The organism is Arthrobacter sp. Leaf141 (genome assembly GCF_001424565.1).
Taxonomy (GTDB): Bacteria; Actinomycetota; Actinomycetes; order Actinomycetales; family Micrococcaceae; genus Arthrobacter.
This window is the reverse complement of record NZ_LMOL01000012.1, coordinates 255-45,572: the sequence shown is the minus strand read 5'-3', so window position 1 is coordinate 45,572 and position 45,318 is coordinate 255. Positions and strand designations below refer to the sequence as shown.

Genomic DNA, 45,318 nt, shown 5'->3' with positions numbered 1-45,318 from the left:
CCACGCTGGAGGATCCGGCCAGGGGCTGTTGCCCGCCGGCGGTGAACGGCGGGTCGGGGAACTGCGCCACCACGTCCACCAGGTAACTCGCCGAGGAATGCGATCCTGGGAAGTCGCCGGAGTATGAGTAGGCACCGGCGTCCGAGTAAGTCCGCAGGTTTCCTACGCTCAAGCCGTTGCCGAACCCGTTGCCGGTTGCCGAGTAGGCACCCGTAAGCGACTTGTAGGCGACAACGTATTCCGCGTTGGCGTTGATGGACACCGGCTGGTCAAAGAATGCTGTTTGCCATCCGGAGGTGCTCTCGTTGGCGAAGGTGACGGAGGCGAGCTGCTGGCCACCGCCTGTGAAAAGGTAACCGGTGTGGGTGCCCGTGTTACCGGCGGACTTGTAGAACTTCACGCCGGTTACAGTTCCGCTGGTGGTGCCGGAGAAGCGGATCCCGAGGGTCAATGGAACGCCGTCCATGACCTCTTCGATGGCCGGGACCACGGACTCGTCATAGAAGCTGCAGGGGCAGGAACCTGGCGGTGGCGGGGAAACTACTGTGGTGAAGAACCAGGACCCACCCGAGCTGAGGGTGACCCCACTGGAAGTGGTGCCCGTGAGCGTCGCGGTGAAGGTGGTGGCAAGGGCCAGCGGAGCAGCCGGGGTGAAGGTGGCCTTCCGGGAGACAGGATCGTAGGCCGAGGCCCCGGCAACCGGCGCGCCATTTGCATCCTTCAGGGTCAGGCTGACCGTGGACGCCGTGACGGGCTTGGAGAAGATTGCCCCGACGGTGGAGCCCTGCGGAACACTGGACGATCCCGGGAGGGGCCACTGCCCGCCCGCGGAGAGTGGCGTGTTGTCGGTCAGTTCGAACAACGCATCGACGAAGTAGTTTCCGCTGTTGTAGCTGCTGGTGGGATGGGAGCCGGCCACACCGTAGACACCGGCCGGCGGGCTGCCGAAGCCCCCCGCCACGGTCAACGGGGGCTCGACGGAGCCGAAGCTGACCCACTGGTAGTTGGTGCTCGCGTAGTGGCCGTTCGGGGCTGTGTAGGAAACCGTGTAGGTGCTGCCTGCAGAGACGGCGACGGCCTGGCCGAAGCTCACCTTCTGCCAGCCGGAAGCTGTCTCGGCCGTGAAGGCCGCCGTGGCCAGCCGCTGGCCGGCGGAATTCCAGAGTGAACCGTTGTGTGTTCCCGTGTTGGCTGAACTCTTGTAGAACCGGACGCCGCTGATGAAACCATCCACGGTGGGGGTGATCTTCAATCCGAGCTCATACGCGCCGCCATCCTGGGCGTCGGGTATCGCTGGTATCTGCTGGCCAAATACGGAGTAGGGGCCGGTGAGCTGGGCGGTCCGGGTGGCAACGGCACCGATATTCGCGCTGTCGTCCACGGCGCGCACCTTCAGGGCAGCAGTGCCCAGACCTTTTTGGATGTAGGTGTATGTCCAGTTCTGCTTTCCTTGGGCTGGGTGCCAGGACGTGCCGCCGTCAGTTGAAACTTCGACGCCGGCCACAATGCCCCCCACGTCCGTGGCAGTCCCCGAGGCGGTGACGCTGGTCCCGTGCACCAGACCGGCGTTGTCCGCCGGTGCGGTGATTGCCACTGTGGGGCCGGTCGTGTCTGTGCTGCGCGCAGCGGCCGCCAGCGCGGTGTCCCTGGTGCCCGGCTGGGCACCCATGTCAGCCAGCAGGTTGATTTGGGCCTGCTGGATCCTGGGGTCAGCCGGCGCCCCGGGGCCGTCGTGTTCCTGATCCAGCCCCCAGGTCCATTGCACGGTTCCGGCACCGAAAACCAGTGCCCCACTGGCCGCCTTGTACAGGGTGAGGTTGTGGGTGGTGGTGCCAGCGGAAACAGTGTTTCCGTAGTCGCGGAGATACTCCGGTGTGGTTCCGGTCGAGGTGGACAGCCGGATCAGGCCCGCTGGCCGGAAACCGTTGTCCAGGTCTTCATCGGACTCATACCCCACAGTGTGTTCAGCCAGTGCGGCTGTGGAACCGGCAGCCAGGCTGGCCAGCGATGTGTTGCGCCAAAGCCGGGATTTTCCCTCCGCAGAGCTGACACGAATCGGCATGTCCGTGTAGTTGGACATGTACATGGTGCCGGTCAGCGCGTTTTCAGGCAGGCCGCCGCCGTTGGCTTGGGAGGCATACCGCGGATCCCGCCATGTACCGGTCCAGCCTGGACTGGGATCGATCTTGCCGTTGGCCCAGGTCTCCTTATACGAAGTGATGGTCCGGTGCGCGGCCCCGTCCACCGGGGAGGGTTCAAACCGCACGCGCCAATACATTTCGTTCCCTGAGAGGAACTGCAGGTTGACGCCCGCGTTCCGTGCCGCCTCGACGTTGCTGCGCTGTGGCCCGGACCAGTACTCGTCGTGGCCAACGGAGAGGAAAACCTTGTGGTTCAGCAGCAACGCGCCGCTGCGGTCGGTGTCCAGACCGCTGATATAGCTGACGTCGTAACCGTTCTTCTCGAGGAAGCGGACCAAGGGGTACTCATTGCTGAAAAAGAAGTCGCGTCCGTCGGTGCCGTTGCGGGTATTGATAGGCCGGTTGTAGCTGATTTTGTAGGCGCGGCCATTGGCGGCACCTTCGTAAAAGTCGGAGCCACCATAGCTGTTGTAGGCCTGCCAGGTGGTGTCGGATGTTTGAAAGACGACGTCCGAGTGGCTGCTGTCGTTGCGGACCACGAAGGTGATGTGGCTGCTGTCGCCTGTGTCGGGGCGGGTGAGCAGGGCAAAGTACACGCCGGACACTGCGGTGGCCGGAACCTGCCATGTGGCCGAAACGGCCCAGGTCCCGCAATCGTAAAGTTCTGTGGCCGCGTCCCGCAGGCACTGCGGCTGGGTCTGGCGCGGGGCCGACGGTGTCACGTCGGCAATTTTCCGGGCGCCCAGGCCCTGGTACCAGCCTGTCCGGTAGATGGCGATGGTGTAGCTGGGCGCAGCAGTGTCGACTTTGAACCGCACTGGCTGGCCCGCATTGACGCTCATTTCCGTGGCGTACCCCTGAATGGATTCGTCACCGGCTCCGTCGATGTCCCAGACGTTGGGGTCAGCACCGGGCTTGGAGTTCTCGCAGGCGACGGCGTTGATCAGCGGTGCGCACGGGTCCGCGGCAGCTGCCGACGCCAGGAATCCCGCCGGAAGTCCCACCGGCAGCAGCGCGGCGAGGAGCGCGACGGCTAGTGGACCTACTATCCGCTGGAAGGCTGTGAGAGGCCGCTGGGCGGGGGATGCTGGCATGGGAACTCCTGATTTGAAGACGCGCAATGCGTTGGCGGCCGACATGGATGTGGCCCGAACCTTCACCGCCCACCCCAGAGGCGGCCAAACCAAGATATTCAGTTAATCCGGCTGATCTTTGAAACGCCCATCCGCGCAGTCTGCACCTGCGAAGGATCCAGCCATGAGTGGAACCGGTCCGAGGACCCGGGTGAGACCACTTGGCCAAGCGGTTTCTAGCAACCTGTGATCGTGAGCCTATGCCCGCCGAAAAAGCCGGGCAAGGCAGTTTGCGGATGTGGGCCGCGATCCCGCAAAAGTGTGTGGAAGTCCGCAGGTCCACCCACTGTCGGTGGAAGCAAGTAGATTTAAGGCCGGTAAGCGACAGCACCACCAGCCAGGAGACCAGAAACACCTTGCACCTCAAAAGCCTGACCGTCCGGGGGTTCAAGTCTTTCGCGTCCGCCACCACCTTCGACTTTGAACCGGGCGTCACCGCCGTGGTGGGTCCGAACGGGTCCGGCAAATCCAATGTGGTGGACGCCCTTGCCTGGGTGATGGGGGAGCAGGGGGCCAAAACACTCCGCGGCGGGAAGATGGAAGACGTCATCTTTGCGGGCACCTCCGGCCGGCCGCCGCTGGGCCGTGCCCACGTATCGCTGACCATCGACAACGCAGACGGCGCCTTGCCCATTGAATACAGCGAAGTCACCATTTCGAGGACACTCTTCCGGACCGGCGGATCCGAGTACGCCATCAACGGTGCCGGCTGCCGGCTGCTGGACATCCAGGAACTGCTCTCCGATTCGGGCCTGGGCCGGGAAATGCACGTCATCGTGGGGCAGGGGCAACTCGACAGGGTCCTGCACGCCACCCCCGAGGACCGGCGGGGCTTCATTGAGGAAGCCGCCGGCATCCTGAAGCACCGCCGCCGCAAGGAACGGACGGTGCGCAAGCTTGAGGCCATGCAGGCCAACCTGCAGCGGCTCTCGGACCTCACCGGCGAGATCCGCCGCCAGCTGACGCCCCTGGGAAAGCAGGCGGAAGTGGCCCGCCGGGCACAACGGGTCCAGTTCGACGTCCGGGACGCCCGGGCCCGGCTTTTGGCTGACGACCTCGTGTCACTGCAGCGGGCCCTTGACCGGGAGGTCGCCGATGAGGCTGCGCTGAAAACCCGGCGCGCCGCCGTTGGGCAGGCGCTTGAACAAGGCCGCCGTGAGCAGGCCGTTATGGAACAGTTGGCAGCTGAGGCCACGCCGCAGCTGAACGCCGCCCGGGATACCTGGTACCGGCTGTCCGCAGCCAGGGAACGGCTCCGCTCACTCGGGTCACTTGCGCAGGAACGCAGCCGCCTGCTCGGGTCGGATGAGGCCCCGCCAACCGGCCGCGACCCCGAACATCTGGAGCAGCAGGCCGCCCGGGTCCAGGCCGAAGCCGCGGGCCTGGGCGTTACCGTCCAGGGCCTGCGCACCACCTTGGCCGCCGCCACCGCGCAAAAAGCCGAAGCGGAGCAGGCAGCGCTCACCGAGGATAAACGTCTTGCGGCCGAACTCCGCGCGGCCGCAGACCGGCGCGAAGGCCTGGCCCGGCTCGCCGGTCAGGTTGCCGCAGCCCGTTCGCGGGTGGAGTCCGCCCAGGCCGAACTGGGCCGGCTGCGGGAGTCCCTGTCCGCCGGCTCAGGCCGCCGCGCCAAGGCCCAGGCCGAATTCACTGCCCTGGAAAACCAGGTGGCGGGCGTCGAAGAGGGAGAGGAATCCCTGGACGCCGATTACGAGGAGGCGTCGGCCGCTCTTGACGGCGTGACGGAAGACATCGCCGGCCTCAAACTGGAGGTCAATGAAGGGATCCGCCGCCGCGACGCACTGGCCGCCAGGCTGGATGCCCTCAGGCTTGGCCTGGAACGCAAGGACGGCGCCCGCCATGCAGTACAGGCCGGAGTGGCCGGCGTACTGGGCACCCTCGCCGGCGAACTCACGGTGCAGGCAGGCTTCGAGACAGCCATTGCCGCTGCGCTGGGGGACGCCTCTGAGGCTGTCCTGGTCCAGGACCCGGGGGCCGCAGCTGCTGTCCTGGAACTGCTGAAGTCGGACGACGCCGGGCGGGCGGCGCTGCTGCTGGGCTCTGCCGGGGTATCGGGCACCGCGCCCCAGCGGGACGTGGACCTGCCGCCTGGCGCCCAATGGGCTTCCGGCCTGGTGGCCGGTGCCGGTGGACACCTCCCGGCGGTGCGGCACCTGCTCGCCGGGACCGCCGTCGTCAACGACATCACGGAAGCGGCTGCCCTGGTGGCACGGAGCCCGGAGACAGTTGCCGTGACGTTGGCCGGCGATGTTTTTACGGCCGTCTCCGCGACCGGCGGTTCGGCGAAGGCGCCGTCACTGCTCGAAGTCCAGGCCGCAGTGGCCGACGCCGAAACCCAACTTGCCGGGGTAAGCGCGGGGCTGGAGCGGAGCAGGTTTGCCCTGGCCGGCGCCGAGGGCCGCCAGTCCGAAGCCAAACAGCGGGCAGATGCGGCCCTGGACAAGCTGCACGACTCCGACGCCCGCCTGGCTGCCGTGGCCGAACGGCTTGGCCACCTGAATTCGGTGCTGCGCAGCGCCGTGGGAGAGGATGAACGCCTCCAGGCGTCCCTGCTGCGGGCGGAAGCCAACGTGGTGGCGGAGGAGGAAGCGCTGGCGGGGATCGCCGCGAGGCTGGCAGCAGCGCAGGAGGTCCCCGCCGACGAGGAACCGTCCACTGACCAGCGGGACCGGCTGGCGCTTGCTGCCACAGCGGCCCGTGCCGCAGAGGTGGAAGCCAGGCTCTCGCTGCGCAGTTCCGAAGAACAGCTCACCGCTACCCGCAACCGGGCCGTGTCCCTCGAACGGGCGGCCGCCACTGAGCGCCGGGCAAGGGAGGAAGCGGCGGAGCGTGCCCGTCGCCGGCGCCTGCAGGCACGGCGTGCGTCGGCGGTTTCGGCAGCGGTTGAGGTGGCCAACCGGTTCGTGGACATTTCCGTGGACCTGGCGGCGCACGGACGGGACCTTGCCGAACAGAACCGCGAACGGCGGGACCAGGGGCTGGTGGAAATCCGGGCCGCCAACGATGCCCTGGCCCGGGAGCACGCCGACCTTACCGATACCGCGCACCGGGACGAATTGGCCCGGACCCAGCAGCGCGCCCGGATTGAAGCCCTGGAAACCAGGTCCATCGACGAACTGGGCATCACCCCGGAGGCGCTGGTGGCAGAGTTCGGGCCGGAGCTCCCCGTTCCCGTTGCGGCGGGGGAGAGCCAGGACAAGTGGGCGGCCCTGCGCACTGAAGTTGACCAGGACGGGGCCGCTGTTGTCGAAGGAATACCCTACGTGCGGGAGGAACAGCAGAAACGGCTCCGCAAGGCCGAGCGGGACCTGGCCAGCCTGGGTAAGGTCAACCCGCTGGCCCTTGAGGAGTTCGCGGCACTGGAGGAACGGCACCAGTTCCTCGCCAGCCAGCTGGAGGACCTCAAAGCCAGCCGGAAGGACCTGCTGGACATCATCAAGGAAGTTGACGACAGGGTCCAGCGCGTTTTCACGGAGGCGTTCGAGGACACCCAGGCCCAGTTCGTCCGCGTGTTCGACAGACTTTTCCCCGGCGGTGAAGGCCGGCTGGTCCTGACCGACCCCACCGACATGCTCACCACCGGCATCGAGGTTGAAGCGCGGCCGGCCGGTAAAAAAATCAAGCGGCTCTCGCTGCTGTCGGGCGGCGAACGTTCACTCACCGCCGTCGCGCTCCTGGTAGCCATCTTCAAGGCCAGGCCTTCCCCCTTCTATGTTATGGACGAGGTGGAAGCCGCCCTTGACGACACAAACCTGGGCCGGCTGATCACCATTTTCGAGGAGCTCCGCGAGTCCAGCCAACTGATCGTGATCACGCACCAGAAGCGGACCATGGAAGTGGCCGATGCCCTTTACGGGGTGACGATGCGCGGCGACGGCGTCTCCACCGTCATCAGCCAACGGATGGGCGCCGACACCTGACGTATGGCGGGGCAGGTCACCGTGCCCGGACAGCCCCGGGCAGCCCCGGGCAGCCGGTGCAATTATGAGAAGCTAGGGGATGTGAATGACATCCTTCCTATTGTTTTGTCCATTGTTGCTGCCCTGGCGGTTATCGGCGGGCTGATCCCGGTTTTCCTCAAGACCCGAAGGAACATCACCCAGTATCCGGGGCAACGCGACGCCAACGACCCTGAGGTGCGGCCGGGGGGCAGCACCCTGGAGGAGGACCGGCCCGCCGGCGCAGAACCTGCGGCCCCTTCCGCAGTTGACATGGCAGGCCTGGACACCACCGTCCCGGACGACGCCGCCGGCCTGGAAACCATCCGCGTGGAGACTCCACTGCCGGTGGCCGGCCGCCTGACGCGGCTGCGCGAACGCTTGGTCCGCTCCAACAACATCATGGGCAAGGGCCTGCTGGCCCTGCTCTCCAGCGATAAAATCGACGAAAACGTCTGGGACGAGGTCGAGGAAACGCTGCTTCTGGCGGACCTGGGCACCGAACCGACAATGCAACTGGTTGACGCACTCCGCGAGCGGGTGAAGGTGTTGGGCACCCGCACCCCGGAGGACGTTAAAGCGCTGCTCCGTGAAGAGCTCATCAAGCTGGTTGACCCCACCATGGACAGGACCCTGAACGTCCAGCGGCACGCGGACAAGCCCGCCGTTGTGATGGTGGTGGGCGTCAACGGCGTCGGCAAGACCACCACGGTGGGCAAGCTTGCCCGGGTTCTGGTCGCCGAGGACAAGGACGTGCTGCTGGGTGCGGCGGATACTTTCCGCGCGGCCGCAGCTGAACAGCTTGCCACGTGGGGCTCCCGGGTTGGCGTACCGACGGTAAAGTCCGACGTCGACGGTGCAGACCCGGCCTCTGTTGCCTACGAGGCGGTGAAGGCCGGCATCGACCAGGAAGTCGACGTGGTGATGATCGACACCGCGGGCCGGCTGCAGAACAAAGTGGGCCTCATGGACGAGCTCAGCAAGGTCAAGCGCGTGGTGGAGAAACTGGCTGAAGTGGACGAGGTGCTCCTGGTCCTGGACGCCACCACCGGCCAGAACGGCTTGAACCAGGCCCGCGTCTTCGCCGAAGTTGTGAACATCACCGGCATTGTCCTGACCAAACTGGACGGCACCGCCAAGGGCGGCATCGTCGTCGCCATCCAGCGGGCCCTGGGCGTTCCGGTGAAGCTGATCGGCCTGGGTGAAGGTGCCGATGACCTGGCGCCCTTCGAAACCGAAAGCTTTGTGGACGCACTGCTCAACTGACGGGCCGGCCAGCCGGCGCGTCCGGTTCAAGCCCCGGCACCCCGCACCACAACAAAGCCCTGCTTCCGGTTCGGGAAGCAGGGCTTTGTTGTGGTGCCCCCGGGAGGGCCGGCTCGATCTCAGTAGGTGAAGTTCAGCACCGTGGCGGTGCCGGCCGTCAGCTGGAACGTCTGGGTTTTCTCGCCGTAGGCAAAGCCGGGCACGGTGGGCCGCGAGGCCACAGGCACCGAAGCCTCAAGCGCGCCGTCAATCTTGGTTTCGCCTTCGGCGGAGTAGGACGGTCCGGTCATCTGGGTCATGGTTCCGGTCAGCGCCTTGCCCGGCAGTTCCAGCTTTACGCTGGTCTGCGCAGCCTGCGTCGGATCATTCTCGTTGACGATGACCACGCTGGTGCTGCCGTCAGCGTTCTGTAGGGCGTACCCGTAGGCCAGGCCGCCGCCGGTGGTTTCCAGCTTCAGGAACTCACCGCCAGTCAGGTCCGCCGCGACGGACATGCCGAAGAACGGGGACCGCTCAAACACGGTGCCATCCGGCTTCAGGTAGGCGCCGCCGGAGCAGAGCGGCGACAAGGGGGGCCCGCCCTTGCAGGTCAAAAGGGAGCTGTGGAAGCCGAGCCGCTGGATGCCGTTCTGGGCGGACGCGAGGATGTAGTCAACGCTCCAGAGCGCGGACGCATGCGTCCGGCTGGTGGGGTTGGCGCCATCGCAGGCCGAGATTCCGGTTTCCGGGATCCACACCGGCAGGCCTGCCGGACCGGCAATCTCCAGCGCCGCCTTCTGGTAGGCGAGCGTGCGGTCATGCATCTGGCGCGTCATGAGGTTCGCCATGGTCGGCGCACTTTGCGGGTCCTTCGCATCACAACTGGTCAGCGGGTAGTGATGCAGCGACAGGATCTTCTTCTGCTGCGTGGTCGTTTTTACGAACGGTTCCCACCAGGACTCGGCGTAAGCGCCCGGTCCCAGCAACGGAACCTGGGGTGCCACGGCAAAAATGGCGTCGGCGTATTCCTTCAGCTCAGCCAAATAGTCGTCGCGGTCCCATCCTGACGGCCGCACGCCGCTGGTGGGGAAACCGTTCGGTTCGTTCCCTACGGTGACGCTGACCAGCCGGGCTTTGAAGATATCTGCGGCGTACTTCATCATGTCCGCTGCCCGGGGTGGGTCGAAGTGGCCCAGGTCCACAGTCAGGCTGATGGTTGCATCGGTCGCCTCGAGGAGCGTGTTGACGCGTTCGAAATCCGCCGGAGTAACAGCCCGGACCGGGCGGGGCTTGTCACCGGTCAGGTTCCCCGGGATGGGCTCGCCCGTGGACGTCCAGTACATCCGCCTGTCCACGGAACTGCCGCCAAAGCGGAGATGGGGTTTTTTGAGGCCGGAAAGGAGCGCCACCATTTCGGCGTTGTCGCCGCGCAAATTAGTGTCCGCCAGGTCGGTGGCTTCCAGCGAAAGGCCCACGATGCCCTCCGGCATGGACGTTCCGGTTTTGTCGGCAGAGACCTTCAGGGTCATGGCGTCAACGGCGGTCAGCGGCGAACCGGCCGGCGGACCGGCCTGGTTGTAATACGTGACAGGCGGCGCGGGCGGCAACGACTTCGTCGCTGTGGCTGTGGCTGTGGCCGTCGGTTCGCTGGTGGGCTGCGAGGTGGCTGCGGGGGTACCGCCGCCATTCTGGAGGAGCGGCAGGACGAAGATGATCAGGGCGATCACCACAACGGCGGCGACCAGGGCCAGCGGCCACCATTTCCGGGAGCCGGGCCTGGTGTCCCGGCGGGCCGGGCCGGGCGGATGTTCGGGTGGCAAGGGATCAGAAGAAGGCATGCGCAGGTTACTCCAACGTTTGGGTGTGTTACCGCATAGCCTAGCGAATGACGCTTCCCCTGCTGCTATTGGGCAGGCCCGGCTGGACGCCGGACGAGGGTTTCCGGGGTGGCGGTCCAGGCCGCCGCGGCCAGGAGCAGGATGCCGCCGGTGATGCCGAACGCCCATCCGTACCCCAGTTTGTCCGCCAGGATGCCTGCCAGGACAGGACCGGCGATCGCGCCGATGTCCGCCGTCATCTGGTAGGCGGCCAGGACCCTGCCGCCGGAGCGGCCGTTGCCGATCACGTCCGCCAGCGCTGCCTGTTGGGCCGGTCCCAGCAGGCCGGAGCCGATCCCCGCCACCGCCGACGCCGCCAGGAACCAGCCCAACCCGGACGTGAGCCCGATTCCAGCGGTCGAAAGCCCGGCCACCAGCAAGCCGGCGACCATCATGGGCCTGCGCCCCAGGGAGTCTGCCAGCCGGCCGGAAAACGTCAGCGCAGCGGCGTTTCCGGCAGCGAAGACGGCCAGCGCCAGACCCGCCGATTCCGGCCCGGCCCCCAGCGCGGCCACTGCAAACAAGGGAACTGTTGCCATGCGGACGCCGAAGGTAGCCCAGCCGTTGGCGAAACTGGACAGCAGCGCCGATCGGTAGGCGGGGATCCGGAGGCCCTCGGAGAAGAGCATCGCAGGGATGGCGGGGCCGCCGTCGTCCGCTGACCTCCGTTGATGGCTGAGCTGGGTCTGGACCACAACGGCGGCCAGCACCAAAGCGGCGGCGTAGGCAAGGAACGGGACCCGCAACCCGAAGCCGGCCAGCAGCCCGCCCACGATGGGTCCTGCCACGTTGCCAATGAGGAACGCCGAGGCGTAGGCCCCGGAGACGCGTCCCCGGCTCTCGGGCGGCGCCAACCGGATCACCAGGGCCATGGAGGCTACCGTAAACATCACCGACCCCACGCCGCCCAAGCCACGGAACACCAGCAACTGCCAGTAGTCCTGGGCGAAGGCGCAGGCCGCGGTGGAGGCCGCCACGATGAGCAGCCCGCCCACGTACACGGGACGCTCACCCAGCCGGGCGATCAGCACCCCGCCGGCAGGCGCAAACACCAGGCGCATAAACGCGAAGATGCTCACAATGACGGCCGCCGCTGTTGCCCCCACGTCGAAGGTTGTGGCGAACTGCGGCAATACCGGCGCAACAAGCCCGAATCCGAGGGCAATCAGGAACGCGGCGGCAAGCATCACCTTGATGTCCCGCGGCAGGCGCTCGCGTGGCGGCCGGAGCCGGGCCAAAATCCGTGCAGTGGCGCCGCCGGTGCGCGGTGTTGCGGTCATGATGCGTGATTCCTTGCCGGGTGGGACGCCGGGATCCGGCGAAAGTGCAGAAACATAACCGTAACAAGGCGGATATGCACCATTTACTTCCTAGAGGTTGTTGTAACAGGCCCGCAATCTAAATCCTCCGCGAGCGAAACACGGCGCCGACACACTCGTTACAGGACGCAAACGGCGTTGGCAGGCGGAGAACTCCGCAAGATTCGAGTGAGAGAGGACGTGCACCATGGAACTTACCGCAGGTCACGTATGGGTCATGGTGTCTGCAGCGCTAGTGCTGCTGATGACACCGGGCTTGGCATTCTTCTACGGCGGCATGACACGCGCCAAAGCAGCACTGAACATGATGATGATGAGCTTCATCTCCATCGGCATGGTGGGCGTTGTCTGGATTCTCTGGGGCTACTCCATGTCCTCCGGCGATGGCTTCCTCCAGATGGTGGGCAACCCCTTCGCCAAGTTCGGATTGGAAGGCATTGACACCCCTGACGGCCTCATCGCCGTTGGCTTCGGCGCCACCTTCGCCATCATCACCGTCGCGCTCATCAGCGGTGCGATCGCCGACCGCGCCAAGTTCGGCGCCTGGACCGTGTTCGTCCCCGTCTGGGTCACCCTGGTGTACTGCCCCCTGGCCTACATGGTGTGGGGCGGTGGCCTCTTCAGCACGGAGGGTGCCGTTGGTGCAGCGCTCGGGGAAGCCATCGACTTCGCCGGCGGCACCGTGGTGCACATCAACGCCGGCGTCGCGGCACTGATCCTCGTCTTCATCGTGGGCAACCGCAAGGGGTTCGGTAAGGACCCCAACCACCGCCCGCACAACATCCCGTTTGTGATGCTCGGCGCGGCCATCCTGTGGTTCGGCTGGTTCGGCTTCAACGGCGGCGCGGCCACCACCGCAGAGCAGGGCGGCCTCATCTGGATCAACACGCTGGCAGCACCCGCAGCGGCAATGCTCGGCTGGCTCGTCACCGAACGCATCCGCGACGGCCACCCTACGTCCCTCGGTGCCGCATCAGGCGTCGTCGCAGGCCTCGTGGCCATCACCCCGGCCTGCGCCAACGTCAGCCCCGTGGCCGCCCTGGGCCTCGGCGTGGTGGCCGGTGTGGCCTCCGCCCTGGCGGTCGGCCTGAAGTTCAGGTGGGGCTTCGATGACTCGCTCGACGTCGTCGGTGTGCACCTCGTCTCCGGCATCATCGGCACCGTGGCACTGGGCTTCATCGCCCTCCCCGAAGAAGGCATGGGCGGCGGCCTCTTCTACGGCGGCGGCATGACCCAGATGTGGGCCCAGCTCGCAGCAGCCGGCATCGCCATCGCCTACTCAGCGGTGATGACCACCATCATCGCCCTGGCAATCCACAAGACCATGGGCTTCCGGGTCTCGCAGGAACAGGAATCGGTGGGTGTGGACCTCAGCCTGCACGCCGAGACCGCCTACGAGTTCGGTGTGGGCGGACACGGCGGCAGCTTCTCCCCGCTCCACGACATGATCACCGGCAAGTCCCAGTCCGAAGCGGCTGGCAGGAATGAAGCAGCAACAGGCAAGGAAAGCGTGGGGGCATGAAACTGATCACTGCAATCGTCAGGCCGGAAAAGCTCGAAGCAATCCGGGAGGGACTGGAATCCTACGGGGTCCAGGGCCTGACGGTCAGCGCAGCCAGCGGTTACGGCCGGCAGCGCGGCTACACGGAGGTTTACCGCGGCGCTGAGTACAACGTGGATCTCCTGCCCAAGATCCGGGTGGAGGTGCTGGCCACCGATGAGCAGGCGGATGACATCCTGGACGTGATCATCGCCAGTTCCAACACCGGCCGGGCCGGAGACGGCAAGGTCTGGACCATGGACGTCTTTGAGGCAGTCCGGGTCCGCACCGGGGAGCGCGGCGTGGCCGCGATCTAGCACTGGCAGCGAAGCAATAAGGAAGGGCAGGGAACCGGTCAGGTTCCCTGCCCTTCCTGCGTTGCCGGGGTGAACGGCCCCCGGGCCCGGCAGCGGCCTACCTGGCCCCGGCGGCTCCGGACCAGGACGCGGGGCCTTCCGATCCGGCGTCGTACTCATCCAGCGGCACCTCGCCGTCCTGCCACGCCTGCAGCACCGGTTCAACAATGCGCCAGCAGTCCTCCGCGGTGTCGCCGCGGACGGACAGCAGCGGATCCCCGGTAAGCACACCTTCCAGGACTTCGCCGTAGGGGAGCAGGTCGGCGCCGCTCAGTTCGGCCTCCAAGGTGGTCCGCGTCAACGTGAAGAGGTCCCCTGGCCCATCCACGTCGACGTCGAACTGCAGCGTGTCCGGCCCGAACCCGATCCGGAGTTGGTTGGGGGAGTCAACACCGCTGAAGCCCTTGGGCAGGTGCGGGACGGGCCGGAACGTCACCACCGCCTCCTTGCGTTTGGCGCCCAGCGCCTTCCCTGACCGCAGGATGAAGGGCACACCCTTCCAGCGCCAGTTATCGATGCCGACCTGGACTTCGGCAAGGGTTTCGGTCCCGCGGGAGGCATCCACGCCTTCTTCGGCGGCATAGTCCGGGACGTCCTTCCCGCCAACCGTGCCGGCGGTGTACCGCGCCCGGCGGGTGGACCGGTTGAATGGTCCGTTGACGCTGCTGGCGCGCAGCACCCCGGCGATGGCGTCGCGGAGGTCCCGCTCGTGGATGCTGGCAGGCGGCTCGATGGCCATCAGCGCCATGATCTGCAGGAGGTGGCTCTGGATCATGTCCCGCAGCGCTCCGGCGCCGTCGTAATAGCGGGCGCGGCCTTCCAGGGCCAGGTCCTCGTCGAAGATGATCTCCACCTTCTCGATGTGCTCCCGGTTCCATACCGGCTCCAGGAAATTGTTGGCGAACCGCAGGCCCAGGATGTTCAGCACCGTGGCTTTGCCCAGGAAATGGTCCACCCGGTGGATGTGGTCCTCCGGCACCAGCCGGGCCAGGGTCCGGTTCAGCTCCCGGGCAGACTCGGCACCGGCCCCGAAGGGCTTTTCCATCACCAGCCGGGTGCCGGCGGGAACCTCCTCCGGCCGGAGGACCCCGCACGCCAGCTGGCTGATCTTCGGCGGCAGGGCGAAGTACACCGCGACCGGGCCATCGAGTGTCCGCAGCAGCGAGGCCAGCCCGTCTTCCGCCGTGACATCCAGCTGGTGGTAGCTGCTGGCGGCGGCCAGGGACTTCAGGGCCGCCGCGCCGTCGGCGCCGGCCTCCGCACCTTCAGCGGCGAACGACGCCTGCAGCCGCTCCTGCCACTGCGCGGCTGTCCACGGATCGGAGCCTGCACCCACCAGGGTCAGGCCATCGGCGCGGCCGCGCACCACCAGGCTGGCCAGGCCCGGCAGCAGGAGCCGCCCGGTCAGGTCGCCGGAGGCGCCAAGGATGAGCAGGGTCCGTACAGTTGTTTGGCTCGTCATTTTGCCAGCATGCCATCATGCGGGCCCGACTTGGTACCCTAGATAGTCGAGTCCCGATCATCCACTGAAAGAAGTTCACGGCGCGTGTTCAATTCACTCTCTGACCGGTTGACAGCAACCTTCAAGAATCTTCGTGGCAAGGGCCGCCTGACTGAGGCTGATGTTGATGCCACAGTCCGCGAGATCCGCCGCGCCCTCCTGGATGCCGACGTCGCTGTATCCGTGGTCCGTGAATTCACCGGCCGGGTACGCGAACGCGCCCTGGGCGCCGAGGTCGCAGCCGCGCTGAACCCCAGCCAGCAGATCGTCAAGATCGTGAACGAGGAACTGGTGGAGATCCTCGGCGGCGAAACCCGCCGGATCCGCCTGGCCAAAAACGGCCCAACCGTCATCATGCTGGCCGGCCTGCAGGGCGCCGGTAAGACCACCCTGGCCGGCAAGCTCTCCAAGTGGCTGAAGGCCCAGGGCCACAGCCCCATCCTGGTGGCCTGTGACCTGCAGCGGCCCAACGCCGTCACCCAGCTCCAGGTGGTGGGCAAGCGGGCCAACGTGCCGGTGTTCGCACCGCACCCGGGTGCCACCTACACCGAGCTCGACCACCCGGCAGGCGATCCTGTTGAGGTTGCCCGGGCCGGTGTCGAGGAAGCCCGCCAGAAGCTGCACGACGTGGTGATTGTGGACACCGCCGGCCGCTTGGGCGTGGATACGGACATGATGGAGCAGGCGCGCCAGATCCGCCGGGCCATCGTCCCCAATGAAGTCCTCTTTGTCATTGACTCCATGATCGGCCAGGATGCCGTGAACACGGCGCTCGCCTTTGATGAAGGCGTCAACTTCACCGGCATTGTGCTGTCCAAGCTCGACGGCGACGCCCGCGGCGGTGCCGCCCTGTCCGTCGCGTCGGTCACCGGCAAGCCCGTGATGTTTGCGTCCACCGGCGAAGGCCTCGACGACTTCGAACTGTTCCACCCCGACCGGATGGCTTCGCGCATCCTGGACATGGGTGATGTGCTCACGCTCATCGAGCAGGCCGAAAAAAACTGGGACAAGGACGAAGCAGCCCGGATGGCGAAGAAATTCGCCGACCAGGAAGACTTCACCCTGGACGACTTCCTCGCCCAGATGCAGCAGATCCGCAACATGGGCTCCATGAAGAAAATGCTCATGATGATGCCGGGTGCGCAAAACATCCGCCAGCAGCTCGAGCAGTTCGACGAGCGCGAGATCGACCGCGTCGAAGCAATCGTCCGGTCCATGACGCCGCACGAGCGCGTGGCCCCCAAGATCATCAACGGCTCCCGCCGTGCCCGCATCGCCCGCGGTTCCGGTGTCCACGTTTCCGAGGTCAACGGCCTGCTGGAGCGTTTCGCCCAGGCGCAGAAGATGATGAAAAAAATGGCCCAGGGCGGCATGCCGGGAATGCCCGGGATGCCTGGCATGCCCGGCGCCGGTGGCGGTGCCCGCAAGAACGCCAAGAACGCGCCCAAGAAGAAAGCCAAGTCCGGCAACCCGGCCAAGGCGGCCCAGGAGCTCAAGGACGCGGCAGCCCGGCGCGCAGCAGGCCCCAAGGCGCTGCCCACCGGGGCTGCCTTCGGCCAGCAGCAGGGGGACTTCGATCCCTCGCAGCTCAACCTGCCCAAGGGCTTCGACAAGTTCCTCGGGAAGTAGCCCAACCAAGTAGCGCCAAGTGCCGTTCTGAACACTCAGGACGACACTTGGCGCTACCCGGTTGGGATGTCGGTACCGTCGAATAGGGTTGGGACATGGTCAAGCAACGGGTGGTGTTCGTGCACGGCGAGGGAAGCTTCGGCGCGGCCGCCTGGCCCCGGCAACACGGCATGGCGCTCACGTACGACGCCTTATTCCTGCGCCGGCACGGCTACGATCCCGTCACTGAACCAGTGGAGTCCTCCTTCGGGGCGGACACAGCGGTGATCCTTGAGGCACTGGCCGACGACGGCCGGGGAACCGCCGGCGGGCACGTTGTGGCGCATTCACAAGGGGCAGTGGCGGCCATGATGGCCGCCGTCGAACGGCCGGACCTGGTCCATTCCCTCACGCTGGTGGAGCCGGCCTGCCTGTCGCTGACAGCGGGCCTGCCTGCCACCGCCGCCCACATCAGGCTGATGCAGCCGCTTTTTGATGCCCGGCACCAGCTCAGCGACGAAGACTTCCAGCGTGGGTTTGTCCGCCGCGTGTACGCCACGGACCTCCAGGAGCCCACCTCGCTGGAGGAGAAGCGGTCCGCCCGGCGGATGCGGCTGCAGGTACCCGCGTGGGAAGCGCCGCTGCACATTGTTCCGGGTGTGCCCACCCTGGTGCTTACCGGAGGCTGGGAACCACTGTATGAGGAAATCGCCGGCTACCTCCGGGAAACCGGCGCCCTGCACCGCATTGCTGCGGGCGGGCACCGGCCCCAGGACTCCCCGGACGGCGACCACGCCATCCGGGGATTCATCAGCGACGTCAGCCGTGGAGTGCAGGCCAAAGCATCCTGACCGGCCGCCGGGAGAAGCAGCCTAGCTTCCTGCCGGCATCACCGGCTCCGGCAGGTAGACCTTTCCGCCGGAAGCGAGGAACTCGTTGCTTTTTTCCCGCATGCCGGTGGCCATCTCCGCCAGCGCGGCCTGCGCTTCCGCGGAGCCGTATTCGTCCCGGATGTCCTGGCTGATCCGCATGGAGCAGAACTTGGGCCCGCACATGGAGCAGAAATGCGCTGTTTTGGCCGGTTCCGCGGGCAGGGTCTCGTCGTGGAAGGCCTCCGCCGTGACGGGGTCCAGTGACAGGGCGAACTGGTCCCGCCACCGGAACTCGAACCGTGCCTTGGACAGGGCATCGTCGCGTTCATGCGCTCCCGGGTGGCCTTTCGCCAGGTCAGCGGCGTGTGCGGCAATCTTGTAAGTGATCACGCCCGTTTTGACGTCATCCCGGTTGGGCAGGCCCAGATGCTCCTTCGGTGTGACGTAGCAGAGCATGGCCGTGCCGTACCGGGCGATCTCCGTGGCGCCGATCGCTGACGTGATGTGGTCATAACCCGGAGCGACATCCGTGACCAGCGGTCCCAGGGTGTAGAAGGGGGCGCCCTTGCACAGCTCCTGCTGGCGTTCCACGTTCTCCCGCACCAGGTGGAAGGGCACGTGGCCCGGGCCTTCAACCATCACCTGCACGTCGTATTCCCAGGCCCGCTGGGTGAGCTCGGCCAGCGTGTCCAGTTCGGCGAACTGGGCGGCGTCGTTGGCGTCGGCAGTGCCACCCGGCCGGAGGCCGTCACCGAGGGAAAACGCGACGTCGTACCGCGCGAATATTTCGCACAGCTCGTCAAAGTGCGTGTAGAGGAAGTTCTCCTGGTGGTGCGCAAGGCACCACCCGGCCATGATGGAACCGCCGCGGGACACGATGCCGGTGACGCGGTTGGCGGTGAGCGGCACGTAGCGGAGCAGGACGCCGGCATGCACCGTCATGTAGTCCACGCCCTGCTCGCATTGCTCAATCACCGTGTCCCGGAAGATCTCCCAGGTCAGGGCGTTGGCTTCGCCGTTGACCTTCTCCAACGCCTGGTAGATGGGCACGGTCCCGATCGGGACGGGGGAGTTCCTGATGATCCACTCCCTCGTGGTGTGGATGTCATCGCCGGTGGACAGGTCCATCACGGTGTCGGCGCCCCACTGGGTGGCCCACTGGAGTTTGTCCACCTCATCGGCGATCGAGCTGGTCACCGCGGAATTGCCGATATTGGCGTTGATTTTCACCAGGAACGCCTTGCCGATGATCATCGGCTCGGACTCGGGGTGGTTGATGTTGTTCGGGAGGATGGCGCGGCCGGCGGCGAGTTCGCTGCGCACCAGTTCAACGTCGCAATTTTCGCGCAGGGCCACAAACCGCATTTCCCGGGTGACGATGCCGTTCCGGGCATAATGCATCTGCGTGACGTTCCGCCCGCCGACGGCGCGGCGGGGCACCGGATGCGCACCCTTCCACTCCGCGGAAGCCGCTCCGCGGCGCACAGCGGACCGGCCGTCGTCGAGCAGGTTCCGTTCCCTGCCGCCGTACTCCTCGGTGTCCCCGCGTGCCGCGATCCACTCCGTCCGGAGCGGCGCCAGGCCCAGGACCGGATCACTTCCAGGGCCCGCAGTCCGGTAGGTCCGGAACGGGGAGTTTGCGGTACCTCCGGGGGAGGGCTCCAGCGCAATTTCCGTCACCGGAACCCTGATCCCGGCGGCCGGGTCTTCGAGGTAGGCCAGCGAGTGCGAGGCCAACGAACGGGTCTCCGCCCCCGTGCCGTCCCCGGTAGCAGGCAGATTTTGGGCAGGGTTGAACGGTGTTTTGGATGTATTCAAGGAATACTCACTTCCTTCGCCGGCATTACCCGGACAGGTTCGACGGTCGCAGGCTGCGTCAGCCCGATCTCAGCCCCTGCAGGGGCACCCGTGTGGTCACCAAGAAGCTACCACAAGCCCCGGCCGGGGGTTGTGTCACACTGCGGTGCTAGCCTGCATGCGTGACCACTAGCCCACATAAGGCCCAGGACGGGCCGCCACAAAAACCGTTTCCGGGCCCCCGGCGGCCGTCCGCTTTTCAAGGTGCGCGACAGTGACCCAGGTACTGGAGTTCAGCGGCCCGGTCCTCACCGGACCGGATACCGTGCGGCACGGCATGTGGTCGGTCGATGGCGTGCTGACGTTCAACCGGCCGCGGCAGGCACCCGGGAAAACCCTCGACGGGTGGGTCCTTCCCGGTTTTGTGGACGCGCACTGCCATCTGGGCCTGGGGCCGGGTGGCGCCGTGGGCCGGGAAGAAGCAGAGCAGCAGGCCCGCACGGACCGGGACGCCGGCACCCTCCTGGTCAGGGATGCAGGCGCACCGCTGGATACCCGCTGGCTGCAGTCAGGACGGGAGTTCCCGGTGCTTATCCGGGCCGGCAGGCACGTGGCCCGCACGCGGCGGTACCTGCGGGGATTCGCCGAGGAAGTGGAGCCGGCTGACCTGGTCCAGGCGGTGCGGAAGCAGGCGCGCGACGGCGACGGCTGGGTCAAGCTTGTGGGCGACTGGATTGACCGGGATGCCGGTGACCTCGCACCCTCCTTTCCTGCCGCCGTCGTCCGTGACGCCATCGCGGCGGCGCACGACGAAGGCGCCCGCGTTACCGCCCACTGTTTTGCAGCGGACACCCTGGACCAGATGCTGGACGGCGGCATCGACTGCATCGAACACGCCACCGGGCTGCAGCCACGGCACCTGCCGCGTTTCGCTGAACAGGGGGTACCCATCGTGCCCACCCTCATCAACATCGCCACCTTTCCTGACATCGCGGCCAGGGCGGAAGCGAAGTTCCCGCGCTACGCCGAACATATGCGCTCACTGTGGGAGCGGCGGGCGGAGCGGGTGCTGGAAGCCTTCGAGTCCGGGGTGCGGATTTTCGCGGGCACCGACGCCGGCAGCGTTATCCGGCACGGCCGGATCACGGACGAGATCCTTGCCCTGCATGGAGCCGGCCTGCCCACGGCCGCAGCACTCGATGCGGCCTGCTGGGCGGCCCGGGACTGGCTGGAAGCGGAAGGCATCCGCGAAGGGGAGCGGGCCGACGTCGTCCTGTGCGCAGGGGACCCGCGCCTCAACCCTCTGGACATCACCCGGCTTTCGCATGTGGTGCTTGGCGGGGAGTTGATTCGCTGAAGCGCTCGCACCTCGCTTGGAATAAATTGAAGCTTCAAGTAATTTTAAGAGTGAAGGCCCCCGCACCGAGGGCCCAGCACCAGGAGCACCCAATGACCGCAGCAGCCAGCAGCAGTGACCTTCTTCCCGCCGACCTCACCATGGGCACCGTGATGCTCAAGGTGGGCGACATGAAGGTCATGACCGATTACTACCAGCGCGCGCTCGGCCTGGAGGTGGTGGCCGAGCAGGACGGTGGACTGTACCTGGGCCGGCTGCAGAAGCCGCTGGTTCACCTTGCCCCAGCCCCCGGCCTGAACCTGCCCGGCAGGGGAGAGGCGGGACTCTTCCACACCGCCCTGCTCTTCGAGGACCAGTCGGCGCTGGCCGCTACGGTGGCCTCCGCCGCCCGGTTTGAGCCCCGGTACTTCACCGGCAGCGCCGACCACCTGGTCAGTGAGGCCTTCTACTTCAATGACCCCGAGGGCAACGGCATTGAGCTGTACTGGGACCGGCCGCGGAGCAACTGGTCCTGGAACGGCACCGATGTGGTGATGGACAGCCTGGCCCTTCCCCCGCAGCGCTACCTGGATACGCACCTCACCGAGGAATCCGTGGCAGGCCAGCAGGCCACCGGCGCCGGAGTGGGCCACGTCCACCTCCAGGTGGGCGATGTGCAGTCCGCCCATGACTTCTACGTCGGTGTCCTCGGCTTCGAAAAGACCGCCGGCTGGCACGGCCAGGCGCTCTTTGTCTCCGCCGGCCGCTACCACCACCACATGGCCATGAACGTCTGGAACAGCCGCGGCGCAGGACCCCGCAAGGACACCCTGGGCCTCGGCGAGGTACTGATCCAGGTACCGGCCGGGGACGACGTCGGATCCCTCGCCGACCGCCTCAAGGTGGCCGGCATCGCCGCCCACCACACCGGCGCCGAACTGCGCTTCGAGGATCCGTGGAAGAACAGCATTCGCGTCGCCGCAGCCTGAAGCCCGCGGCGGTGGCCGTGCACTAGGCTGAAACCGAAGGGCCGGGGCTGCGGTACCGCCGCGCCGGGAGGCCGCACCGTCAACGAAAACGAGGGACATTTCCATGGGCTTCACCGAGATCTTCGTGGCCACCCATGACGCAGCGCTGAAACATGCCGGCGTCCTGGATGCAGGCAGCAGCGCACCGGCCGCGAAGGCGGTGCGGATCACGGGAATCAGCGACTTCGAAGTGGAACAGCTCGGTGACCTCGCCGGCACAGCCGTCCACGCCGGCGGTGCCGACTACGAACTGACTATGGTGGACGTTTCCAGCGACTCGCTGCTGGCGGTCCCGCCCGCCATGGTCCGGGCGCTGGCAGACCTGCTCACCTACGAAACCGAGGGTGACGGCGAGGTCCTCGACGACGTTTCCGGGCAGTGGGCCGCCCAGGACGACATGCCGTTCGACGCCGCGAAGGCCAAGGAATACGTGCAGCAGGTCGCCGAACTCGCCGGCTCTGTGGATGACTCCGAGCGCACCGGCCTTTACGTCTGGTCCGCCTGAGCCTTCCGCCGCGGTTCCCCCGGCCTGAGGTCGGGGTGTCAAGTCGAAATCCGGACGCTGATCTGGCACAATGGACAGGTACTCGATCCGCGTGGCCCCTCTCTCCGCGTCCGGATCCTGTCCTTTGAACCTTCAAGTATGGCCCGCCCCACGGGTGCAGAACGATTGCTTCGCCCCTTTTCTGAAACAGGAGTGACCACAAAAGTGGCCGTAAAGATTCGCCTTAAGCGCTTTGGCAAAATGCGCGCACCGTACTACCGCATCGTCGTCGCCGATTCACGCACCAAGCGTGATGGCCGCGCCATCGAAGAAATCGGCAAGTACCACCCCACCGAAGAGCCCTCATACATCGAGGTTGACTCCGAGCGTGCACAGTACTGGCTCTCCGTCGGCGCCCAGCCGTCCGAGCAGGTTGCCGCCATCCTGAAGATCACCGGTGACTGGCAGAAGTACAAGGGCCTGCCGGGCCAGGAAGGCACCCTGAAGACGAAAGCTCCCAAGGAAGCCTTTGTTGCCCCGGAGAAGAAGTCCGTGATCATCCCGGAAGCCATCACCAAAAAGGCAGCCAAGTCTGACGCAGCCGAGGCGCCGGCCGAAGCAGAGACCACCGAGGCTGAGTAGATTGCTGGCAGACGCGCTCGAACACCTGGTCCGCGGAATCGTTGATTCCCCGGACGACGTCAAGGTCAGCTCCAAGAACAACCGCCGCGGGGATACCCTCGAGGTGCGGGTTCATCAGGAAGACCTCGGCCGGGTGATCGGCCGTCAAGGCCGCACGGCACGCGCCCTGCGCACCGTTGTGGCTGCCTTGGCCGGTGGCGAGCCGGTACGGGTCGACGTCGTCGATACCGACCGCCGCCGCTGAACGCCACGCAATTTCAGTTTTACCTCCGGCCCCTCCACCCCTGGTGGAGGGGCCGGAGTGCTTTGACCCCACATCCAGTATTTCAATCCCGAACAGAGGAACACATGCAGCTCCAGGTGGCGCGTATCGGCAAACCCCACGGCATCCGCGGGGAAGTCACGGTCCAGGTCCTGACGGATGTTCCCGGCGACCGCTTTGCCCCCGGCACCGAGTTCGTGGTTGAACCGGCCTCCGCCGGCCCGCTGACGGTTATCAGCGCACGCTGGAACAAGGACATCCTCCTGCTGGCCTTCGACGAGGTGGCCGACCGGAACCAGGCGGAAACCCTGCGGGGCGCCAAACTGTTCATCGAAACGGAGGAACTCGACGACGATGACGACGACGAGGGCTGGTACGAGCACGAACTCGTCGGGCTCGAGGCCCGGGTTGCCGGTCGCGTGGTCGGAAAAATCGCCGCGCTGAACACCATGCCGGTCCAGGACCTCCTGATGGTCTCCACCCCCGACGGAACCGAAATCCTCGTTCCTTTTGTGGAGCAGATCGTGCCCGAGGTCAACGTCGCCGGCGGCTACATCGTCATCACCCCGCCGGACGGACTTTTCGAAGTCAACACGGACGACGCCGGCGCCCCCGAAGGCCCGGAAGGCACCGCCTAAATGCGCGTCGACGTCGTCAGCATCTTTCCCGACTACCTGGCGCCCCTTGAACTGTCGCTGATCGGCAAGGCGCGCCAGGACGGGCTGCTGGACCTGGTGGTCCACGACCTCCGGACCTTCACCACCGACAAGCACCGTTCCGTGGACGACACGCCCTACGGCGGCGGCGCCGGAATGGTGATGAAGCCTGAGCCGTGGGCCGAGGCGCTGGCTGCGGTCGCGGGAATGCACCCCCAGGACGGTGGGAAGCCGGTCCTGATCGTCCCCTCGCCTGCCGGCGAGCGTTTCACGCAGGCGCTGGCTTATGAACTGGCCGAGGAAAAGCACCTCGCTTTTGCGTGCGGGCGCTATGAGGGCATCGACGAGCGGGTCATTGAATGGGCCCATGAGCACTTCACTGTCCGGCCCGTCAGCCTGGGTGACTACGTCCTCAACGGCGGCGAGGTAGCGGTCCTGGCCATGGTGGAGGCCATTGGCCGGCTGCTTCCCGGGGTGGTGGGAAATCCGGAATCACTCGTCGAGGAGTCCCACTCAGACGGGCTGTTGGAGTACCCCGTCTACACCAAGCCGTCCGTGTGGCGCGACCGTGAGGTCCCTGCGGTCCTGCTGAGCGGCAACCACGGCAAAATTGCGCAGTGGCGGCGCCACGAGCAGTACCGCCGGACGGCCGCCCGCCGCCCGGACCTGATGGACTCATTCGTTGCCGTCAACCTGCCGCGGGCGGACCGGAACGAGCTGTACAACCTGGGCTACGAGGTTGTGGACGGCGCCCTGGTGCGCCGCCCGGACGCGCAGCGGGACTGAACCTTCCGCGTCCTGGCCGGGTTGATTGGCTGTAAGCGCCGCGCTGTGGCAAAATTAGTCCTTGTGTCTGCTGGGTCCGCGCCTGCTACAGGGGGAGCGTTACCAACAGCCAAGACAACCGGCCCCTTCAATCAGTGACGGGGGCAGGACACTTACCTTTCGGCCGTGATTTCCGGTGCGCATCAGCGCCCGGGCCTGGCGGCCGTGACCCAAAGTGAATGACCTGTGGCGTTCACCAGGAGTGCAATCATGCATATTCTCGATTCCGTAGATGCAGCTTCGCTGCGCACCGATGTTCCCGCGTTCCGCGCAGGCGACAACCTCAAGGTGCACGTGAACATCATCGAAGGCAAGAACTCCCGTGTCCAGGTATTCCAGGGCTTCGTCCTGGGCCGCCAGGGTGACGGCGTCCGCGAGACCTTCACGGTCCGCAAGGTCTCCTTCGGCGTGGGCGTGGAGCGTACCTTCCCGGTGCACTCCCCGATCATCGACAAGATTGAGGTTGTCACCAAGGGTGACGTCCGCCGCGCCAAGCTGTACTACATGCGCGCACTGCGCGGCAAGGCTGCAAAGATCAAGGAAAAGCGCGACTTCAGCTCCGCCAAGTAGGTCCCTTCCGGACCTGCAAGGCCGGGCCGCAAGCCGTATCCGGCCAGCGCCGGAGCCCTCCAGCACCAGCGCCCAGGATACGGATTATGGACCACACAAAACGCCAGCCCCGCAAAAAGGGCTGGCGTTTTGCGTTCCTGGCGCTGGCACTGGCCGTGGTTGCCAGCGGCCTGGTGCGCTCGTTGTGGCTGGACGTCTACTACATTCCATCGGAATCCATGGAACCCCTGCTCCAGGGCGGGGACCGGATCCTGGTGTCCCGGACCGGCTTCCGGGACGAACCCGTTCAGCGCGGCGACATTGTGGTTTTTGACGGCCGGGGTACGTTCGCCCCGCTCAACAGCGGAAAGGGTCCGCTTGGCGACGCGGTCTCCGCGGTGACGCAGTGGCTGGGCCTGACCGGCAGCGACACCACCTACGTCAAGCGCGTTATCGGAGTGCCGGGCGACCACGTGGTGTGCTGCGACGCGGCCGGACAGGTCACCGTCAACGGGAAGCCGCTGGCGGAGCCGTACATCTTTTCCGGCGACGCCCCGAGCACCCAGAAGTTCAATTCCGTGGTCCCGGAGGGCCGGCTCTGGCTGATGGGCGACCACCGGTCCCTGTCGGCGGATTCACGCAGCCTGCTGGGCGCCCCCGGCGGCGGCATGGTTCCGGTGGACCGGATCATCGGCCGGCCGGTCCAGATCATCTGGCCGCTTGATAGATTTGCAGCAGTAGCCCGGCCGCCTTTGGCCGGAACATCAACAGAGAACGGACAGTAGATGCCCGAGAACAACGCGCGGCCTTCAGAGCCGCGTCCGGACGGCGCATCGGACCTCCCGTCCGGCGAAGCAACCAACCCCGCGGCGGCTGACGGCGAAACGGGTCCCCGCGCTGCGGAAACCGGCGCTGATGCAGGTGCCGCGGATTCCGGTCATTCGGATTCCGGCGCTTCGGAAGCCGGTACGCCGGCCGTTCCCCAGGGCCGCCGCTCCGCGAAGGCCCAGCCCACCGGCAGTCCGGTTTTCGCCTGGCTGAAGGAAGTGGCCACCGTTGTGGTCATTGCCGTGGTCCTGTCCTTCCTGATCAAGACCTTCCTCTTCCGGGCCTTCTTCATCCCTTCCCCTTCCATGGTGGAAACCCTGGAAGTCGATGACCGCATCTTCGTCAATCTCCTGGTCCCTGAGCCGTTCGGCCTGAACAGGGGAGACGTTGTGGTGTTCCGTGACACGAAGGGCTGGCTGCCGGCCGCACCCGACAAGGCGCAGGGTCCGTTCACCTGGATCCAGGACGGGCTGGCCTTTGTGGGGCTCCTCCCGGACAACTCCGAGCAGCACCTGGTGAAGCGGGTCATCGGCCTTCCCGGCGACCACGTCACGTGCTGCGACGCGGACGGGAAGCTCACCATCAACGGCGCGGCCATCAACGAGACCTACATCAACCCGGCCGAGATCCCGCAGGTACGCAATTTCGACGTTGTGGTCCCCGAAGGGAAGATCTGGGTCATGGGCGACAACCGCAACCACTCGGCGGATTCCCGTGCCCACACGGACGCCGACGGCGGGTTCATCGACCTCGACGACCTCGAAGGCAAGGCCGCTGTCATCGCCTGGCCGCTGAACCGCATCACCGCGCTGGATAACTACCCGGACGTGTTCCGGGGCGTCCCGGCGGCAGGCTGAGCATGTCCAACCCCGTGGACGCAGCGGAAACCCAGGCAGCCGCTGCGCCTGTCAGGGCCGTCCGGAAAACCGCCAAGGCCGCCAAAACGCCGGTCCGGTCAAAAGCGCCCACGTTGCGCTTTGAGCGCACCTTCAAGGCTGAGGGCGTACGCTACCTGGCCGGCGTGGACGAAGTTGGCCGCGGCGCACTGGCCGGACCTGTGAGCGTTGGCATCGCCGTTGTCGACCTGGCGAAGCAAAAGCCACTGGCCGGTGTCCGGGACAGCAAACTGCTCAGCGTCAGTGAGAGGGAGCGGCTGGAGCCCCTGGTCCGCCGCTGGAGCGTGGCCTGCGCGGTGGGCCACGCCACGGCTGCAGAGATCGACGCTGTGGGGATCATCGCGGCCCTGCGGCTGGCAGGCACCCGGGCCTGGAACAGCGTGCTGGCCGGTGGCATCGTTCCGGACCTGGTGCTGCTCGACGGGAACCACAACTGGCTCTCGGCCCCCGCCCAGGAGTCCCTCTTCGATGGCCCCGTCCTGGCGGCAGCCTGTGAAGCGCCGGTCCGCACCCGGATCAAAGCCGATATGCAGTGCCTCAGTGTCGCGGCAGCCAGCGTCATCGCCAAAGTTGAGCGGGACCAGGCCATGCGCACCCTCCACGCCGGCTATCCGGACTACGGCTGGGACGTCAACAAAGGCTACGCCACGTCCCTGCACCGCGACGCGATCAGGGCTGCCGGGCCGTCGCCGCACCACCGCGTCAGCTGGCGGCTTCTGGGCGGTGAACTACAGGACGCGGGGCAGTTACCGGCCGGAGAAGCCGCGGACGGCCTTGGAGGGGATTACTGACGCGGCAGTGCCACGGCGCTGACGGCGCCGGTCATGGTGCAAGATGGATGCATGAGTGCTGAGGATCTTGAAAACTATGAGACTGACATGGAGCTGCAGCTCTACCGTGAATACCGCGATGTTGTCAGCCTGTTCAGCTACGTTGTCGAGACCGAACGGCGTTTTTACCTTGCCAACCACGTGGACCTGCAGGCGCGGAGCGCAGACGGGGAAGTCTACTTCGACCTGACGCTGCAGGACGCCTGGGTCTGGGACGTGTACAGGTCGGCGCGCTTTGTGAAAAGCGTCAGGGTTCTCACCTTCAAGGACGTCAATGTCGAGGAACTTCCCCGCAACGAGGAACTGGCGCTGCCCAAGGATGTTGACCTGGGGAACTAGCAGGGCCTTGCCCCTCTCTTTTCCTCCACAGCTGCTGTCCCGGCCCCCTTTGTCCACATACCTGATCCCTGTGGTTCCGGCCACCGTGGCCTGGCTGCAGGCTGGTCGCGGAGGTGGTCATGAAATCCAAGGACCTTTTGGGCCGGCACGGCGAGGATCTCGCGGCGGGGTATCTCGAGTCGCTGGGCATGCTGGTGGTGGAGCGCAACTGGCGCTGTTCCGAGGGCGAAATCGACATTGTGGCCCTGGACGGGGACGCGTTGGTCATCGCCGAGGTGAAGACGCGGCGTTCCCTCGATTACGGGCACCCGTTTGAGGCGGTAGGGCAGGAGAAACTTTCCCGGCTCCACCGGCTGGGCTCGGCCTGGTGCCGCGCGCGGGAACTGCGGATGCCGCTGCGCCGGGTGGACGTGATCGCCGTGGTGGACGACGGCGGCGGCGAACCTGTGCTCGAACACCTCAAGGGGGTGGGGTGAGTGGCTTTGGGCCGCACGTACTCCATCGCCCTGGTGGGACTGAACGGTTACCTGGTGGAGGTGGAGGCCGACATAGGCCAGACGCTGCCCGCATTCGTTATCTTGGGCCTGCCCGACGCCTCGTTGAACGAAGCCAAGGAGAGGATCCGGTCCGCAGCCAAAAACTCCGGCATCCCCTTGAGCCGCAGGAAAATTACCGCGAACCTGATTCCGGCGTCACTGCCTAAACGCGGATCCGGCTTCGACCTTGCTGTCACCATCGCCGTACTGCGGGCTGCCAACGACATCCGGCCCACCGGCCGGACGGTGTTCATCGCCGAGCTGGGGCTGGACGGCCGGCTCCGGCCGGTCCGGGGCATCCTGCCGGCCGTTATGGCGTCCGTGCAGGCCGGTTTTCCGGACATCGTGGTGGCCCAGGCCAACTTCGCTGAAGCCGCCCTGGTTCCCGGCGCCAAAGTCCGGGGGTACCGTACGCTCGCCCGGCTGGCGCTGGACTGCGGTGCCGATCCGCAGGACCTTGCACTGGACTTTGAACCCGAGGACCCGGAAGAAGCAGGGGCCGCAGGCGCTGACCCTGGCCCGGGTCCTGACATGGCGGACGTGTCCGGCCAGGCGGAAGCCAGGCGTGCCCTGGAAGTCGCGGCCGCGGGCGCCCACCACCTGCTTCTGACGGGACCTCCGGGCGCGGGGAAAACCATGCTTGCAGAACGGCTTCCCGGGCTGCTGCCGGACCTCGCGGACCAGGAAGCCATGGAGGTGACGGCCATCCACTCGCTCTGCGGGTTGCCCTCAGCGGCGGTTCAGCTGCTGCGGCGGCCGCCGTTTGAGAATCCCCATCATTCGGCTACTGCGGCCGCCATCATCGGTGGCGGCTCCGGCCTGCCGCGGCCCGGTGCTGCATCCCGGGCCCACCGTGGTGTGTTGTTCCTGGACGAGGCACCGGAATACGAAAGCCGGGTGCTTGATGCCCTTCGCCAACCGTTGGAAAGCGGCGAACTGGTGATCCACCGGTCGGCGGGGACAGCCGCCTACCCGGCGCGGTTCCAGCTGGTCCTGGCCGCCAACCCCTGCCCCTGCGGCAAAGCCTCCGGCAAGGGCCTCGAGTGCACGTGCACCCCGATGGCCCGGCGGCGGTACCTTTCCCGGCTCTCCGGGCCGCTGCTGGACCGGGTAGACATCCAACTGCAGGTGGAGCGCGTGTCGCTCGCCGAGTTCGGCCAGGCCGGGGCGGAGGAAAACACCGCAGCCATCGCACAGCGCGTAGGTTCCGCCCGGGCCCGTCAGACGGGGCGGCTGGGCAGGTTTGGATTGGACACCAATTCGCAGGTTCCCGGGCGGATCCTGCGTGGCGAGCTGAAGCTGGCACCGGCGTCAACCAGAATCCTGGACCGCTCCCTCGAACGCGGAATCCTCACGGCACGCGGCTATGACCGGGTGCTTCGACTGGCGTGGACGCTTGCGGACCTGGGCCTGCGTGACACCCCGGACGATAACGACATCGGCCAGGCACTGAGCCTGCGCCAGGCATCGGCGGTGGCGGCATGATCGGCGGCGGGTTCGGCGGGGAGCGGATTGCCAGGGCAGCGTTATCCCGGCTGATGGAGCCGCAGGACGCGGCCGGGCTCGCGCTGGTGCAGGTGGCGGGCGCAGTGGACGGCCTGCGGATCGCCACCGGCCAGCTGGCTGCCGGTCCCGAACTGGAGCGGGAAATGACGGGACTGCTTGCCGCCGGCGGTTCGGGCCCGGGTTGGTCGGGGCTGGGTGCCGCCCTGAAGCGCTGGCTGCCGCGCAGTCCGGAGCTGGCGCCGGAACGGGATCTGGCCACCATGGCACGGTTGGGCGGGCGGATGATTATCCCCTCGGACCCGCTGTGGCCGGTCCAATTGGCCGATCTGGGACTTCAGGAGCCGCTCTGCCTGTGGTGGCGGGGCACTGAGCAACCCCTCCCGGCGGCGGCGCGGTGCATTGCCATGGTGGGTTCGCGGGACAGTACCAGCTACGGCGCCACGGTGACGGGGGACCTGGCCTACTCCCTGGCGCAGCGTGGGTACACGGTGGTGTCCGGCGGAGCGTACGGCATTGATGCCCATGCCCACCGGGCAGCGCTGGCCGGCGGCGCCGGGCCGTTGCCCACCATCGCCGTTATGGCCGGTGGCGTGGACAGGTTCTATCCGTCCGGAAATGAGGATCTCCTGCGGGCTGTGTGCAACCAGGGGGCGGTGCTTGCCGAGGTCCCGCCTGGCTCTGCGCCCACGCGCTACCGGTTCCTCCAAAGGAACCGGCTCATCGCGGCCCTTGCCGCCGTAACCGTGGTCGTGGAGGCACGCTGGCGCTCCGGCGCGTTGAACACAGCCCACCACGCGGAAATGCTGGGCCGGTCGGTGGGTGCCGTGCCGGGATCGGTGCACAGCGCCAATTCCGCCGGCTGCCACCGGCTGCTGCGGGATGGTGGTGCCGTGTGTGTCACCGACGCGGCTGAAGTCGCGGAGCTGGCTTCCGCCAGCGGTGACGGCTTGGCGGAGGACTTCCGCCAGGGCGCCGTCCAGGTGCAGGACGGACTGACCCTCGAGGACCTGATTCTGCTCGATGCCCTGCCGCTGCGTTCCACCACATCCATTGAGAAGCTTGGTGTGGTGGCCGGCCTGGGGCAGGAGTCCGTCCGGGCAGGCCTTGGACGGCTGGGTTTGTTGGGACTGGCCGTTTCGGAGCGTGGCGGGTGGAAACGGGGCAAAGCAGATGCCTGACAGGGGGCGCCGGCGGTCCGGTGCAGGACAGCTGGCGCCCCGGGGCTTTAGGGCGTTGTTTCCTGCAGCTGCGGGTATACAACGTCGATCGGAGCGCTGAGCCCCGCTTTGAGCTGCACGGAGGTCTGGTCTGCCAGGACCTCATGGGCGCCTGCCTCGAGGCCGTCCAGGACGGAGCGGACAACCTCAGCGGGGTCGGCCTTGGCATCGCCGGTGTGGGCCGCCATGGCCGTGTCCACGTAGCCGACATGGACACCAACCACCTGGACCCCGGCAGGAGCGAGTTCAAGTCGGAGTGAATTTGTGGCTGACCACAGCGCAGCTTTGGTGGCACTGTAGATGCCCGCGACGGCGTACCAGCTCAAAGCGGAGTGGATGTCGATGATGGCTGCGTTGTGGTTGGCCCTGAGGGCTGGTGCGAAGGCCCGCGCCAGAAAGAGCGGACCCAGGAAGTTGGTCTCCACGTTGCGGCGGATTTCCTCGTCAGTGTGCATCAGGATGCCCGGGGTGGACACGGCAGCACCGGCGTTGTTGATCAGCACGGTCACGTCCGGCGCAGCGGCGGCTGCAGCCGCGATGGATTCGGAATCTGTGACGTCAAGAGTCAGCGGGACAACCCTGGGGTCATCCCATGACCGGGGCGTACGGGCACTGGCATACACTTTTGCGGCGCCGCGCGCCAAAGCCTGGTGGACGAAGTGCGTGCCGAGGCCGCCGTTGGCGCCGGTGACGAGGACGATTGCTCCGTTGAGTGAAGTCATTGTTGGTGCTCTTTTCTGGTGAAGATCATGCTTGTGGGTGGGTGGCAGCGCTGGACGCCGCCTGCGATGGAAAGTTGGCCGGGGTCAGGCGCTGGCAAGCGTTGGGTAGTCTGTGTAGCCTGCGGCGCCGCCTGCGTACAGCGTGGCTGGATCCAGCTCGTTCAGGGCGCTGCCGGTCCTGAGCCGTTCCACGACGTCCGGGTTGGCCAGGGCGAAGCGGCCCAAGGGAGCAATGTCGGCCAGCCCGGCGTCGATCTCGTCTGCAATCTGCTCCTTGGTGCGTCCGTATCGGAGTACCAGGACGGCTGTGGGCCAGAGGTCGCGGAAGGAGCGCAGGAGCTCGTCGTCACCGAGGTGGTGGACGTGCAGGTAAGCGAGCTTCAGCGTGGCAAGCTGGCCCACCAGGTGGGTGTACTGCCGGCGGACGCTTTCGGTATCACCTTCGTCGATTCCGCCCAACGGGAAGGCGGGGGAGATGCGGATGCCCGTGCGGTCGGCACCGATTTCCCCGGCAACTGCCCTGGCCACTTCCACAACAAAACGGGACCTGTTCGCTACCGAACCGCCGTAGCCGTCGGTACGGGTGTTGGCGTTGGGGGACAGGAACTGGTGGAGGAGGTAACCGTTGGCGCCGTGGATCTCCACTCCGTCGGCTCCCGCTTCAATCGCCGCCGCGGCCGCCGTCCGGAAGTCAGCGATGGCTTGCTGGATTCCTTCGGAGTCGAGTTCCAGGGGAACCGGTGTCTTCTGCGGACCGGTTGGAGTGAACATATCCTGTTCGGCGGAGATGGCCGACGGCGCTACCGGCTGTCGGTGGTGGGGAGTGTTGTCCGGGTGGGACATGCGCCCAACGTGCATCAGTTGAATGAACAGATGCCCACCGCGTGCATGGACTGCTTCGGCGACCTCCCGCCAGCCCTGGATCTGCTCTGCCGTGTAGATCCCGGGTGTGTTCAGGTAGCCCTGCCCATCAGCGGACGGCTGCGCACCTTCGGTGATGAGTAACCCGAGTGACGCGCGCTGTCCGTAATATTCGGCCATCAGTGGTCCGGGGGTGCCATCGGCATTTGCGCGGTTCCGGGTCATTGGTGCCATGGCCAGGCGGTGGGGAAGCTCAAGACGGCCTAGAGTGGTCGGCTGCCAGAGGGAAGCTGAAATCATGGGTGGGTGATCCTTCGCACTATTTGTGAGGGGTTTGAACGAGGCCGGTCAACGGCTCGTGGAGATCGGCCGTGGGAGAATGGTTCGGAGATACCGGCATCCCGATGCGTTGACTATACTCATAACTGAGTATGGTCATTAATTATTCCAGAAAGAAAACAACCCATGGGCACCGCAGAGCAGCCGCCAGGACGACGCGAACGGAACAAGCAGGAGAAGCTGGACCGCATCAAGGCTGCGGCAGACCAGCTGTTCGCTGAATTCGGTGTGGACGATGTCACCACGCAGCAGATCGCCGAGAAAGCTGACATCGGCGCGGGAACTTTGTTCCTGTATGCCAAAAGCAAGGGCGAGCTTTTGCTCATGGTGCAAAACGCCACCTACGCCGAGGCGCTCGCAGCGGGCAAAGCGAAAGCGGCGGCCATCAATGACCCCACCGACGCCGTGCTGGCAATTGTCCGGCCGATCGTCGAATGCAACCGGAAGCAGGTGGACAACGGACGGACCTATCTTCGCGAAATGGCGTTCGGCGACCCGCAGGAACCCCGCCATGGGGAGGCGCTTGCGATCGTCGGCGAGACCGAGGAGGCCATGGCCGGTCTCCTGTCGGACCGCGGGAACTTCAATGCTGCCGAGGCTGCGACGCTGGCCAGGGTGATCTCGGCAGTGATGTTCCTCAGCATGGCGGTCAGCCTCAACGCGGCTGCGGATGCCGACCAGGTGTTCCAGGACATCAAGGGCCAAGTTGAAGTGCTGCTGACCCGCTGACCGCTGCCGCGCCGACCCGGTTACCGGTTGCTGGACGATACTCTCATTCCGGTGCGGTCAGTATCTGGCCACCCGGACGTAAGTCAGCGTTTTTGCAACGTCGTAGGCGTGGATCGCTGATGCGGCTGGTGTCAGCAGGCTGCTGACACCGCCGGCACCGCCTCCCGTGCAGAAGCTGTCCCGGTCATCGGCCCCGGCAAGCTCCGTAAGGCCAGTCACGCCGCGTACCAGCGGGACGTGTTCGGGGCAGCCGCATACAGGAGGGCGCGGCGGGAAAACGTTGACTTCGTCCTGGTACGCCAGTGCTGTTTGCTTGCGGTCCAGCAGTGGCGACAGGAGGGAGGTGAAGGTTACTTCCGCAAGGCCATCAATCTTCCGCCCATCCCATCCTGGCGGGGCTTGTCGCTGCGCATCCATAAGAGAATGGAGCTGGTGAAGTGCTTGCTGACGGCGGTGCGCGGATTGTCATCCATTGTGGAGCCTGCCGTCGCCGGACAGTTGGGTCAGGATGCCAGGAAACGGGTGGCCAACGGCGCAAATTCCTCGTGGAACTGGAAGATTCCGCCGTGGCCTGAGTCGAAGTAGATCACCAGTTCGCTGCCCGTGATTCGCTGGTGCAGATCATTCGAGAGGATTGAGGGCACCATTCTGTCGTTGTCGCCGTTGGCGATCAGTGTAGGCAGGGTGAGTTGTGACAGGTCGGATGGAGCCGAGCGGCCAAAACGCTGGATGGCCCGCAACTGGGTCTGGAACGCCTTCAGGCTGATCTCGCTGTCCCGACCGGCGGCACGCTCCTGCAGCCGCTTGATGAAGGCTTTACCCGCCCGCTTTCCTGTGGCGTTGCGGTTGAAGAAGAGAAACTCTTTGGGGTCCGAGCGGGTGATCCCCGCGCGGACCAGGTCGAGGTACGTGGTGCGCAGGACCTTGTCCATGTCCTTGCCGCCCCGGGGGCCAGTGCCGGTCAGGATCAGCTTCCGGACCAGGTCCGGGTGCTTCACCACGAGGTCCTGCGCCACCATCCCGCCCATGGAAAACGAAAAGACGTCGATCCTGGTGTACCCGAGTGCCTTGATGAAGGTGAAGGCATCGTCGGCCATTTCCTCGATGGTTTGTGGAACCTGGCCGGTGGATGCTCCCACACCCTTGTTGTCGAAGGTAATGACGTGCCGGTGGCGGGCGATGGGATCCACGATCCGGGGATCCCAGTTATCCAGCGTCGCTGCCAGGTGGACAAAAAACACGACGGGAATGCCGCCCTTGGGCCCCAGTTCACGGTATGCGTAGGTGGCGCCGCCGGCGTCTACCGTGTGGGTGGGCGCCTGGGCGTAGGACGTGATAACCGGTTCGGCGCTGTTGTTGCTGCTCATGGCTGGTTCTCCTTTGAGGGTGACTGAATTCTAGGCCGGGTGCGGGTTCAATGCCCGATGGAAATAACCGCTTTGCCACGGAAGCCGCCCCTGGCCAGCGAAGCGAGGGCTTCCGGTGTCTGATCGAATGGCAGGACTTTTCCAACCACTGGCCGGATGGAACCGTTGTCAACAAGGTGTGCAAGCTTCTGCAGCTGGTCGCCGCTGGCCCGCATAAAGAGGAACTCGTACCTGACGCCGAGTTTTTTGGCCTGCCGGCGGACCTTTGAGCTGATGGCGCCGATTCCAAAGCGCAGCAGCGCATTGAGGCCGTTTGCCTCCGCGAAGCTGGGGTCCGGCGGGCCGGCAATGCCGATTGCCAGGCCACCCGGCTTGAGTACCCGCAGGGATTTGGCCAGGTTTTCCCCGCCCAGGCTGTCCAGGACCAGGTCGTAGTCCTTGACCAGCTGTTCAAAGTCTTCCGTTTTGTAGTCGATGACAATATCTGCGCCGAGGCTGCGGGCAAACCCGGTGTTGGGGCCGCTCACGGTGGTGGCGACGGTGGCACCAAGATGCTTCGCCAGTTGGATGGCGATGCTGCCCACTCCGCCGGCGCCCGCATGGATCAGGACTTTCTGGCCGGGGCGGACGTTTCCCCTCTCCACCAGCGCCTGCCATGCGGTCAGTGCCACCAGTGGCAGCGAAGCGGCTTCCACCAGGCTGACGGAGGTTGGACGCAGGGCTAGGTCGCGGTCAGCCACTGCAACCCGCTCTGCAAAACCACCCACCTGATTTTTTGCCGGGCGGGCGTACACCTCATCGCCCGGCGCGAACCCCACCACCTTGGCGCCGACACTAAGAACTGTGCCGGCAACATCGTGTCCCAGTGTTAGCGGGAAGGTGTACGGCAGGATCTGCTTAAACTCGCCTTCGCGGATCTTTTCGTCCAACTGGTTCAGGCCTGCCGCAGCGACCTGGATCAGGACATCATGGTCGCAGACGGTCGGTTCCGGCACGTCTGCCTCGTGCAGGGGCTGCTTGTACTTTTCGATGACGAACGCGCGCATTCAGATGTCTCCTTGGTTGGGGCTGGTGGTGTTCCGTGCGGCCGGGCTTCCGGTCTGGCGGTCCAGGAATTCGAGGGTCAGTTGTACTGTCCGGGCGTGGTTCTGGAAGGCTGCGCCGTGACCGGAGTCTGCGAACACCTCCAGTGCTGCTTCGGTGAAGTGGGCAGCCAGCGCGGCTGCGTTGGCGGGCGGAACCATCCGGTCACTGTCGCCATGGAGGATCAGCGCCGGAGTCGAGGACCGGGCCAAGGTTGACGCGGGCAAGGCACCCCAGCGCCGCACGGCGGCAAGTTGGGCAAGGAAGACCCCGGGTTTCACTGCCTCGTCGCGGTTCGTTGTGCGTTCGGCGAGGCGGCCCAGGTAGCTGGCAGCTGCGGTCCTGCCCGCGGCCGTCCGGGTGAAAAACAACAAGGTTTTGGGATCCTCGCGCGTTGCTGTGGCCTTAAGGGTGCCGCGGAGGGTGACGCCTGACATCCGGGTGAGGCCAGTGCCTCCGCGGGGACCCGAGCCCACCAGGACGAGCCGGTCCACCAACTTCGGTACGGACTCCGCCAGTTCCTGGGCCACCATGCCGCCCATGGACAAACCGAACACATCAACTTTGTTATGACCCAGGGCCCGGATGGCGGCCGCGGTATCTGCTGCCATCTCCTCGATGGTGGTCCGGACCCGTCCTGCGGATCCTCCGACACCGCGGTAGCCGAGGACAATGACACGGCGATGGGCTGCCAGTCCGTCCATGATCCGGGGGTCCGCGTTGTCCAGGTTGGCGCCAAGGTGGTTCAGGAAAACCAGCGGCACGCCGCCGGGGCGGCCGAACTCGCGGTACGCCAATGACCGGCCCGCAGCCATTACTTGCAGCGTTGGGACGCTCCTATGGTCGGGTTCCGCCTCGTGCGCCAATGTATCTCCTGATGATCTCGCCATTTCTGTTGTATCCGAGTAGACTCAATTATGAATACACTCATAAATCTTGTCAAGGAGGCGTCGTGAACGAAGCCCTGGGACGCAGGGGACGGCGCAAGGCGGACAAGCGGTTGCGGATCATGGCGGCTACGGCGGAGTTGTTCGCCGTGGCTGGTGTGCGCGGTGTAACCACGCAGCAGGTAGCCGACCGGGCGGGCCTGGCGATCGGAACGCTGTATCTCTATGCGTCCACCAAGGCCGAGTTGTTGATCATGGTCCAGAACGTCAAGTTTGAGCTTGCAATCCAGGAGGGGATCTCCGCAGCCCGGCTCGTCAGGGGGCGCGGTGCAGTCCCGGCCCTGGTGGCGCTTCTGGAACCCGTTGTGAAATGCATCCGGGAGCATCCGGAAAACGGCCGGAGCTATCAGCAGGAATTGGTTTTCGGTGACCCGCGCGAACCCTTCCGGCAGGAGGGGCTCCAGCTTTCCAGAAAGCTGGAGCTGGTGATGGCGGACATTCTGCGGAGCGATGGATCCCTCAAGCCTGCTGACGCCGATGTCCTGGCCCGGGTCGTCTCCGCCATCCTCCACCTGGGCACCACCGCTGCTGTCTACGCCGCCCGCACGGATGCAGAGGTCCTCGATGGGATCCGCTGCCAGATCCAGGTATCCCTGGGAAGTTCAGCCAACCAGTAGCCTGGCCCTAAGCGTGTCTGCCGGGCCTGGCCGGGCCTGGTTTGAGATGGTGGGGGAGTGGAGTGCACTGACCTGCCGCCGGGGCTCGGCGAACCCCTTGAGGCGTTTGCCGCCTACCTTTCCGGCGAACGTGCCGTGTCTCCCCATACCCGGCGGGCCTACCTTGGTGACCTGACCGGGTTGCTTGCCTACGCTGCGCAGGAGGGCGCCGCAAGCCTGGCCGACCTTGAGCTGGGCACCTTCCGCCGTTGGCTGGGGGCGCAGAACTCGGCTGGCGTAGCCCGCGCCACCCTGGCGCGCAGGTCCGCAAGCGCCCGGGTCTTCACATCCTGGGCTCTTCGGGAGGAGCGGATCCCCGCAGACCCGGCCCTGCGGCTGAAGGCGCCGAAGCGGGAGCGGTCCCTTCCCGGAGTCCTGCAGGCTTCCCAGCTGGACCGACTGCTGGCGGGCCTCGCCACGGCCGCGTCCGACGGCGGCCCGCTGGCGGTCCGGGACCGCGCCATCGTGGAACTCCTCTATGCCACCGGCGTCCGCGTGGGCGAGCTGGCCGGGCTGGACGTGGACGACCTGGATCCCGACCGCCGCACATTGCGGGTTATCGGCAAAGGCAACAAGGAGCGGACCGTCCCTTATGGGGTGCCCGCAGCGGTCGCCGTCGACGACTGGCTGCGGCGGGGCCGGCCGCTGGTCGCCACGGGCACCAGCGGGCCTGCGCTTTTCCTGGGGGCCCGGGGCGGCCGGGTGGACCAGCGCCAGGTGCGCACGCTCGTGAACCGGCTCTTCGAAGCCCTCGGCGACACCTCCGCCTCCGGACCACACGCCCTGCGCCATTCGGCCGCGACGCACCTGCTGGATGGCGGCGCGGACCTGCGTGCCGTCCAGGAGATACTTGGCCACAGCAGCCTGGCCACCACGCAGATCTACACCCATGTCTCCGTTGACCGGCTGCGGCAAAGCTACCAGCAGGCGCACCCCCGCGCTTAGCGGAAAGTGTGGGGAATCGCACTGGCGTTATTTTGCGGGGTACGGCACAATGAGAGTCACGTCCGGGAACTTTCAAGTGCAGCTTCAACCCTTCGGGTCTGGTGCTCAGGGCAAGTCCGGACTCATCTTTGAGAAATACAGCTTAATATCGGGGAGGAAGCACCACCGCAGAAGCGGGTCAGCAGTTCCGTCCAGGCAGAGGTCGTTGGGGAAGACGTACCTAGAGCCATGGAGGATGGAATGTCTGATTCAACAACCCGCGGTGTGCTGTTTATCCACTCTGCCCCTACCGCACTGTGCCCTCACGTCGAGTGGGCAGTGGGGTCTGTCGTGGACAAGCGGACGGACCTTGAGTGGACGCCGCAGCCGGCCGCGCCTGGAATGTTCCGCGCCGAGCTGTCCTGGACCGGCACACCCGGGACGGGTGCTACGCTCGCATCCTCGTTGCGCGGCTGGGCACACCTCCGGTATGAAGTCACCGAAGAACCCAGCCAGGGCGTAGACGGTGGCCGCTGGTCCCATACCCCCGAACTCGGCATCTTCCACGCCGTCACGGACGTGCACGGAAACATCATGGTCTCCGAGGACCGCATCCGCTACGCCTACGAATCTGGCGCCGGAGATCCCGCGGCGGTCTACCACGAACTGTCTCTTGCCTTGGGCGAGGCCTGGGACGAGGAGCTTGAGCCTTTCCGGCACGCGGCCGAAGGCGCCCCCGTCCGCTGGCTGCACCAGGTGGGCTGACCGCCGTCGGCCGTTCCAGCCGCGAATCTCCATAGCGAAAGGGAGGCCCCGCCAACGGCGGGGCCTCCCTTTTGTGCACCGGCCACCTGGGCCGGCGTACTACACGCTGCGGATCGCGACCACGGCGTTGTGGCCGCCGAAGCCGAAGGAGTTGCTCAGCGCCACGATGCTGCCGCCGGGCAGGGTCCGGGGGGAGGTGACCACGTCGAGCGGGATCTCCGGATCCTGGTTTTCCAGGTTGATGGTCAGCGGCGCCCTGCGCTCGTACACGGCGAGCACGGTGAGGACCGCTTCCACAGCGCCGGAAGCGCCCAGGAGGTGGCCCATCTGCGATTTGGTGGCGGAGACGGCCACGTTGTCCACGTGGGTGCCCAGCGCCGCGCGGAGCGCCGTGTACTCCGGCTTGTCGCCGACGGGGGTGGAGGTGGCGTGGGCGTTGACGTGCACCACGTCCTCGGCCTGGATCCGGCCATCGAACATGGCAGCCTTCAGGGCACGGGTTGCGCCGAGTCCCTGCGGGTCCGGTGCGGTGATGTGGTACGCGTCGGCGGTGACAGAGGTGCCGGCCAGTTCGCCGTAAATGCGGGCGCCGCGGGCCAGGGCGTGCTCTTCGGCCTCGAGGACCAGGGCGCCTGCGCCTTCGCCCATAACAAAGCCGTCGCGGCCGGTGTCGTAAGGACGGGAGGCGCCCTGCGGGTCGTCGTTGCGGCGGGACAGGGCCTGCATGGAGGCGAACGCGGCCAGCGGCATCGGGTGGATGGCGGCTTCGGCGCCGCCGCACATAACGACGTCGGCTTTGCCGGAGCGGATGAGTTCCAGGCCAAGGTGCAGTGCTTCGGTGCCGGAAGCGCAGGCGGACACGGGTGTGTGGGCGCCGGCGCGGGCACCCAGGTCGAGGCTGACGGCAGCGGCCACACCGTTGGGCATCAGCATGGGAACGGTCATGGGGAGGACGCGCCTGGGGCCCTTGGCCTTCAGCGTGTCCCATGCGTCCAGCAGGGTCCAGACGCCGCCGATGCCTGTTGCGAAGGCAACGGCCAGGCGGTCCTTGTCGAACTCCGTGATGCCGGAGTCAGCCCAGGCCTCGCGGGCGGCTATAACGCCGAACTGCGTGGAGGGGTCCATCCGCTTGGCTTCGACGCGGCTCAGCACGTCGAGGGCGGGGGTGCTGCAGCGGGCCGCAAAGTGGACGGGGAGCTCGTACTGGGCAACCCAGTCGTCCTCCAGGGTGCGGGCACCGGAGACCCCCTTGAGCGCGTTGTTCCACATCGTGGGTACGTCGCCGCCGATGGGCGTGGTGGCACCCAGACCGGTAATGACTACTTTGCGTGTCATGGGATCACTCTCTGTCGGTGGGAATCCGGCTTCGTTTCTCGAAGGGTCCCGCATGTTGATGTTCGGCGCTGTGCCGCGTGGCACGTGTGCCGGAAAAAGCGCGGGCTGCCGGTCCGGTGGTCCAGACCGGCAGCCCTGCCGCGCCGGTGGCCGGCGCAGTTGGTTGCTAGGCCTGTGCGCCTGCGATGAAGCTGACGGCGTCGCCGACGGTCTTGAGGTTCTTGACCTCTTCGTCGGGGATGCGGACGCCGAACTTCTCTTCAGCGTTGACCACGATGGTCATCATGGAGATGGAGTCGATGTCCAGGTCCTCGGTGAAGGACTTGTCCAGCTCCACGGCCTCGGGCGCAAGGCCGGTCTCTTCGTTGACGATTTCAGCCAGGCCGGCCAGGATCTCTTCGTTGCTAGCCATTGATGGCTCCTTTTCTGTATTACCGGCAGGGGATGCCGGAAATGGGTCAGGCCGCGGGTGCGGCCCGGTGGGCGTTTCTAAGGGAGGACAATTACCTGGGCGCCGAACACCAGGCCGGCACCGAAGCCGATCTGGAGGGCCAGCCCGCCACTCAGTGCCGGGTTCTCCTGCAGCAGGCGGTGGGTGGCCAGCGGGATGGATGCCGCGGAAGTGTTTCCCGCATCGGCAATGTCCCGTGCAACTGTAACCGTCTCCGGCAGCTTGAGCTTCTTCACCATCTCATCAATGATGCGCATGTTGGCCTGGTGCGGGATGAACGCCACCAGGTCTTCAGCTTCCACGCCGGCGGCTTCGAGGGCCTGCTGGGCCACCTTGGCCATTTCCCAGACCGCCCAGCGGAAGACCGTCTGGCCGTCCTGGCGGAGGGTGGGGTACAGCTCCTGTGCCTCTTCGAGGAGGGCCAGGTCGCCGGTTGAATCGGACTGCCGGGCCGCGATGCCGAGGTCGCGGACGTCCAGCATGGAGCGGGTCATGCCGATCGCGTCCCACTTGCTGCCGTCCGAGCCCCACACGGAAGGGGCGATGCCCGGCGTGTCGGAAGGCCCGATGACCACGGCGCCGGCGCCGTCGCCGAGAAGGAACGAGATGGTGCGCTCACGGTTGTCGATGACGTCGGAGAGCTTTTCAGCGCCGACCACCAGGACATACTTGGCGGCACCGGAGCGGACCAGGGCGTCGCCCTGGGCGATTCCGTAGCAGTACCCGGCGCAGGCCGCTGAGATGTCGAATGCCGGCGCGGGGGTTGCACCCAGCCTGTCCGCCAGGCTGGCGGCCGCCGACGGGGTGGCGTAAGGGTGGGTGACGGTGGAGACGATGACGGCGCCGAGTTCCGAAGCCTGGATGCCTGCCTTCTCCATGGCCTCGCGGGCAGCGCCCTCGGCCATGTCGATGACGCTGACGCCGGCCGCTGCCCGGTGCCGGGTGACAATGCCCGTCCGCTGGCGGATCCACTCGTCCGAGGAATCAATCCACTGGCAGACGTCATCGTTGGTGACAATGACATCCGGCCGGAAGGCGCCAAGGCCCAGGATCCGGGTGTGCTCGTGGATGGGAGCCTGTTTCAGCGTAGGAACGCTCATGCGTTTCCCTCCAGTTCTGCGAAGAGTGCCAGGGCGGCGGAAAGATCATCGGGGGTCTTGACAGCCACGGTCTTGACGCCGGGCATGCCACGCTTGGCGAGCCCGGCGAGGGTCCCGGCCGGAGCGAGTTCGATGACGCCGGTCACACCGCGCCCCACCAGGGTCTCCATGCACAGGTCCCAACGGACGGGACGGGAGACCTGGGCGATCAGGCTGGCCACTGCGGCGCCGCCGTCGGTGACCTCGCCGCCGTCGAAATTCGACAGCAGCGGCACCGTGGGTGCCTGCGGCTTAAGCTGCGGGGCCAGGGCCTCGAGGGCGGTCACGGCGGGGGACATGTGGCTGGTGTGGAATGCGCCGGCCACCTTGAGGGGGATAACCCGGGCCTTGGCCGGCGGGTTTTCCGCGAGGGCCTTCAGCTGGTCGAAGGTTCCGGCGGCAACTGTCTGGCCTGCGCCGTTGACGTTGGCCGGGGTTGCTCCGGAGGCTTCGATGGCTGCCAGGACTTCCGCGGGGTCCCCGCCCACCACGGCGCTCATGCCGGTAGGGGTGACTGCTGCTGCGGCGGCCATGCTGTTGGCCCGTTCCCGGACGAACGTCATGGCTTCGGTGTCGGTCAGCACGCCGGCGAGGGCTGCTGCGGTGATCTCACCCACGGAGTGGCCCGCAAGGATCACGGGCAGGGAGTTCAGGTCCACATCGAACAGCGATGCCGCCGTGACCAGGCCTGCGGCCACAATCAGGGGCTGCGCCACGGCGGTGTCCTTGATGGTTTCCTCATCAGAGGTGGTGCCGTGGGCCACGAGGTCCAGGCCCGCGATTTCGCTGAGGGCGGCCAACTGGCCCGCTACCGAGGGCAGCTCCAGCCAGGGGGCCAGGAAACCAGGGGTCTGTGAGCCCTGTCCAGGGCAGACTATTGCAAGCACGTATCCAGCTTTCCAAATTACTGCGTGGTTCAGCGGTGTTTGTCCGCACCAAGCTCATGGGGTCAGGTTGTAGGAAGTCTACAACGGCTCAGGCTTGATTGCGGGAGGGCTGGCGTTCCGTGGCGGCCTTTGGCGGGGCCGAAAGCCGTCCCACCACCAAGGCTGCCTGCAGCACAAAGGCCTCCCTGGGCAGCAGCGGATCCCAGCCTGTCACGTCGCAGACACGCTTGAGCCGGTACCGCACGGTGTTGGCGTGGACAAAAAGTTCCCGTGCTGTGGCTTCCAGCGAATGGCCAAGTTCCAGATAGGTTCCCAGTGTTTCGACAAGCCCGTTGGAGGCCGCCACCAGGGGCCGGTAAATGTTCTTCACCAGGGACCGGCGCGCGGCGTCGTCACCGGAGATCACCCGCTCGGGCAGCAGGTCATCGGCGGCCACCGGGCGCGGCGCGGACGGCCAGGCGCGTGCCGCCGTCAGGCCGGCGAACGCCGACTGGGCCGAGCTGCTGGCTTCCAGCAGGGACCCGGCTTCGGGGCCATACACAACCGGGCCGGGAGCGAACATCTCACTGAGTTTGATGTAGGCGGTTTCCCGGTCCTGCACTCCGCCCAGGATCAGGATCAGCCGGTCGCCCTGGATGCCCACCAGGGCATCCTCCGCGTAGCGACCCGCCATCCTGCGCAGTTCGCTGACGTAGCTGGCGCTGGGTTCCGACGGCGAGTTGCCCACCATCACGGTGAAGCGTTCCTGCGCTTTCCAGCCAAGGGCGGCGATCCGGGACCGCAGCGCATCCGTGTTTTCGCCCCGCAGGATGGCGTCCACAATCAGTGCCTCAAGCCGGGTATCCCAGGAACCACGGGACTCGGCCGCGCGGGCGTAGACGTCAGCGGCGGCGAACGCCACTTCCCTGGAGTATCGGAGCACAGCCTCGCGCAGCGACGGCTGGTCGGCTTCGGGGGCAATCACCGGGACCTGGTCCTCCACCACCTCCACCACGATCCGGATCAGCTGGAGAGCTTTCTGGAGGCTGATGGAGCGGGTGAGTTCCGTGGGTGCAGTGCCGAATACGTCGGTCAGGATCCAGGACGGCGAACTGGGCCGCTCGTACCAGGTAACAAACGCCGCGATGCCGTTCTGTGCCACCATCCCCAGCGCCGAGCGCTCATCGGAGCTCAGCCGGCTGTACCAGGGGAGCGATTTCTCCAGCTCGCGCATGGTGGTGGTGGACAGCTGGCCCACGTTGGCCCGCAGCTTTTTGAGCGTCTCGGACTTCTCCGGAGTGACTTTGGGCTGGGCCGGTTTGCGCTTCGCGGGCGGGGTGGCGGGTGCTGGCATCTTCCGAGCATACGGCCCGCGCCCCACAAGCTCCATTTGTGCAAAGGCTACAATCCGCCTTGGTGTGCGTCACAGCACCGGGCGCTGCGGAACGTACGACGGCGGCCCCCGCCTTTCGGAGGGAGCCGCCGTCGTCATCGGGTCAGGTCACAGACGCGTGATCAGGACTCGCCGCCCGCGCCGCCGGTGGTGCCGGCATTAACGTCAAGCAGTTTGTACTTATCGATCGCCTTGGCGGGTGCCTGGGCATCCACTTCGCCTCTGCGTGCCAGCATCTCCAGTGCGCGGACCACCACGGAGTGGGTGTCGTTTTTGAAGAAGCGGCGTGCTGCTGCGCGGGTGTCGGAGAAGCCGAAGCCGTCGGCGCCGAGGGAGGCGAATTCGTTGGGGACGAACTGCCGGATCTGGTCCGGGACTGCCTTCATGTAATCCGTGACCGCTACAACCGGGCCGGTGGCACCGGCCAGCTGCTGGGTAACGAAGGGCACCCGTGCGGGC

The 45,318-nt window shown here is 66.3% G+C and carries 42 protein-coding genes and 1 riboswitch; of the genes, 25 read left to right on the top strand and 17 right to left on the bottom strand.

What is annotated here, in order from left to right:
- On the bottom strand, positions 1 to 3,235 hold a 3,235-nt coding region (locus ASF72_RS10470; RefSeq protein WP_056598680.1), incomplete at its 3' end, for a N,N-dimethylformamidase beta subunit family domain-containing protein.
- Positions 3,236 to 3,630: 395 nt separating this feature from the next.
- Between ASF72_RS10470 and smc the strand changes: the two genes are divergently transcribed.
- On the top strand, positions 3,631 to 7,215 hold the full coding sequence (gene smc, locus ASF72_RS10465; protein ID WP_197273629.1) for a chromosome segregation protein SMC: 3,585 nt from the start codon (positions 3,631 to 3,633) through the stop codon (positions 7,213 to 7,215).
- A gap of 81 nt (positions 7,216 to 7,296) precedes the next feature.
- Positions 7,297 to 8,499, top strand: a complete 1,203-nt coding sequence (gene ftsY / locus ASF72_RS10460; protein WP_050687996.1) for a signal recognition particle-docking protein FtsY — start codon at positions 7,297 to 7,299, stop codon at positions 8,497 to 8,499.
- A gap of 119 nt (positions 8,500 to 8,618) precedes the next feature.
- Here the strand turns inward: ftsY and ASF72_RS10455 are convergent, their stop codons facing one another.
- Together ASF72_RS10455 and ASF72_RS10450 are read right to left on the bottom strand one after the other, a co-directional pair.
- The gene (locus ASF72_RS10455; RefSeq protein WP_157370966.1) at positions 8,619 to 10,316 is read right to left on the bottom strand and encodes a hypothetical protein; all 1,698 of its coding nucleotides are present in this window, start codon (positions 10,314 to 10,316) and stop codon (positions 8,619 to 8,621) included.
- Between the two features lie 65 nt (positions 10,317 to 10,381).
- On the bottom strand, positions 10,382 to 11,635 hold the full coding sequence (locus tag ASF72_RS10450) for an MFS transporter (RefSeq protein WP_050687075.1): 1,254 nt from the start codon (positions 11,633 to 11,635) through the stop codon (positions 10,382 to 10,384).
- Between the two features lie 226 nt (positions 11,636 to 11,861).
- Here ASF72_RS10450 and ASF72_RS10445 point away from each other — a divergent pair, with 226 nt between their 5' ends.
- Together ASF72_RS10445 and ASF72_RS10440 are read left to right on the top strand one after the other, a co-directional pair.
- Positions 11,862 to 13,196: an ammonium transporter gene (locus tag ASF72_RS10445; protein ID WP_056598678.1), complete on the top strand. Its 1,335-nt coding sequence runs from the start codon at positions 11,862 to 11,864 to the stop codon at positions 13,194 to 13,196.
- Positions 13,193 to 13,531, top strand: a complete 339-nt coding sequence (locus tag ASF72_RS10440) for a P-II family nitrogen regulator (RefSeq protein WP_050687078.1) — start codon at positions 13,193 to 13,195, stop codon at positions 13,529 to 13,531. Before ASF72_RS10445 ends, ASF72_RS10440 begins: the two co-directional genes overlap by 4 nt.
- Positions 13,532 to 13,628: 97 nt before the next feature.
- Here ASF72_RS10440 and ASF72_RS10435 read toward each other — a convergent pair whose 3' ends face one another.
- On the bottom strand, positions 13,629 to 15,032 hold the full coding sequence (locus ASF72_RS10435) for a glucose-6-phosphate dehydrogenase (RefSeq protein WP_050687080.1): 1,404 nt from the start codon (positions 15,030 to 15,032) through the stop codon (positions 13,629 to 13,631).
- A gap of 84 nt (positions 15,033 to 15,116) precedes the next feature.
- Between ASF72_RS10435 and ffh the strand changes: the two genes are divergently transcribed.
- Together ffh and ASF72_RS10425 are read left to right on the top strand one after the other, a co-directional pair.
- Entirely contained in the window at positions 15,117 to 16,700 is a 1,584-nt protein-coding gene (gene ffh / locus ASF72_RS10430; protein WP_050687082.1) for a signal recognition particle protein, read from the top strand.
- A 95-nt stretch (positions 16,701 to 16,795) separates the two neighbouring features.
- The gene (locus ASF72_RS10425; RefSeq protein WP_056598675.1) at positions 16,796 to 17,530 is read left to right on the top strand and encodes an alpha/beta fold hydrolase; all 735 of its coding nucleotides are present in this window, start codon (positions 16,796 to 16,798) and stop codon (positions 17,528 to 17,530) included.
- A gap of 21 nt (positions 17,531 to 17,551) precedes the next feature.
- Here the strand turns inward: ASF72_RS10425 and thiC are convergent, their stop codons facing one another.
- A complete protein-coding gene (gene thiC, locus ASF72_RS10420) occupies positions 17,552 to 19,369 on the bottom strand; it encodes a phosphomethylpyrimidine synthase ThiC (protein ID WP_056598672.1) in 1,818 nt (605 codons plus the stop codon).
- A riboswitch (TPP riboswitch) is annotated at positions 19,364 to 19,471 on the bottom strand. Its footprint overlaps the gene before it by 6 nt.
- 151 nt (positions 19,472 to 19,622) lie before the next feature.
- On the opposite strand from thiC, the gene ASF72_RS10415 reads away from it, so the two are divergent.
- The 15 genes from ASF72_RS10415 (at position 19,623) to dprA (ending at position 31,243) form a co-directional block, all read left to right on the top strand.
- Positions 19,623 to 20,705, top strand: coding sequence for an amidohydrolase family protein (locus ASF72_RS10415; RefSeq protein WP_056598669.1), 1,083 nt, complete (start codon positions 19,623 to 19,625; stop codon positions 20,703 to 20,705).
- Between the two features lie 92 nt (positions 20,706 to 20,797).
- Positions 20,798 to 21,673: a VOC family protein gene (locus ASF72_RS10410; protein ID WP_056598666.1), complete on the top strand. Its 876-nt coding sequence runs from the start codon at positions 20,798 to 20,800 to the stop codon at positions 21,671 to 21,673.
- 103 nt (positions 21,674 to 21,776) lie between these two features.
- Positions 21,777 to 22,217 (top strand): hypothetical protein, encoded by a 441-nt coding sequence (locus tag ASF72_RS10405; RefSeq protein WP_050687091.1) that lies wholly within the window; start codon positions 21,777 to 21,779, stop codon positions 22,215 to 22,217.
- 204 nt (positions 22,218 to 22,421) lie between these two features.
- On the top strand, positions 22,422 to 22,838 hold the full coding sequence (gene rpsP, locus ASF72_RS10400) for a 30S ribosomal protein S16 (protein ID WP_050687150.1): 417 nt from the start codon (positions 22,422 to 22,424) through the stop codon (positions 22,836 to 22,838).
- Position 22,839: 1 nt separating this feature from the next.
- The gene (locus tag ASF72_RS10395) at positions 22,840 to 23,082 is read left to right on the top strand and encodes an RNA-binding protein (RefSeq protein WP_050687093.1); all 243 of its coding nucleotides are present in this window, start codon (positions 22,840 to 22,842) and stop codon (positions 23,080 to 23,082) included.
- Positions 23,083 to 23,186: 104 nt separating this feature from the next.
- Complete coding sequence (rimM, locus tag ASF72_RS10390) at positions 23,187 to 23,738, top strand: ribosome maturation factor RimM (protein ID WP_056598663.1); 552 nt, start codon at positions 23,187 to 23,189, stop codon at positions 23,736 to 23,738.
- Positions 23,739 to 24,542, top strand: a complete 804-nt coding sequence (gene trmD, locus ASF72_RS10385; RefSeq protein ID WP_050687098.1) for a tRNA (guanosine(37)-N1)-methyltransferase TrmD — start codon at positions 23,739 to 23,741, stop codon at positions 24,540 to 24,542.
- Between the two features lie 249 nt (positions 24,543 to 24,791).
- A complete protein-coding gene (rplS, locus tag ASF72_RS10380) occupies positions 24,792 to 25,151 on the top strand; it encodes a 50S ribosomal protein L19 (RefSeq protein WP_050687100.1) in 360 nt (119 codons plus the stop codon).
- A gap of 86 nt (positions 25,152 to 25,237) precedes the next feature.
- On the top strand, positions 25,238 to 25,915 hold the full coding sequence (gene lepB / locus ASF72_RS10375; protein WP_056598659.1) for a signal peptidase I: 678 nt from the start codon (positions 25,238 to 25,240) through the stop codon (positions 25,913 to 25,915).
- A complete protein-coding gene (gene lepB / locus ASF72_RS10370; RefSeq protein WP_050687104.1) occupies positions 25,916 to 26,815 on the top strand; it encodes a signal peptidase I in 900 nt (299 codons plus the stop codon).
- A gap of 2 nt (positions 26,816 to 26,817) precedes the next feature.
- On the top strand, positions 26,818 to 27,645 hold the full coding sequence (locus ASF72_RS10365; RefSeq protein ID WP_082484213.1) for a ribonuclease HII: 828 nt from the start codon (positions 26,818 to 26,820) through the stop codon (positions 27,643 to 27,645).
- 51 nt (positions 27,646 to 27,696) lie between these two features.
- Positions 27,697 to 28,023 (top strand): DUF2469 domain-containing protein, encoded by a 327-nt coding sequence (locus tag ASF72_RS10360; RefSeq protein ID WP_050687107.1) that lies wholly within the window; start codon positions 27,697 to 27,699, stop codon positions 28,021 to 28,023.
- A gap of 119 nt (positions 28,024 to 28,142) precedes the next feature.
- A complete protein-coding gene (locus ASF72_RS10355) occupies positions 28,143 to 28,499 on the top strand; it encodes a YraN family protein (protein ID WP_050687108.1) in 357 nt (118 codons plus the stop codon).
- Positions 28,500 to 30,044, top strand: a complete 1,545-nt coding sequence (locus ASF72_RS10350) for a YifB family Mg chelatase-like AAA ATPase (RefSeq protein ID WP_056598656.1) — start codon at positions 28,500 to 28,502, stop codon at positions 30,042 to 30,044.
- A complete protein-coding gene (gene dprA, locus ASF72_RS10345; protein ID WP_056598653.1) occupies positions 30,041 to 31,243 on the top strand; it encodes a DNA-processing protein DprA in 1,203 nt (400 codons plus the stop codon). The genes ASF72_RS10350 and dprA overlap by 4 nt, the downstream gene beginning before the upstream one ends.
- A gap of 47 nt (positions 31,244 to 31,290) precedes the next feature.
- On the opposite strand, the gene ASF72_RS10340 is transcribed toward dprA, so the two are convergent.
- Positions 31,291 to 32,004: an SDR family oxidoreductase gene (locus ASF72_RS10340; protein WP_056598650.1), complete on the bottom strand. Its 714-nt coding sequence runs from the start codon at positions 32,002 to 32,004 to the stop codon at positions 31,291 to 31,293.
- Positions 32,005 to 32,088: 84 nt separating this feature from the next.
- A complete protein-coding gene (locus ASF72_RS10335; RefSeq protein ID WP_056598647.1) occupies positions 32,089 to 33,165 on the bottom strand; it encodes an alkene reductase in 1,077 nt (358 codons plus the stop codon).
- Between the two features lie 165 nt (positions 33,166 to 33,330).
- On the opposite strand from ASF72_RS10335, the gene ASF72_RS10330 reads away from it, so the two are divergent.
- The gene (locus tag ASF72_RS10330; protein ID WP_056598644.1) at positions 33,331 to 33,933 is read left to right on the top strand and encodes a TetR/AcrR family transcriptional regulator; all 603 of its coding nucleotides are present in this window, start codon (positions 33,331 to 33,333) and stop codon (positions 33,931 to 33,933) included.
- Positions 33,934 to 33,990: 57 nt separating this feature from the next.
- Here the strand turns inward: ASF72_RS10330 and ASF72_RS20790 are convergent, their stop codons facing one another.
- The 4 genes from ASF72_RS20790 to ASF72_RS10310 form a co-directional block, all read right to left on the bottom strand.
- The gene (locus ASF72_RS20790; protein WP_200933642.1) at positions 33,991 to 34,152 is read right to left on the bottom strand and encodes a hypothetical protein; all 162 of its coding nucleotides are present in this window, start codon (positions 34,150 to 34,152) and stop codon (positions 33,991 to 33,993) included.
- Positions 34,153 to 34,436: 284 nt separating this feature from the next.
- Complete coding sequence (locus ASF72_RS10320; RefSeq protein WP_056598637.1) at positions 34,437 to 35,300, bottom strand: alpha/beta fold hydrolase; 864 nt, start codon at positions 35,298 to 35,300, stop codon at positions 34,437 to 34,439.
- A 47-nt stretch (positions 35,301 to 35,347) separates the two neighbouring features.
- Positions 35,348 to 36,346 (bottom strand): NADP-dependent oxidoreductase, encoded by a 999-nt coding sequence (locus ASF72_RS10315; RefSeq protein WP_056598634.1) that lies wholly within the window; start codon positions 36,344 to 36,346, stop codon positions 35,348 to 35,350.
- Positions 36,347 to 37,198: an alpha/beta fold hydrolase gene (locus ASF72_RS10310; RefSeq protein ID WP_056598631.1), complete on the bottom strand. Its 852-nt coding sequence runs from the start codon at positions 37,196 to 37,198 to the stop codon at positions 36,347 to 36,349.
- A gap of 137 nt (positions 37,199 to 37,335) precedes the next feature.
- On the opposite strand from ASF72_RS10310, the gene ASF72_RS10305 reads away from it, so the two are divergent.
- The 3 genes from ASF72_RS10305 (at position 37,336) to ASF72_RS10295 (ending at position 39,675) form a co-directional block, all read left to right on the top strand.
- Positions 37,336 to 37,947, top strand: coding sequence for a TetR/AcrR family transcriptional regulator (locus tag ASF72_RS10305; protein WP_056598626.1), 612 nt, complete (start codon positions 37,336 to 37,338; stop codon positions 37,945 to 37,947).
- Positions 37,948 to 38,004: 57 nt separating this feature from the next.
- Entirely contained in the window at positions 38,005 to 38,931 is a 927-nt protein-coding gene (locus tag ASF72_RS10300; RefSeq protein WP_050687136.1) for a tyrosine recombinase XerC, read from the top strand.
- Between the two features lie 240 nt (positions 38,932 to 39,171).
- The gene (locus tag ASF72_RS10295) at positions 39,172 to 39,675 is read left to right on the top strand and encodes a DUF3145 domain-containing protein (RefSeq protein ID WP_050687138.1); all 504 of its coding nucleotides are present in this window, start codon (positions 39,172 to 39,174) and stop codon (positions 39,673 to 39,675) included.
- A gap of 99 nt (positions 39,676 to 39,774) precedes the next feature.
- Here the strand turns inward: ASF72_RS10295 and ASF72_RS10290 are convergent, their stop codons facing one another.
- The 6 genes from ASF72_RS10290 to ASF72_RS10265 form a co-directional block, all read right to left on the bottom strand.
- The gene (locus tag ASF72_RS10290; protein ID WP_050687141.1) at positions 39,775 to 41,010 is read right to left on the bottom strand and encodes a beta-ketoacyl-[acyl-carrier-protein] synthase family protein; all 1,236 of its coding nucleotides are present in this window, start codon (positions 41,008 to 41,010) and stop codon (positions 39,775 to 39,777) included.
- Positions 41,011 to 41,176: 166 nt separating this feature from the next.
- Complete coding sequence (locus tag ASF72_RS10285; protein WP_009359314.1) at positions 41,177 to 41,422, bottom strand: acyl carrier protein; 246 nt, start codon at positions 41,420 to 41,422, stop codon at positions 41,177 to 41,179.
- Between the two features lie 77 nt (positions 41,423 to 41,499).
- Positions 41,500 to 42,561: a beta-ketoacyl-ACP synthase III gene (locus ASF72_RS10280; protein WP_050687144.1), complete on the bottom strand. Its 1,062-nt coding sequence runs from the start codon at positions 42,559 to 42,561 to the stop codon at positions 41,500 to 41,502.
- The gene (locus tag ASF72_RS10275) at positions 42,558 to 43,487 is read right to left on the bottom strand and encodes an ACP S-malonyltransferase (protein WP_200933641.1); all 930 of its coding nucleotides are present in this window, start codon (positions 43,485 to 43,487) and stop codon (positions 42,558 to 42,560) included. The genes ASF72_RS10280 and ASF72_RS10275 overlap by 4 nt, the downstream gene beginning before the upstream one ends.
- An 88-nt stretch (positions 43,488 to 43,575) precedes the next feature.
- Complete coding sequence (locus ASF72_RS10270; RefSeq protein ID WP_056598620.1) at positions 43,576 to 44,820, bottom strand: PucR family transcriptional regulator; 1,245 nt, start codon at positions 44,818 to 44,820, stop codon at positions 43,576 to 43,578.
- A gap of 161 nt (positions 44,821 to 44,981) precedes the next feature.
- A partial coding sequence (locus tag ASF72_RS10265; RefSeq protein WP_442854161.1) for a transketolase-like TK C-terminal-containing protein occupies positions 44,982 to 45,318 on the bottom strand: 337 nt, incomplete at its 5' end.

Excerpts from the sequence above, each read along its gene's own strand:
- ASF72_RS10285 (WP_009359314.1), bottom strand. The coding sequence starts at position 41,422 with ATGGCTAGCAACGAAGAGATCCTGGCCGGCCTGGCTGAAATCGTCAAC.
- ASF72_RS10340 (WP_056598650.1), bottom strand. The coding sequence starts at position 32,004 with ATGACTTCACTCAACGGAGCAATCGTCCTCGTCACCGGCGCCAACGGC.
- dprA (WP_056598653.1), top strand. The coding sequence starts at position 30,041 with ATGATCGGCGGCGGGTTCGGCGGGGAGCGGATTGCCAGGGCAGCGTTA.
- ASF72_RS10320 (WP_056598637.1), bottom strand. The coding sequence starts at position 35,300 with ATGAGCAGCAACAACAGCGCCGAACCGGTTATCACGTCCTACGCCCAG.
- trmD (WP_050687098.1), top strand. The coding sequence starts at position 23,739 with ATGCGCGTCGACGTCGTCAGCATCTTTCCCGACTACCTGGCGCCCCTT.
- ASF72_RS10280 (WP_050687144.1), bottom strand. The coding sequence starts at position 42,561 with ATGAGCGTTCCTACGCTGAAACAGGCTCCCATCCACGAGCACACCCGG.
- ASF72_RS10355 (WP_050687108.1), top strand. The coding sequence starts at position 28,143 with ATGAAATCCAAGGACCTTTTGGGCCGGCACGGCGAGGATCTCGCGGCG.
- ASF72_RS10410 (WP_056598666.1), top strand. The coding sequence starts at position 20,798 with ATGACCGCAGCAGCCAGCAGCAGTGACCTTCTTCCCGCCGACCTCACC.
- ASF72_RS10435 (WP_050687080.1), bottom strand. The coding sequence starts at position 15,032 with ATGACGAGCCAAACAACTGTACGGACCCTGCTCATCCTTGGCGCCTCC.
- lepB (WP_050687104.1), top strand. The coding sequence starts at position 25,916 with ATGCCCGAGAACAACGCGCGGCCTTCAGAGCCGCGTCCGGACGGCGCA.
- ASF72_RS10335 (WP_056598647.1), bottom strand. The coding sequence starts at position 33,165 with ATGATTTCAGCTTCCCTCTGGCAGCCGACCACTCTAGGCCGTCTTGAG.
- ASF72_RS10360 (WP_050687107.1), top strand. The coding sequence starts at position 27,697 with ATGAGTGCTGAGGATCTTGAAAACTATGAGACTGACATGGAGCTGCAG.
- ASF72_RS10290 (WP_050687141.1), bottom strand. The coding sequence starts at position 41,010 with ATGACACGCAAAGTAGTCATTACCGGTCTGGGTGCCACCACGCCCATC.
- ASF72_RS10365 (WP_082484213.1), top strand. The coding sequence starts at position 26,818 with ATGTCCAACCCCGTGGACGCAGCGGAAACCCAGGCAGCCGCTGCGCCT.
- rplS (WP_050687100.1), top strand. The coding sequence starts at position 24,792 with ATGCATATTCTCGATTCCGTAGATGCAGCTTCGCTGCGCACCGATGTT.
- ASF72_RS10440 (WP_050687078.1), top strand. The coding sequence starts at position 13,193 with ATGAAACTGATCACTGCAATCGTCAGGCCGGAAAAGCTCGAAGCAATC.
- ASF72_RS10315 (WP_056598634.1), bottom strand. The coding sequence starts at position 36,346 with ATGCGCGCGTTCGTCATCGAAAAGTACAAGCAGCCCCTGCACGAGGCA.
- ASF72_RS10270 (WP_056598620.1), bottom strand. The coding sequence starts at position 44,820 with ATGCCAGCACCCGCCACCCCGCCCGCGAAGCGCAAACCGGCCCAGCCC.
- lepB (WP_056598659.1), top strand. The coding sequence starts at position 25,238 with ATGGACCACACAAAACGCCAGCCCCGCAAAAAGGGCTGGCGTTTTGCG.
- ASF72_RS10330 (WP_056598644.1), top strand. The coding sequence starts at position 33,331 with ATGGGCACCGCAGAGCAGCCGCCAGGACGACGCGAACGGAACAAGCAG.
- ASF72_RS10310 (WP_056598631.1), bottom strand. The coding sequence starts at position 37,198 with ATGGCTGCGGGCCGGTCATTGGCGTACCGCGAGTTCGGCCGCCCCGGC.
- ASF72_RS10455 (WP_157370966.1), bottom strand. The coding sequence starts at position 10,316 with ATGCCTTCTTCTGATCCCTTGCCACCCGAACATCCGCCCGGCCCGGCC.
- ASF72_RS10445 (WP_056598678.1), top strand. The coding sequence starts at position 11,862 with ATGGAACTTACCGCAGGTCACGTATGGGTCATGGTGTCTGCAGCGCTA.
- ASF72_RS10425 (WP_056598675.1), top strand. The coding sequence starts at position 16,796 with ATGGTCAAGCAACGGGTGGTGTTCGTGCACGGCGAGGGAAGCTTCGGC.
- rimM (WP_056598663.1), top strand. The coding sequence starts at position 23,187 with ATGCAGCTCCAGGTGGCGCGTATCGGCAAACCCCACGGCATCCGCGGG.
- ASF72_RS10450 (WP_050687075.1), bottom strand. The coding sequence starts at position 11,635 with ATGACCGCAACACCGCGCACCGGCGGCGCCACTGCACGGATTTTGGCC.
- ASF72_RS10405 (WP_050687091.1), top strand. The coding sequence starts at position 21,777 with ATGGGCTTCACCGAGATCTTCGTGGCCACCCATGACGCAGCGCTGAAA.
- ASF72_RS10295 (WP_050687138.1), top strand. The coding sequence starts at position 39,172 with ATGTCTGATTCAACAACCCGCGGTGTGCTGTTTATCCACTCTGCCCCT.